This window comes from Bacteroides faecis MAJ27, assembly GCF_900106755.1.
Classification (GTDB): Bacteria; Bacteroidota; Bacteroidia; order Bacteroidales; family Bacteroidaceae; genus Bacteroides; species Bacteroides faecis.
The window spans coordinates 115,343-173,013 of sequence record NZ_FNNN01000011.1; the positions used below are offsets into that span (position 1 = coordinate 115,343).

The window sequence follows — 57,671 nt, forward strand, 5'->3', positions numbered from 1 at the left end:
AGCAGATGCACCAGCAAGCATGAACTCAACAGCATCTTTCCAGTTCATAATCCCCCCTAATCCTATGACAGGAATATTTACCGATTTCGCAACTTGCCAAACCATACGTAAAGCGATCGGTTTCACAGCAGCACCGGACATTCCCCCTGTTACAGTTGACAAAATAGGACGCTTACGCTCCGCATCAATAGCCATTCCTAGCAATGTATTGATTAATGATACACTATCCGCACCACTTTCTTCTGCTGCGCGGGCTATTTCTGTTATATCGGTAACGTTCGGAGAGAGTTTAACGATAAGTGTCTTTTTGTAAGCAGCACGCACTGCTTTTACCACTTCTGAAGCACCTTTTGCTGACACACCAAAAGCCATACCTCCTTGTTTTACATTAGGGCACGAGATATTCAATTCTATAGCAGGAATTTTGTCAAGTTCATTAATAATCTCTGCAGTTTTCACATAATCCTCAATAGCAGACCCGGATACATTTACAATCATATTCGTCTGAATATCCTTTATACGGGGATATATCTGTTCAACAAAGTAATCAACACCCTTATTTTGCAGTCCTACAGCGTTTAACATACCAGAAGGAGTCTCTGCCATACGAGGATATGGATTACCTTCACGTTTGTGAAGAGTAGTACCTTTTACAATAATACCGCCTATTCGCGCTATATCAATGAAATCTGAGAACTCTTCACCATATCCAAATGTACCAGATGCTGTCATCACCGGATTCTTCATCTGTAATTCACCTATATTTACACTCAAATCTGCCATAGTAGTTTATTTATATTAAAAACAGGACCTTCTTTACATACACACAAATGTCCTTCTGTCGTATTTTCCACACAACAGAGGCATGCTCCGATTCCACAAGCCATTGTGTTTTCTAAAGAGACTTCACATTCTATCTGATTACTTTTGGCATATTTTGCCACAGCCATCATCATTGGTTTAGGCCCGCAAGTATAAATCTGCTCAAAACGTACCTGATTTAATATAGAATGCTGAGTGACATACCCTCTTTCTCCGTGACTTCCGTCTTCTGTGGTAGTATACACCTCGCCATACTTAGCGAATTCTTCCAGTTGCAGCAGATCTTTATCACTGCGGGCACCCAAAAGAAAGGTAGGCTTATGACCATTTTTCGCCAATTGCTCACCTAAATATAACATAGGAGCTGTTCCGACACCTCCACCTACTAATAGAAGCTTATCTGAAGGCTTTTGAGGTATTGTATAGCCATTTCCCAAAGGAAGTACTACATTGATCACATCGCCCGGATTTACTTCTCCTAAACGTCTTGTTCCATCTCCAATCAATTGAATAAGAAACCATACCTCGTTTTGTCGCTTGTCTACAAAATTAATAGAAATAGGACGGCGTAAAAAAGTGGTTAATGAACCGTCCACCCGAAGCTCAGCAAACTGCCCCGGCAACATTTCGGGCAGTAATGACTGAGAAGTCAATTTCAGCAACACATAGTTTGCATTCAATCTAATATTCTCAGTGACTGTCAGATCTAAAATAAATTTCTTCATGTATGGATATAAAAGTATAAATTCGTATTCCGGATGCAAAGATACAGGAATTTGCTCAAACCACCGATTTTACCTCTCATTTTTCAGGTCGAAAGGTTTCATAAGTATTATCATCAAAAAAGATTCTTATTTCAGTGATTTTTCTGGCAGGCTTTTCTATATACCTAATCTCCTGTTTTACAATCTCTTTGGGTGCATTTTCAGTACTTCTTAATGGCATTTCCTTGCGATTTTCCGGATTGAACGGCTCTTTGGACGAATTTACAGGATTCTCATCAAATAAAGAAGGCTGATAATCGCCACTGGAAGAAACTATAGAAGCATCTTCTACAGAAGCTATCATTTCACCTTTACCATAAAGCAGCCATTCAAGATTTACATAACTATAAGTCTGATGTACCTTCATTACAACCTCCAAGCTTGGTTTATTCCGATCATTCAAAATATGTGAGAGAGTGGACTGCTGAACTCCAATTGTCTCAGCAAAAACCCTGGGAGGAACTTTTTCTCTCTCCATTATCATTCTAATTCTGTCTTTTATTTCCATACAGCCTTTTCTTGTTACAATTGTATGTATTAAACATAGATTTCACAGAAATATCAACTATCTCTATGAATATACAAAGGTAAATATTACAAATCACAAATGCAAATTACAATTATAAAAATATTAATATCACAAAAGTATGCACGTTATTACAAATGGAATATCACTCTTGTAAAACATGAAAAAACATACAAAAACAACTAATATATAAGATTTAATAAAGTCCAATAATCAACTGATAAACAGTCGTATAACAAACAAAACCAAGGAGATACACAAGAATTTCACAAAAATATAAGCCAATCAAATCACCTTTTTAGAGTAATAATTTAGAAATAGATGATATTTATATGATATACAATAATATAGTAGTATAAAGATAGAATGTTAACCGCCCTCCTATTACATCTATACACACATTATTATTAATGTAAATTACTGCATTTACTTTTGTACTCAGCATCGTATAATAACATTTGTATCGCGTTCACGAATATAAAATTCACAAACAAACAAATACGTTTATACAAAAGTAAATTTCAATAGTTGCAACAGCAATAAATCAAGGGATAAAATACGCCATTTACTTATGTATATTAAGAACTACTCAAATCTTCCTTTACATTTACCTCTGATCTAGCTCACAAATAGCAAATCCTTGCCATATTTCTGCATATTCGGTCGATTGATGATTTTTTTTCGATTCTAGAAGCATTATTTTCACAATAACAATCTATACTACAGCGGATTAAGCTCATTTTATCAATATCAAAATTTAGACTAACTAGGAAAAACATAGTAAAACACCTCAATTATTTTCCCGAATTATCAAAATGACATTTTATAAGTTTAGGAGAAAGAAGAGTCTCCCTCTATTTTATATAAAATCTATCTATGCCAATATGGTTTTCCATTCTATATTATAGTCTGAACGAAATCCGATTTTTTCAATTCTAAAAAATGATTATAGTATAAACTAAATAAGAGAAATACTGCTAAAAGAGAATTTAAATAGAGAAAGTGAAATTATTCAGATTCCTTTTCATGAATAAAAAATAAAGAGAAAAGAATAACTGATTCATTGTAAAATATTCACCTTAAAAAAGAGATTTGACTATGAGCTTAACCAAGTATTATTTGAAGCATACAAAAAAGGCATATACTTAATCTGCTTTACAGTAAAAGTATATGCCTTTTATTTATTAGAATATTCAGTTTCGCTAATGCAAAATTTTAAACACTAATTCACGAAGAATATCTCCGTCGGACATTGAACTGTTCTTCACTCCTTTTGATTTAGCATCAGCATATCGTATTTCACCAACAATCTGCATTGTCTTCACTCCACTATATTTGCGCATCGCAACAGCATAATCCCGAGCTTGCCAAGGAGTTCTTAATCCCAGCATATTGGCAATTCCCTGCTCCGACTTATCAGGTGCATAATACGCCAACATCAAGTTCGAATAAAAGCTGAACAACAGAGACAATGTCATTTGAATTGGATTCGTTTTTGGATTTTCCTCAAAGTATTTTATTATTTTATTTGCTTTCAGAATATCCTTTTCAACCAGAGCGCTTCGTAATTCAAAGTTATTATAATCTTTGCTTATGCCTATATTCTTCTCGATTTGTTCGGGAGTTACACGTTTCTGCCCCACAGGTAAAGTGATAATCAGCTTTTCCAATTCACCCGTCAAACGGCTTAAATCCGAGCCGACAAAATCAGCCAGCATAGCCGTTGCCTTGGGTTCCACATCTACTCCTTTCCGCTTCATATAAGAAGCAATGAAAGCTGGAAGCTGAGCATCTTTTATCTTCTTGGATTCAAACAGCACACCGGTCTTTTCTACTTCAGCAGCCAGTTTCTTTCTACGGTCCAACGTTCCGTGCTTATGACATATCACCAAAATAGTGGAATGAAGCGGTTTCTGAAGATAGTACGATAATTCTTCGATGTTTCGGACTGCTTGTGCCTCCTTGACTACTACTACCTGATGTTCAGACATCATAGGATAGCGTTTTGCAGCATTTATGATAGTCGCTACATCCACATCAGCCCCGTACACTACAGTCAGATTGAACTCTTTTTCCGTTTCGTTCAACACATTATCGGTAATGTAATCGGCAATTAAATCGATATAATACGATTCTTCCCCCATCAAATAGTAGATGGGACGATACTGCTTCGCCCTCAGTTCTTTGAGGATATCATCACAGGTCAGTTCTTGTTTTGCCATATATATTTTTAGAAAGGCCGGTGGTTACCAGTCGAATTTCAAGTGTTTTACAGTTTTCTTTGCATCAATAATCATGCGCAAAGAAGCAATGCCTATCTCGACATGCTCTTCCACATAATTCTTGGTGACCAAATTATCACTTTTATCTGTCTTCACTCCATCCGGAGTCATAGGTTGATCGGACACTAGCAATAAAGCGCCTGTTGGAATGTGGTTGGCAAAACCGCAACTGAACAAAGTAGCCGTTTCCATATCTACTGCCATTGCCCGGGTTTTTTTCAGATATTCCTTAAATACTTCATCATGTTCCCAGATACGGCGGTTAGTAGTGTAGACAGTACCCGTCCAATAATCGCGGCCATAGTCACGAATTGACGAAGAAACGGCACGCTGCAACATAAACGCAGGTAAAGCAGGAACTTCAGGTGGAAAATAATCATTGGATGTTCCTTCACCACGAATAGCAGCAATAGGAAGAATTAAATCGCCAATCTGATTTTTCTTGTCGATGCCGCCACATTTCCCCAAAAACAGGCAGGCTTTCGGACGAATAGCTCCCAATAAATCCATGATAATGGCAGCATTAGGGCTACCCATACCGAAGTTAATCATTGTAATGCCCTCGGCTGTAGCAGAAATCATATTGGCATCTCTACCCAAAATAGGAACATCAAATTGATTTGCGAAAATCTCTACGTACTTGTTGAAGTTAGTCAACAGAATATACTCTCCAAAATCTTCCAGGTTACGTTTTGTGTAACGGGGTAGCCAATTAGCTACGATTTCTTCTTTCGTTTTCATAATTATCTATTAAATTTGTGGTTCCAATAATAGAAACCGTTATTTAACTTACAAAAATAATAAATGTTATCGTTAAACCTACCAGTATTCGACACTAAAATAAACGTACGAAACGGAAAAAATGTAATTTTCGACGTGATTCGCAAACGATATGTCGCGCTTACCCCCGAAGAATGGGTACGTCAACACTTTGTTCACTTTCTTATTGCACACAAAGGATATCCGAGCGCGCTGCTTGCCAACGAGGTAATGGTCAAGCTGAACGGTACAACCAAAAGATGTGATACCGTGCTTTACCGGAGAGATCTGTCAGCGCGAATGATCGTAGAATACAAAGCCCCGCACATCGAAATCACACAAGCCGTATTCGATCAGATAACCCGCTATAATATGGTGTTGAAAGTTGATTATCTGATAGTAAGCAACGGAATGCAACATTATTGTTGCCGGATAGATTATGCACATCAGAGTTATACCTTTCTTCAGGATATTCCCGATTATAACATCCTATAAAAATGGTGTCACTATGTGCTTGGGATACTGACACTATACCAGACACATAGTATCAGTATCCCAAGCACATAGTGACACCATAATATTATTGATTTCAGATACGTTGCAAACGATATTCTATTTTTACATATTCGTATCTTTTTTCACATCATTATCCTTCTTCTTACTAAATCTTTCCTGCAATTTCTGCATCAATTCATAGAAGTTAGGAATATAAATCGTCGCTAATAAAGTATTCATTGCCATACCGAAAACGACCGCAGTCCCCAATGCTATACGACTCTGTGCACCGGCTCCGGCAGCGAAAAGCAAAGGCATCACCCCTAATACAAAAGCAAAAGAAGTCATCAGAATCGGGCGCAAACGAACATGTCCAGCTTCGTATGCCGCCTCACGAATAGAGTTTCCTTCGGCACGAAAATCACGGGCAAATTCTACAATCAGAATACCGTTTTTGGCCGAAAGTGCAACAAGCAGGATAATACCAATTTGTGTATAGACACTGACCGAAGTCCCCATGATCAGACAGCCTATCATCGCTCCCAGCAGAGCTACAGGCAACCCGATAACAGCAGCTACCGGACTGGTCCAGCTTTCATACTGCGCAGCCAGAACCAAGAAAGCTACAATTAAAGCCATAACCAAAACAACAGTAGTAGTATTTCCCGCCTGCGTTTCCTGATAGGCAACCGATGTCCATTCATAACCAAATTCGTCTCCCAACTGTTCTTTGAACAAAGCTTCCATTTCTTGAATAGCCTGTCCTGAGCTACTGCCGGGAGCTACGTTACAGGTCAGAGCAGCTGTCGAATACATATTGTAACGATTGATCTGATCCTGCCCCAACCGTTCTTCCACTTTGGTAAAGGAAGAAAGAGGCACCATCTCTCCTGCCGAGTTGGCAACACTTAGTTTTAAAACGTCATCAATAACCCGTTGCGCCTGGTCACGTGCTTCTATTTTCACTTGATAAATGTGGCCAAATTCAACAAAATCATTCACGTATGCCGCACCCATATAGTAACTTAATGTCGAGAATACATCATTTAGGGCAATACCCATGAATTGCACTTTATCACGGTCGATATTCAAGAAGTATTGCGGAACATTTGCCTGGTACTGGCTGGATACAGAAGCCAAAGCCGGTTTGGAATGATAAGAAGCAAGCAGCGAGTTAATAGCCTGTTGCATTTCCGTCGGCCCTAAATTTCTCCGGTCCTCCAGCTGAAGTTGCAAACCACCGGAGGCACCCAAACCGGGAATAGCCGGAGGTACCATAGCAAATGCCTGGCCAGCCTGGATTTCCATATACGCTTCCCCATTAAAACGGTCGACAACGGCAGCAGCCGTATGCTCCTTCCCTTTCCTTTCATCCCAGTTTTTCAGAACAACAAAATAGGTAGCGGAATTGCTCTGCTCACCTCCTCCCATTACGGAAAAACCGGAGATTCCAATATAATTCTCCACTTCCGGATAAGAATCTAAAATAGCATTGATTTTATCCCCGACAGCTTGCGTACGCTCCAGACTGGCTGCCGGAGGGAGCTGAACAACAGCTATAAAATAACCATCATCTTCATCCGGAATAAATGTCGACGGCCAACGCATAAAGAGTATGATGGCAATAACCGTCAAAACAGCAAAAGACACAAAAGAAATGACCGGGCGCTGGAGCAACCACTTCACCGTGCTGTCATACACTCCCTGCGTTTTATCATACGCTTTATTGAATCCCTTGTATATAAAGAAATTAGATGGTTTGCTCTTTTCCAAAAACAACGCACAGAGAGCAGGTGTCAGTGTCAATGAGTTAAAACCACTCAATACTGTGGAAGCAGCAATTGTCAATGCAAATTGCTTATACAACTGACCGGAAATTCCGCTGATCATCATCGTCGGAATAAATACGGCAAGCAGCACAAGCACCACTCCGACAATCGGTCCTGTAATTTCTCCCATGGCTTTCGTTACTGCTTCACGAGTCGAATATTGTCCGGTTTCCAATAATCTCGAAGCATTTTCAACCACCACTATGGCATCATCCACAACAATGGCAACTGCCAGAATCAATCCGAACAAAGTAAGCGTATTGATGGAAAAACCAAATGCTGCCATGACTGCCAGCGTACCGATTAATGATACAGGAATGGTGATACAAGGAATAATAACCGCTCTCCAGTTCTGCAAAAACAAGAAAATTACCAGTACCACAAGCAGTGTTGTTTCAAAGAATGTCACCATTACCTCATCAATAGAGGCATGAATTACATCCGTTGTATCCAAGGTTACGTTATAGGCAATTCCTGCGGGAAAACTAGCTGCCATTTCCTCCATTTTTGCCTTCACCCCTTTTGAAACGTCCAGCGAATTGGAACCCGGTTGCTGATAGATAGCAATAGCTGCGGTAGGCTTACCTTTCAACCGGGATACTACATTATAAGAAGCAGACCCCAAATCTATTCGCGCAATATCTTTGAGACGAAGCATTGCCCCATCCTGTTCCCGACGAATGATAATATTTCCAAATTGCTCCGGAGAAGTAAGTCGTCCCTGTACATTAAGCGTATATTGAAAAGCGTTTTTATTGTCCTTTCCAATAGGTTGACCGATATAACCGGCGGACACCTCCATATTCTGAGATTGGATAGACTGATACACTTGTGCCGGAGAGATGTTCCGGATACGCATGGCTTCAGGGTCCAGCCAGATACGCATGGAGTAATCACCCGCTCCCATGACATTAACAGCCCCTACACCCGGCACACGCGATAACTGATCGACTAAATTCAGTTTTGCATAGTTAGTCAGATAAAGACTGTTGTAAACGGAATCCTGCGAAGTCATTGTCAAAAACATGACGATATTGGAAGACTGTTTCTGCACCGTTACTCCCTGCACCACTACAGGCTCCGGCAGGGAGGACTGTGCAACACTTACCCTGTTCTGGACTTGCACGGTAGCCATATCAATATCTGTACCGACGGCAAATGTTATTGTCAACGAATATGCTCCCGAAGAGGAAGAATTTGAAGACATATAAAGCATACCGTCCACCCCATTCACCTGCTGTTCGATGGGAAGCCCTACTGTTTGGGCTACAGTTTCGGCATTTGCACCGGGATAGACAGCCGACACTTGTACTGTCGGAGGCGTTATCTCGGGAAATTGCGCCACAGGTAATATATTGAGCGCGATCAAACCGGCTACCACAATGAGCAGGGCAAGTACGGTAGCAAAGATTGGTCGGTTAATGAAAAACTTAGAAAACATAATATATAAGTTTACGATTAATATTTAGTTAAGGACAAATAGTTACTTGCCTACACCGTTCGGGGAAAACCAACAAACCGATCATATCAAGGTATCGGCTTTATCTTCATTCCATCCCTGACTTTCATCAGAGCTTCGGTTACATATCGTTCCTGAGGTGAAAGTCCTCCCAATACTTGGCGTAAGGTATCATTAATCAATTGTCCTACCTCAATATGCCGATAACGTACTATATCCGAATCATTAACAGCATACAGGAATTTACCGAGCTGATCGGTTCCGATTGAAGCCTCTTTCACAAGAACTGCATGATCAGCCTCTCCATAAGGCAATGTAATGCTGACGTACAATCCGCTTTTCAATACCCCCTGCGGATTGTCAAAGTTGGCACGAACCATCAAAGTTCCTGTATTCAAATCCACGTTCGGTGACAGATAATCCAGTGTTGCCGGATAAGTTTCAGCCCCCTCTTTCCCCAACTGAACCATAATCTTCTGCGGGAGGCTCTTCGCCGATTGCTGATTATTCATAGACATCTCCAGCCATTGATTATCAGCGACATTAAAATACGCGTACATCTGGTCGTCCTTATAAATAGTGGCCAATGTGACCGGTTGCAAAGAACCGCCTACATAGCTGCCGACATCGACTGTCGATTTACTGATTGTCCCGTCAAAAGGAGCACGGACATAGCAATACCCTAAATTTGTACGTGCTGTACTTAAAGCAGCTTCCGCATTGCTGACAGCCGCTACCCCCTCTTTCACAGACGATTCCGACTGCAACACTTGTATCTTACTCACAGCATCACTCTTCACCGCCTCTTTCATCCGGCTATAATTATTACGAGCGTATTCCAGCTGCGCCTGAGCTGTTTTCAGTTCAGCTTCCGCCTGCGCCACTTTATCATTATATAAGGCAGGCTCTATTACAAACAGCAGTTGCCCCTTTTTTACCCGTCCGCCCGGTGTGTAAGAAACAGACTGTAATGTTCCGTTCACTCTGGCTACAAGATTTACAGTCTTCTCCGTCGTCAGATAGCCCGGATAATCTTTCGTCAAAGTGATATCCTTCACTATAGGTTTCGCTACGCTAATTGCCGGCGTCGGCATTCCCTTCATTGCCCCGGCGTTTTTTTTCTCCTTGCAACCAGTCAATACCGACAATACAAGAAAAATATACATTAGTTTTTTCATATCCGTTAGGTTATATTTTATTTATAGATTCTTTTATTCTCTCCAACCGCCTCCCAGTGCTTTATAAAGATTTATCAGTTGCAGTAACGAGCTTCCCTGCGCCTGTACCAATTGATTCTCATAAGATAACAGAGACCGCTGTGCATCAAGCACATTCTGGAAAGGAGAAAGTCCTTGTTTATAAAGTTCTAGTGAAAGCTTCAAGGTTTCGACACCCTGATTACGTACTTCCCGCAAAGCTACAATCTGCTTGATCGAATTCCGGTAGGAGTTCATGGCATTATCCGTTTCTTGTACTGCAGTCAGAACCGTCTGATTAAATTGATTGATAGATTCATCCAACTGCGCCTTCGCCAGTCTTGTTGCATTTATCAGTTGCCCCCCGCTAAAGATTGTCCAGCTCAATGAAGGAGCAATCTCATAAGTCATACTTTTGCTTTTCACCAGATCATTCAAATCACGGGCTGCATATCCAAACGAACCTTTCAGAAAGACCTTCGGCAACCAATCGGATTTGGATGCGCCGAGCAATGCGGCCTGAGCATTCACACTTCTCTCCGCACCTCGTATATCCGGTCTTCTCAGTAACAAATCAACCGGCATACCCACCCCTATCGGTTCCATGTAATCAGGCAAGGTTCCGGTGATTTCCAATACAGGGCGTATTTCCTGCGGATACATCCCCAACAAAACAGCCAGTGTCGTAATATATTGATTGATACCTGCTTCCAATTGTGGTATGGAGGCTTTGGTACTGTACAAAACAGATTTGGCCTGTGCTACATCCAGTTTGGCAACAAGTCCGGTATTATAACGTACTTCCGTGATTTTCAAAACTTCTTCCTGCGAAGCAACATTCTTATTTACCACTTCAAGTTCCTGTTGCAATTCCCGCAGGTTAATATAGGCTGAGGCTACTTCTGCTGCCATAGACACCATAACCGCTGCATACTCTTCTTTACTGGCAGCAAAGTTTTCTTTTTGTGCTTTTACCCGCTTGCGGATACTGCCGAAGACATCGATTTCCCAGCTCATACTAACTGCAGCATCATAATAATGCTCGGTAGATTGAGGTAAACTACTGGTATTTCCACTGGTTTCCTGTCGGGTCCACCCGGCATTCAGTCCGATAGATGGAAAGAAATTTCCGCGCTCTGCCCAAAGGTTGGCACGTGCGGCGGCTATACGGTTAATAGCCATTGCTACGGAGTAATTTCGGTCTACTGCCAAAGCAATCAAAGAGTCCAGCTTGGTGTCCTGAAAAGACTTCCACCAGTGATCGTCCACCGGAAGAGTCTGTTGAAACACTGTTCCACTCTCTTCCCATTCTTTAGGAAGAGGAGTATTCAAATAGCGGTTCACTGTTTGTCCAACCGCAGTTACAGTCGAAAGAAACAAAAGGAGTGATACACTCCACGCTCGTACATTCATATTCAGTTCAGGTTTTTATGAAATGAAAAGATAACAATTCAAGGTTAGGTTTGTTTAGAGGGGCAGTAAAGTTAGAAGAAACAAAAAAAGCCCCGCACAAATGCGGAGCTTTCGAATATAGATTCAAACTTAGTATCTTATTCAGCTGTTTTTCTTCTGATTGCTCTTTTGGTAGTAGTAGCCGGAGCTTCCTCTACTTTATGTTCAATCTGTATACCAGCCAATTCCGGGTCGATCATGATACGTCCGCAATATTCGCAAACGATCACTTTCTTACGAGAACGGATATCCAGTTGTCTCTGAGGCGGAATCTTGTTAAAGCAACCGCCACATGCGTCACGCTGTACATATACAACACCCAATCCATTGCGAGAGTTCTTACGGATACGTTTGAACGACTGCAACAAACGCGGTTCGATCTTAGTTTCCAGATCTTTAGCTTTATCTCTCAGTTTTTCTTCTTCCTGTTTGGTTTCAGAGATAATTTCGTCCAGTTCACTCTTCTTCTGTTCGAGGTCTTTCTGTCTTTCACTGAGTATTTGTTCGTTCTTAACTACTTCAGCTTCTTTCTCTTCTCTGTCTGCGCTGAACTCTTTGATTCTCTTTTCGCAAAGTTCGATTTCCAGACTCTGGAATTCGATTTCCTTTGTCAGGAAATCATATTCACGGTTGTTGCGGACGTTGTCTTGTTGTGACTTATATTTTTCTACTGAAGCCCTTGCCGTTTCAATTTCTACTCTCTTGCCTGCAATAGCAGATTTCAGTTCATCCACTTCAGCTTTGATTTTGTCGATACGGGTACTCAAACCAGCGATTTCATCTTCAAGGTCCTGCACTTCCAATGGAAGTTCACCTCTCAATGTCTTGATTTCATCAATTTTAGACAACATAGTTTGCAGTTGGAACAGTGTTTTCAACTTCTGTTCTACCGTCAACTCAGTCGGATCTTTTTTTGCTTCTCTAGCCATTTTACTTATAAATATTTTATGGGATTCGTATTTATTTTACTCAATTGGAGCGCAAAATTAGGAAATAAATCCCGGATTATGGAATAAAAAATTTCTTTTGTATATTGTTCGCTTTCGTAATGACCGATTTCTGCCATCAGGATATCTCCTTCGTGGCCAAAATAATCATGATACTTAATTTCACCTGTAATAAAAACATCAGCTCCCGACCGGATGGCCTGTGAGAGCAAGAATGCTCCTGCACCCCCACACAATGCCACTTTCCGTATTTCCCTGCCTGTCAGTTTATTATGACGCAGGCATCCTACTTCAAACGTTTTCTTTATACGTTTCAGGAATTCCAGTTCCGTCTCCGGCTCTTCCAGTTCGCCAACAATTCCCGATCCTGCCTGTGTCCAGTCATTTTGCAACAGATACAAGTCGAATGCAGGTTCTTCATAAGGATGAACAGACAACAGCGTTCTGATTACTTCTGACTTTTTGAATACAGGAAGAATGGTTTCTATTCTCACCTCTCCTTCGCGATGAAGCTCCCCTATTGTTCCACAGAAAGGATGTGTTCCTTCTTTGGCACGGAATGTTCCTTCACCTTCCAGATTGTAGCTGCATGAGTCATAATTGCCGATATTGCCGCAACCGGCAGCAAAAAGTGCATTTCTTACCATATCAGCCTGAGCGGCAGGAACAAAAGTCACCAGCTTCATCAGGCTATTTTCCTTCGGCTCAAGAACTTTCAAGTCTTTCAGCCCGATCTTTTCGGCTATCTTATAATTCACCCCACCCTGTGCATTGTCAAGATTGGTATGTGCTGAATAGATCACAATATCATTCTTTATTGCTTTCAGTATACAGCGTTCCACATAATCTTTGCCGGTAATGGATTTATAACCTTTAAATATTAAAGGATGATGCGATATGACGAGATTGTATCCCAACGCGATAGCTTCATCCAACACAGCTTCGGTAACGTCAAGACACAACAAAGCCCCTGTTGCTTCCGCATCTGTCAATCCGATTTGCAGGCCGGCATTATCAAAACCGTCTTGCAATGGCAGAGGCGCGAATCGTTCAAGGGCGCTTACTATTTCCTTAATTTTCATTATTTAGAGAAAATTTGGTTGCAAATATAGCAAATAAAATAGGAATAAACTCCTATGTTATCGTTTTTTTAGTAAATTTGTCGCATATCCTTTAATTTAGAACACGATGAAAACAATTCTATCCTGCTGTTTAGTAATTATTTTGGCTGTTTCCTGTCAAATGAAACAGAAACAGAATCAGAATTCCGATGATTCCATCGCTGAAAACATGAGCGTTGATGGTACGGAAACTTGCATAGTAGATACGGTAAAAGCTACCGCTATCTTTTGGATAGACAAAGCAGAAGCCAAGCATTGCAAAGATTCGGGGCTCCGTACGATTAAAGCGAAAGTATTTATTCACGAAGATGGAAAGGTTGAGTTTGAGTCTTTCGTCAAAAAGCAATCCATTGGTTTAGAAAAGTATATACGCCATCATCTTGATAAATTCCAAATTTCAGAACGGATGTTGAAAAGCGGATATATACAGCCAGGAGAACAATTCGTTCAGCTTCGCTGCATGCGGGAGAAGCTGAAAGGAAAGTAACCACTCACCAGATTTCTTTTGGGAAGCGAATCTCCTTTTATTTGTGAAACTTCATCTGCACCTTATTTTTCAGTGCATATCGCTCATCCACGACTTTGTTTGTAGGAAAGAAAGTGAAAATAAGACGCCACTCTCCTTCTGTATAGACAAATTTGCGACCGCTTGCACCACGAAGAATTGCCCGGTATTTCTCCCATAAGAAGGTCTCGATACGTTCCGGCATTTCATTTCCAATTGCCGGGAACTCCACGGTAATGAAAAAATGCGGGATGGACAGTTCTGCTACTTTTTGGAATATCCGGTCAATGATTGTCATTTCTTCGTTTCTTTCGTTACTTCCAACAGTTTCCCGTATGCATCAAAGGAGCGTCGGGAAGCCAGTGAAATGGTTATCATCAGTGATAACATAGATGCCGTAAAGGTGATTACCATGATCATCATCTGATATTTAATCGCTACATTCGGACTACTGCCTCCCAGAATCTGTCCGATCATCGTACCCGGAAGAGCGACCAGTCCCATCACTGCAATATTCGCGATCAAAGGGCTGAACGACTTGATAATAGCTTGTTTTATAAAGGGAGCCTGAGCTTCCTGCCGTGTGGCACCGTTCCCCAATAAATAGCGATACAACTGCTGTTCCCGTTTCAATCCGCTATAATAGGTATTCAATGCGATCACATTACTCGAAAGCATATTTCCCATTAAAATTCCAAATACCGGAATAAAGTATTGAGCGCTGAATATGTTATCCAGCTGGAGGACAATACCGATAAAATACAATCCCACCACTACCACACTGCAAAAAAAGCCTACCGAGATAGGGATCAGCAGAATGCTCCGTTTCAGTTGAGTACGTACCAGTGCTGTCTGCCCGGCAACGAATATCATAATAATCACCCAAAGGAAATTGATCCAAGGATTATTCCATAAGAAAAGATATTTCAGATAGATGCCGATAAAAAACAACTGGACAATCATTCGAAGCGTACCTGTCACAGCAGGTTTCAGCAAACCGGTCCTGAATTTCCAGAGATAAAAGAATGGAATGGCAAGCAAAAGCAGGCCGATAAACAAATTATAGTATGATATGTCGATGGTTCCCAAAATAAATCCCCTTTATGCTAGTATTAAATTTCGTTTATAGTTCTATTAAATAATGACAGCCCGAAGCAAAGTCTTTATCGTGGGATACAGCTAATACAGCCGCCCCCTTCTCTGCCTGCCGCCGGAAGAAAGCCAGCACTTTGTCCGTTGATCCGGCATCCAATGCCGATGTCGGTTCATCAATAATAATCAAAGGCTTGTTGAGCATGGCAGCTACCGCCAACATGATACGCTGCCGTTGGCCACCAGAGACTTCATTCACCCTCTTCGCATATAAATCATGCTCCAGTCCCAACTCATCAAAATAATCATAAAGCCTCTCTTCCGAGAAAGGAGCAGAACGATTAATTTTCAGGTCAAACGGAAGAGCCACCATTTCCTTTACCCATTCAAAGGGTAAAGCCAATTCCTGTGGAATCCATGCAATCTGCCGGCGGACTATATCAATCGTTGATTTGTCCAGCAAGGTATCCCCTACTTTGATAGTCCCTTCCTTCAAAGGAACAAAACCCATCACCGCATTCAGCAATGAAGTCTTTCCGCAACCGGACTGTCCTACAATACAGGCCGTTTCTCCCCTCTCCAGATTCAGATTTAACCCGGAGAAAAGCACTTCTGTCCCAAAAGCGATACAAGCATTGTTGATATGTAGCATGGTGTTTTCAATTCTTTCTTTCCGGCAAAGGTACTATTTTCTTGAAAAACGTTATCTTTGCCTCACTAATTAATTCGAGAAAAGTTATGATACTGAATGAAAGAGATGCCCGTCACGAGCATATATTACAGGTAGCACGCCAGATGATGACCGCCGCACGTACTGCTCCGAAAGGGAAAGGAATAGATGTCATTGAAGTGGCTTTGATCACGGATGAAGAAATCAAACTGCTGTCGGACAAAATGATAGCTATGGTAGAAGAACACGGCATGAAGTTTTTCCTTCGGGATGCCGACAACATCCTGAGTGCCGAATGTGTTGTACTGATAGGTACACGCGAACAAGCGCAAGGATTGAATTGCGGACATTGCGGATTTGCGACATGTGCCGGACGTACGGAAGACGTCCCCTGCGCATTGAACAGCATCGATGTAGGCATCGCCATCGGTTCCGCCTGTGCCACAGCAGCCGATATGCGTGTAGACACACGTGTCATGTTCTCAGCCGGACTGGCAGCACAACGCCTTCATTGGCTGAAAGACTGCAAGATGGTTATGGCCATTCCGGTAAGTGCGTCTTCAAAGAATCCGTTCTTCGACCGGAAACCGAAACAGGAAGCTAAAGCATAACAGATGTGTCAAAAGGATGATACATCCTCATTTTATAAACTGATTTTATAACTAAATAGATTATAATCTAATGGGAATCATGGTTGGACTTCCCAGCCCCAGCGGCTCGGAAAAAGATTTGCAATTGAACTTTGGTAAGAATATGACTGTACAGGTAGAGATGAGAGCACCTCATTTGCCTGCCGAATGGCACTTGCAAAGCGGCATACAGCTGACATGGCCGCATGCCGGTACAGATTGGGCCTATATGCTGACAGAAGTACAAGAATGCTTTGTAAACATTGCCAAAGAAATAGCAAAGCGTGAGTTATTATTAATTGTGACTCCTGAGCCCGAAGAGGTTAAGAAGCAGATTGCCTCTACCGTAAACATGGACAATGTACGCTTTCTGAAATGCGAAACGAACGATACATGGGCACGCGACCACGGAGCTATCACCATGATAGATACCGGCAACCCTTCCCTGCTCGACTTTACCTTCAATGGCTGGGGATTGAAATTTGCCTCCGAGCTGGACAATCTGATCACCGGACAGGCCGTAAAAGCCGGAGCTCTGAGAGGTCAGTACATCGACTGCCTGGACTTCGTTCTTGAAGGAGGCTCTATCGAAAGTGACGGCATGGGCACACTGCTTACCACCACCGAATGCCTGCTCTCTCCCAACCGGAACGGAAAACTGAATCAGGTAGAAATAGAAGAATACCTCAAATCAACTTTCCATCTGCAAAAAGTGCTTTGGCTGGATCACGGCTATCTGGCCGGCGACGATACCGACAGTCACATCGATACCTTAGCGCGTTTCTGTTCCACAGACACCATTGCCTACGTAAAATGTGACAACAAAGAAGACGAACATTATGAAGCATTGCGTGCCATGGAGGAACAATTAAAAACATTCCGTACATTGGCAGGAGAACCCTACCGCCTGCTGGCATTGCCAATGGCAGACAAGATAGAAGAAGACGGTGAACGGCTGCCTGCCACCTATGCCAATTTCCTGATTATGAATGATGCCATTCTTTACCCTACTTATCAGCAGCCGGATCACGACCGGAAAGCGGCAGAAGTATTGCAGCAGGCATTCCCTGAACATGAAATCATCGGGATTGACTGCCGGGCATTAATCAAACAGCACGGTTCCCTGCATTGTGTTACGATGCAATATCCGTTAGGCGTTATCCTATAACGGACTTTTCAGTCAATCAGCATATTAATAATTATTCATCATGAGAAAGATAAAAGTAGGATTAATCCAACAATCCAATACCGCAGACATTCGGGTGAACCTGATGAACCTTGCTAAAAGCATTGAAGCGTGTGCCGCTCATGGAGCGCAACTGATCGTGCTGCAGGAGCTGCACAATTCGCTTTATTTCTGTCAGACAGAAAACACCCATCTGTTTGACCTTGCTGAACCTATTCCCGGACCATCCACAGGCTTCTACTCCGAACTGGCAGCTGCCAATAAAGTAGTGCTCGTTGCTTCACTCTTTGAAAAACGTGCGCCGGGACTGTATCACAACACGGCTGTCGTTTTCGACCGCGACGGAAGCATTGCCGGAAAATACCGGAAAATGCACATTCCGGATGATCCGGCCTATTATGAGAAGTTCTATTTTACTCCCGGAGACATCGGTTTCGAACCCATTCAGACTTCCCTGGGGAAACTGGGCGTACTGGTATGCTGGGATCAATGGTATCCGGAAGCTGCCCGACTGATGGCTCTGAAAGGTGCCGAACTTTTGATCTATCCTACCGCCATCGGCTGGGAAAGCAGCGATACGGATGACGAAAAAGCCCGTCAGCTCAATGCATGGATTATCTCCCAGCGTGCTCACGCAGTTGCAAACGGGCTTCCGGTTATCTCCGTCAATCGTGTAGGACATGAATCCGACCCTTCCGGGCAAACCAACGGTATCCAGTTTTGGGGAAACAGTTTCGTAGCCGGACCACAGGGAGAGTTTCTGGCACAGGCAGGCAACGATTGTCCGGAAAATATAGTCGTTGAAATAGACATGGAACGTTCGGAGAACGTCCGCCGTTGGTGGCCCTTCCTCCGCGACCGCCGAATTGATGAATATGACGGGCTGACCAAACGGTTTCTGGATTGAAGAATGACACCATGAACGATAGATAAAACAATACAGAGGTCCGCAAGAGCAGAAGCCTGAACGGCAACTCTTGCGGACCTCCGCACTTATATCCTCTTTTATTGGAAAGTAATCTTCTTATTAGCGATAAAATTAGCGGCCCCGTAGATAAACAATCCCAAGAACTGAGCCAGATACTCATTGACATCCAACCCTTCTACCAACAAAACAAGGAATAAAAACTGCGCAGTGTAAGCTACACCGAAGGCAGAACAGAAAAACAATATTTGTTTCCATACATTGTTCTTCCTCTTTTCTACAGGAAATATCCAATACTTGCACCAGATAAAATTATGAATCTGGGCTATAACATACGCTGTTACGTTAGCTACCATATAGTCTCCTTCGAATGACATTTCTCTCATCATCAGCCACACAACAAGGGCCATGATCAAAGCATTCATCGTTCCGATGACTATAAAGCGAAATATGCGCACCGATTCTTTCATTTCACCACAAGTTCGTCGTTATTCATCCGTATCATGTACTGCTGGATGATTGCTTTCAGTTCATCCTCCATCGACTGCTGCACATCCACCTGTCCCAGAAGATTATGTTCCAACAGTTTATCCGTCTTGAATGCATACATGGCTACGGTGTTCCGGCCATCAAACTGCAATAAATAATCACCTTTAAAGAACTGATAGATTCCATTGATATAGTTGACAGCATAAGTATCCTCGGCAGGCGTATTCAGCAAATCACATCCAAAGGAAACGAAAGGCTTGTCGTACCCTAAATAGCCCAATACGGTAGGCATAATATCAATCTGCTGGGCAATCACGTCTTTGCGGAAACCTTTCAAGTCACTTCCCGGCTGATAAAACACGACAGGAACAGAGAACAATCCGCTCTCCGTCTCATATTCCGGACGTTCCGGAGAGTTTGTATGATCTGCTGTGAAAACGAACAGAGTATTCTTGTACCACGGTTCTTTTGATACCTTTTCGAAGAATAGTTTCAAAGCATTGTCCGTATATCCGATACACTGGCGAATAGGTTTGTTTCCTTTCGGGAAAACACCTTCGTATTCCGCCGGAACTGCAAACGGATGATGGGAAGAAAGGCTGAACAGTGCAGCTGCAAAGGGTTGCTGAAAGCCGGACAAGGTATTGCCAAAGAACTGAAAAAACTTTTCATCCCAAATTCCCCAATGGCCGTCAAAATCCTTGTTGTCCGGATTAGCCTCATTATACTCCGTACGACCGAAGTAATGAGTATATCCTGCCGTCCGCGCAAAAGCCTCGAATCCCATGGAACCGTTATCCGCCCCATGAAAGAAAGCGGTATAATATCCTTTTTTACCCAGTTCTCCGCCTATACTGGATACTGTATTCAAGGAAGAAGGCGTCAGAAAGAACGGCTCTATAAACATCGGGATTCCCGATAATACGGAAGGCATTCCATCGATACTTTTCATTCCGTTAGAGAATGAGTATTTAAAAGTCAGCCCTTCAGCCATCAATGAGTCAAGGAAAGGCATATAGCCCTTGTATGTCCCATTGTCCAGTTCTTCATTCAGGAAGCCGCTGTTCTCTTTGCTGAAACTTTCCAGAATAAAGACAACGACATTCAGCGGTCGGAACTGTACACTATCTGCAGGCATGTGCACGGGAGTGTACAAAGCCTCCATTTTCTCTTTATCGAAGTATTGAGGGATGGCAAATGAAGTCTTCCCAAACGTACGGAAGATAGAAAAAGGCGTATTCAGTACGATTCCCGTCTCCATCGGGCGGTCTACATACTTATTGGCGTTGCTGATTGTAATAGGACGAACCATACCGGTAAATCCACCGCGCATTCCGCCGATGCACAAGTACACTCCAAGTGCCAAAGTAAGCAAATGAACGCCATAATAAAGCGGCAGGCGGTCTACCTTTACCGGCTTCGGCTTGCGATACAGCTTGAACAGGGCATACCCGAAGGCAATGGCAAACAGAGTCAGATACCAATGATTCACCAATTCTGTCCCTATAATACCTCCCAGATTCCCCTCATTCTTGAATTCACTGAATACAGACGCGGTCGTTCTCCGATGCGTATATTGGAAATAAACCGTATCCATCAGGTTCATTATAATGACAATCAGGTTGGTTGTCACAAAAATCCCCTTGGTTATCTTCTGATATATCGCATTTTCCTTATAATGCAATGGAATCAGCATCAAGAAGATATACAAAAGGTTCGTATAAAGAATGGCTGAGGTATCAAACAGGAATCCTCCTTCAAACATCCTCCAGATTCGTCCGGCAGTAAGATCGGAAAAAGCCTTCAGATTTTCTATCAGAAAGATGACACGACAGAGAATAAAGCACCCCATCACCAATAATAAATTAATTATAAGTGACAGGGTGGTATTATAAAGAGAACGATATTTGTTCATCGTTTACTTATTTTCTTTGATATCAACGATCAGGTTGAGTTCATCAAGTTGAGTCTGATCAATTTCAGAAGGAGCATCCAACATTACATCACGTCCTGAGTTATTTTTCGGGAATGCGATACAGTCGCGGATAGAATCCAGACCAGCGAAAAGAGAAACCCAACGATCGAGTCCGTATGCCAGACCACCGTGAGGAGGTGCACCATACTTAAATGCGTTCATCAGGAAGCCGAACTGAGCCTGTGCCTTCTCCGGAGTGAAGCCCAGAATCTCGAACATTTTGGCTTGCAACTGGGCGTCGTGAATACGGATTGATCCTCCACCAACTTCCACACCATTGACAACCATATCATAAGCATCGGCACGTACGGCAGCCGGATCAGTATCCAGCAATGGAATATCTTCTTCTTTCGGATGTGTAAACGGATGGTGCATAGCCATCAGACGGCCTTCTTCCTCGCTCCATTCGAACATCGGGAAGTCAATAACCCAAAGGCAAACAAATTTATTCTTATCACGCAATCCCAACTGTGCTCCCATCTCCAGACGGAGTTCGCAAAGTTGCTTACGTGTTTTCATCACGTCGTCACCGGACAGAATCAGGATCAAATCACCCGGCTTGGCACCAAATGCTTCTTTCATCTGTTGCAGCACTTCTTGTGTATAGAACTTGTCCACACTCGATTTCACCGTACCGTCTGCTTCTACACGAGCATAAACCATACCTTTCGCACCAATCTGAGGCTTCTTGACGAATTCAGTCAGAGCATCCAGTTGCTTGCGGGTATAAGTTGCCGCTCCTTCTGCACAGATACCGCCTACATAAGCAGCATTATCGAATACTGAGAAACCATGTCCTTTCATGATATCCATCAGCTCTACGAACTTCATGCCGAAACGCAAATCCGGTTTATCGCTACCATAATATTTCATAGCGTCTGCCCAAGGCATGCGCTGGAACGGTTCAGTCAGTTCAACGCCACGAAGCGTCTTGAACAGATGTTTGGCCATTCCTTCAAAAGTAGAGATGATATCTTCCTGCTCTACGAAACTCATTTCACAGTCAATCTGTGTAAATTCCGGTTGACGGTCGGCACGCAGGTCCTCGTCACGGAAACACTTTGCAATCTGGAAATAACGGTCGAAACCGGACACCATCAGCAACTGCTTCAGAGTCTGCGGAGATTGAGGAAGTGCATAGAATTGTCCGGGATTCATACGTGAAGGCACCACAAAGTCACGTGCACCTTCCGGAGTAGAGCCGATCAATACAGGGGTTTCTACTTCTATAAAGCCCAGGCTATCAAGATACTTACGAACTTCGATCGTCATCTTATGACGTAATTCCAGATTAGAGCGCACGGCATTACGACGCAAATCCAGGTAACGGTATTTCATGCGGATATCATCGCCGCCGTCTGTATTATCCTCAATCGTAAACGGAGGAGTCATGGCAGTATTCAGAACGTTCAGTTCGGAAACGATAATTTCAATGTCTCCTGTAGGAATGTTTGCGTTCTTGCTGAAACGTTCATTCACTGTTCCTGTGATCTGAATGACGAATTCACGACCCAGTTTATTGGCACGGTCGCAAAGTTCAGCATTAATTTCTTCATTAAAAACCAATTGGGTGATACCGTAACGGTCGCGAAGGTCAATGAAAGTCATACCTCCCATTTTACGGCTGCGCTGTACCCATCCAGACAGCGTGATTTGTTTATTTACATCGGAGATTCTCAGTTCTCCACATGTGTGCGTTCTGAACATATTTTCTAATATTTATGATATTTTTCGTTAAGTAGCTTGCAAAAGTACACAATAAATCAGAATTCGGCATTTATTTCAGACTTTCTTTGTCAGCTTTTTCAATATTTTCTTGTTTTTGTCTGTTATATTGTCCACGATTGCCTCGTTAATCAGCTTTATTCCGTTCACATATTCCTGTGCCCTCTGCAGAACATTGGCTGCATCTTTTTCTTCTGTCTTCGGAACCACTACCCGCAGTCCGCTTTTGATAAGTTCGATATTCACTTCTGCCTCCGTCTGCATCGGATCACCGTCAAAATGCACGACTCCCGGTGCAGCCCGGCGGATGCACAACTTCTTACAACGGAATGTCTTGATCCGACTGTTTTGATCGATTGTTTTATTGAATAACTGAAAAGCGAGCGAAGGCACATCCAGAACGGTGAAAGGTTCCAGAATCGTCACATCCAGCAAACCGTCCGTCAATGTAGCCTGCGGGGCTATATAGGCATTATTTCCATATTGTGATGCGTTTCCGCAGGCAATCAGAAAAGCTTTATACTTACTGACTCCGTTTTCTGTTTCCAGTTCATACGTTTCGGGCTGATACTTAAGACTTTCCTGCAATGTCTTTTCCAGATAGGTCAACGGTCCGCGCTTACCGGCATGGGCAAACTTCAAACTGACAAATGCATCGAACCCTACTCCACACGTACAAAAGAAATCTGTGCCGTTGATCTTACCATAGTCTATTGTATCCAGACACCCCTCGTTCAGCACTTCCAGTGCCTTTTTAGGTTCCATGGGTATATGCAGATGCCGGGCCAGTCCATTACCCGATCCGCATGGAATAATTCCTAATGCGGTATCCGTATGTACCAGCGAACGAGCTATTTCATTAATTGTTCCGTCCCCCCCGATAGCGACCACCACGTCTGCTTTCTCTTCCGCAGCTTTGGCGGCTATCTCTACTGCATGACCGGCCCTTTCTGTATACACTACTTCCCAAGTGTATCTCGCCTTATCTATTTTTTCATCCAGCAAGCTAAGAATCAATTCTTTACTTTGTGTTCCCGAAATAGGATTGACGACGAATATTATTCTTTTCATTCTTTCGTTCATGCTAATCTTTGTCAATTGTAGACGACAAAAGTAATACAAATATATTAAATTTTGAGCTATTAGAGGTTTCTAATCTCATGAGAGCAACTTTTTTCTTTTAAAAAGAACAGATAAAAGCAAATTTTGTTATCTTTGCTCCCTGTTTTAAACACTTGTTAAGATAAAAGGAAATTGGATCATCAGCGAATGGTCTGAGTATGAGTATAATAAATTATAATTCATGGGATTATTACAAGAGAAGTTAGCTAAATACGACCTGCCACAGAAATTTATGGCACAGGGCGTTTACCCATATTTCCGTGAGATTGAGGGAAAGCAGGGTACAGAAGTAGAAATGGGCGGACAACATGTGTTAATGTTCGGGTCCAACGCGTACACTGGCCTTACGGGAGATGAAAGAGTGATTGAAGCAGGTATCAAAGCCATGCGTAAATACGGTTCCGGTTGTGCCGGTTCACGTTTTTTGAATGGTACGCTCGACCTTCATGTTCAACTAGAAAAAGAACTGGCTGCCTTTGTGGGCAAAGATGAAGCACTCTGCTTCTCTACCGGTTTTACGGTTAATTCCGGCGTTATCTCATGTCTGACTGACCGCAATGATTATATTATATGTGATGACCGTGACCACGCATCTATCGTAGATGGCCGCCGTCTCTCATTCTCTCAGCAATTAAAATACAAGCACAACGATATGGCGGATCTGGAAAAGCAACTTCAGAAGTGCAATCCGGATTCAGTCAAACTGATCATAGTAGACGGTGTGTTCTCTATGGAAGGTGATTTGGCTAATTTGCCCGAAATCGTTCGTCTGAAGCACAAATACAATGCTACTATCATGGTAGACGAAGCTCACGGTCTGGGTGTATTTGGAAAACAGGGACGTGGTGTTTGCGATCATTTCGGTCTGACTCACGAGGTAGACCTGATCATGGGTACTTTCAGCAAGTCACTGGCTTCCATCGGTGGTTTCATCGCCGCTGATTCTTCTATCATCAACTGGCTGCGCCATAATGCACGTACTTATATTTTCAGTGCATCCAATACTCCGGCAGCAACAGCTTCTGCTTTGGAAGCTCTGCACATCATCCAGAATGAACCGGAAAGACTGAACGCTCTGTGGGAAGCAACCAACTATGCTTTGAAGCGTTTCCGTGAAGCCGGTTTCGAGATTGGCGCTACCGAATCTCCCATCATTCCTCTTTACGTACGTGATACGGAAAAGACTTTCATGGTTACCAAATTAGCTTTCGACGAAGGTGTATTCATCAATCCGGTTATTCCACCGGCATGTGCTCCACAGGATACATTGGTACGTGTGGCACTGATGGCTACTCACACTAAAGAACAGATAGACAGTGCGGTAGAAAAGTTAGTAAAAGCTTTCAAGGCTTTAGACCTTTTGTAGTCAGCACTTAATACCTTATAAAAAGAAGCTGCTTTCCTCTTTGTCATATTTTCGGGAAAGTAGCTTTTTTTATTTTTATACGTGAAGGTATTTCACTTCCCTGGTCATTTTATTTCTGTTTCGCATAACGGATTTCCATCCCCTGATTATCCAGAATCAAAGAATCGGGCGTCAGTTTCTTGATAGCCATCGTGTCTGCAAATTCAATTGTCTGTCCATTGCCAATACTTTTTCCTGTCAGAACCAATTGGTCTCCTTCTTGTTTCCAACTTTCATAAACCAGTGTAGCCATATTGACAGAAGAAGCAATACCACCCTCCTCTATATTAATGCCTTGTACTTGTCCTTCCATTCCCGGTACCGGTTCTACCCATGCACCCACAATTGATGTGGAGTTGCCCCCGCAAGCAGCCAATAAGCTCGTCAACAGAGTGGCTGCCAACATTTTCTTTTTCATTTTTCTTGTTACAGTTAGATTATAAATAAAATTAGTTGTCCGATTCGGCCTTTTTACCAATCACCGTCACTTTCTTTGCTGTAGGTATCGTACTCGATCCCGGTTCTTCCTCTTCTTCGATATAGTCCACCCGAACCGTATCTCCTGATTCGAAACCACTGACATCGCCCGGTTCCTGATCCATTGTACTGACAAACAGGGTATCTCCTTCTAGAGTGACCAGCATGAAATTATGCATGGAAGCATCTCCTACTACTCCGGTTATTGTTTTCTCTTCTTCTGTTGGGGCAACAGTCAGACTATCTACATTTTCTTGTTCCGTAGTCTGCCCACTTTTCGACTGACATGCACTAAAACCAATCAAAGCAATAAGCCATATAAAAACTCTCATCTTGTTCATATGTATTCCATTTGAAATAAAATAAAGAATATTGCAAAGATAATTTTTTCTAATGATCTTCTCTTATAAAAGCAGAAAATCATTTCATTTTAAATACGAAATAACTTATGGAAGCATAAGTTGCCAATGCACCGCCATTACCGGACACGCACCATCCAACCTACTGTATATTAACCCATATGATACGGGCTTTAATAGTATAACAAAGCCTTATTAATAAATTTTGTAAGGTACATACTCTCGTTCCATGTACGTGAAGCATTCGGATCACGTATGTGAGCCCATGGGATCATACACGTGAAACGATGGGACCACGTACGTGAAACGAAGCGATGTTACTGGCAAAAAACAATAAACAAGCATTGATAACACCTTAAAGAACAGATCATTTAGTACTAAATGTCGTAGCTGGTCTCCGGTAAATACAGTCGTTCCAGCAAACAAAACAAGGTAGCAAAAGTGATGGTAAGAATCCTCTCAGATGTTACCATCACCTTGCCGTCACCGCTTGCCATTACTCCCATTTATTTGATTTATAAAGATTTAGTAAGAAGAGTGACGAATGACGGCAAAAAAGGACGTTTTTATCTTCCAGTAGTATCTTACTTTATTCACTTTTCATTATCAATGCCGGATTAATGCGGACAGCTTTGCGTACCTGCCAGAGTAATGTACCCAGAGAGATAAGCAAAGTAAGGATGAAGCCTGTCACAAAAATCCCTGCTCCTATCGGAGCCTTCACTGCAAAGTCTTTGGTATAGTCATCAATCATATAATAGACCAAAGGAATAGCGACAGCAAAGGCAGCTCCCAAAATATAAAGATACTTCCTGACCAATAACAGAGCTATCTGTTTACCCGTAGCTCCGTTTACTTTACGCAATGCAATCTCCCTGTAGCGCTGACGAATGTCATACAATGACAAACCGAATAGTCCAAGACAGGAGACACAGATAGCCAGTCCGGCAAAGGTGACGTAAATGCGGGTCGTTCTCTTGTCATCGTCGTACAGCTTCTCAACTTCATCTTCTACGAATGAGTATGTAAATTCGCCTTCTCCAATCACTTCTTGATGAAGTGCTTTCAGAAACTCAATGGCCTCCTTACGCTTTCCTTCAGCAATTGTAGCGATCAGCGGTTCTGTAGAATTACCACCTTCTTGATATAGAATAGCCAACGGGACATCTCCTTTAGATAAATGTCCGGTCCGGAAATCTTCTATCACCCCTACTACCTCGAAAGGAGGATTTTCTGCTAAGTTCACTCCCTGGCTCCACCACAAACGCGACTCTGGCTGTAATGAGGCTTTATCAATATTCTCTATCCGGAATAACTTCCGGGCCGTTTCATTGATTATCATTTTATATTGGACAAACTGATCCTCATCATTCCATCCTCTTCCTTCTTTCAATTTCAGACCAAACATCTGCATATAGCCTTTATTTGCATGAAGAACAGCCATTTTATGTTTCTCACCATTGCATTCTACATGAACATATGGCTCCAACTGAATAGGTGCTTCTCCATACTCCCACGATACAAATAAAGGGCACCCATCCATTTTCTGCTTAATGATTTGTTCTTTATGCTGCTCCAAATCATGTGCTTTTTGCCATTCTTCATCACTCGCATATGCTTTATTCATCGTTTCATGTGAAAGGAACTGAGCCGATATGATATTTTTTGTCTGATATCCCAAGTCTGCATGAAGCATCGTATATAATTGGCGGACAAAGAACAGTGCAATCACTATCAGGCTAAAAGTAATCACATACTGGACAAACAGGAATATGACACGGGAAATAATCGAATGCCCTCCAACACTTACAGAACGCAAAGAAGTGATTGGAGAAGAATAATTATAACGTAAAAAAGGGAAAACAGACGTGACTAAAGGCAACCCAAATAACAGAGCCAAAGACAGAGATAAGTCGAATAATATATCAGATTTCACAGGAATAGCATATACCGATGCGAATAAACCGGCAGTTACTTCTATCAGCATCCAAATAATCAATAAAGCAACAGCAACCATACATACATTCTCTGCATATATCTGAGTAAATATCCGGAGACTACTTGCTCCATACACCTTCTTAACCCCAAATTCACGTGCCCGCTTTAAAACGATAACGGTATAAATGTTGATAAAATTAAAAATACCTACTAAAAGTAACATACAAGCCACCACAGACAATACAGTTACATGGTCTTTATTTCCCCGCATAAAAGCTGCTGACGTCGAACGCACTGTTTTATTAAAATACAACTCCTTCAAAGGAAGTAGTTTATACTGTATAGGTGAACTGCCAAAGCAAAACAATGACTGCGGTTTAGATATCTTTTCATTATACTTTGTAACGTCTGTTCCATTCGTCAAACGTACTATGCAAAATCCCATTCGGCTCCAACTTACATATTCTCCCTGATCAACAGGAGCTATCAGATCAAATGACAGAGAAGATTTTGTACTCGGTTCATCAATGATTCCCCGAATGGTAAGCGTAGTGCCGACTGAAGAAGTTAATTGTTTACCTAACGGATCTTCATCTCCGAAGAGATGCCGGGCATATTTTCGGGTAATGATCACATCATCCGGTTTTTGAATGGACTTAATTCCGGAGATCACCGGATAATCCATCAACTTCAGAAAGACACTATCCGTTACCAAAACATTAGCCAGATAACGGTGGTTATCAACCATAATAAAATCATCTTCAAAAGAGACACAATAGGTATATGCCTCTATCTCCGGATTCTTCAAAGGATCTATAAAGTTAGGATCATGATTCCAGTCTGTATTGTCGATGATTGAAGCATTACCATTACTCCATTGCACTGTCAATATAGACAGTTGATCCAAATTTTTACAGAAGCGATCAACTGTCAGTTCCTGATGAATATAGCGTACTATTATCAGCGTTGCAGCCACACTGACTGCAAGCCCGATAATATTAATCATCGTATAAGTTCTGAAGCGGAATAAAGTCCTGATAGCAGACAATTGGTTCTTCATATTACTTTTATTTAATAATGATGTTATTCGCTCTTGATTACTTCTGCCGGATTTTGGCGGGCGGCTTTCCATACTCTCCAGATGATGCTAAGAAATATAATAAGTAGCATACCGGCAAATATTCCTCCATACATCCAAAAGCTTATCGGCGTCTGCTTTACATATCCTTCAAGCCAGTGTTTCATAATGAGGTAGCCTAATGGGAAGGCCGTGAATGACGAAATGATAAGGAGAATCAGATACTCTTTAAAGAATAAATTCAAAATAACCTTTACACTTGCACCGTTTACTTTCCGAATAGCAATTTCTTTCCGGCGCTGTTCGCATGATAACGTCACTAAGGAAAATATACCAAATACGGCAATGATGATACAGATAAAAGAAACAACACTCAGCAACTTAATCATCGTATTTTCCGACTTCATAAAATCGTTATACCTCTCTTCCATATTAATCAGAAATAGGTCTGCATTCGGATTGACCTTATGTGCCTCTTCTTTTAGTTTTTTAGAAACGGTATCCCATGTACCTTCCTTAAACTTAAAAATGAAATTCCCTCTATCCTTATTACTACCCAAAGAGAAAACAGCGGGAGTCACCGGATGTATGGGAGCATTATAACAGATATCCTTAATAACTCCCTTTACCGTACATACCTCATCAATGCCCATACGTATTTTCTTTCCTATCGGCTGATTCCATCCGAAAGCCTTTACAGCAGACTCATTCACTACAACCGCCTCTTTTCCGTCTTTCTCATCCAGCATACTGCCTTCAATAAGTCCGACCTGGAAAAAGTCTGCAAATTCCTGATTGATTGTTTCACTTTCTACATTTACGCGCTGTTCTTTATCTGCTTGACCTTCCCATTCATTTACTTCATGTGTAGAAAATATCATTTTAGGGATAGGAGTATAAAAGCCATACAGACGTTCTGTGATATCAGGCATCTGATCCAGTATTTTCTCAAACGGAACATTCTCAAATCCATAAGTAGAACCAATTACTCCTACATTATGCCTTTCCAGTCCGAGCTCATTAGAATTCAACAGATAGTTTAACTGCTTCATCATGACCAAAGTGCAAAATACAAAACCGATACTAATAAAGAGTTGAAACAAAATACTTGCTTTATAAAACCAACCGGAAAGATGAAGATTTGATTTGTGTCTGATACTGTCAAGCAAAGTCCGTTTGTTGGCATAGTATACAAATATGGCAGCAATTCCCGTTGTCATCACAAGCAACGACAGGATATACAGACTTACTTCACCATAGAAAAATGAAGTACTCTCGTCAATCTGCGACAAGCGTTTAAAAACAGGCAGGATCAGTTCGAGCAACATAGCTCCTATGCCCGATGATATAACAAGTAACAATATCAATTCAGAAAGGAGCAATGACAACAGGCCGGCATTGGAAGCCCCGTTCACTTTTCTCAATGCCAATTCACGTTTACGCATCCGAATACGGGTAATCAGCATCGTTAAATAATTGCATAGTCCACAGATGATAACTAAAACCCCAATACATGCAAAAAGACGCACATGATTCAACTTGACATTCACATTTTCTTGTGGATGAGTACTTCGTAATGTTGACAAGAGAGCGATAGGAGTAGATATGGTCTGCTCATGCGAATCTTGTTGTACCTTATATTCTGCCAGTCTCTGTTCCAACGCTTTTATGTCGGTATCGGGGTAAACACGGAAAAGAGTATGACATTGCTGCCTTCCCCAATGTGCTTCCCAGTCTGGATAAGGTAGTAGAATATCAAAAGGATATATAGAGTGCCCTTCCCACGACTTCACAACCGCGACAATTGTCATTTCCGCATGATCATTTTCCGGTAAGGTTATTTGCTTGCCAATTGGTAATTCATCTCCGAATATTCGTTTGGCCGCTTTATCAGTTATAGCAATCTGGTTCTTTCCCAGCCTTAACTGATTATCTCCATTCAACACAGTTATGTTGAACATAGAGACAAAGCTGGAATCGACATTTAACTGCATCATCTGATACTCTGTCTTCTGATATAGTACCGGCTCCGCTTCAGAACCCGCCATCACATGACATGCTTTCTCCACCTCCGGGCAGTTCTTATCCAAATAATCTGCCAATAAACTGGATGAAAGATAAGAAAAGCCATCTCCCTGCAATGCAAATTTATTGCCTGCCAAGTAGATGCGTTCTGATCCCTCATGAAAGTCATCATACGTCATTTCATAACGTATCCACAGCACTGATAACGCAAAACAGGTAAAACCAATTGCCAGACCGACAATACTTACGATACTCTGCGTTTTGTACTTTATCAGATTACGAAAAGCTATTTTCAAATAATGATATATCATAGCATTGTGTTTATGTTATTCGCTTTTGATTATTTCTGCCGGATTTTGGCGGGCAGCTTTCCATACTCTCCAGATGATGCTAAGTAAAAGAATAATAGCTACCACCACAAAGATACCTATGTATATCCAGCCATCTATTGCCGTTTGCCTTACATAATTATCAATCCATTTCCTCATCACAGCGTATCCTACAGGGAATGCAATAACAGCAGCAATGATCAGCAACAATAAATATTCCCGGAAAAACAGATGGAGGATATGACGAATTTGTGCTCCATTCACCTTTCGTATAGCTATTTCTTTTTGTCGTTGTTCACAAGAGAGCGTCACCAATGAGAAAACTCCGAATACAGAAATAATAACGCAAACCAACGATACAAAACCCAACAGCTTCATCAGTGCATCTTCAGAGCGGAGATGTTTATTGTATTCCTCTTCTTCATTGAACAACCGCATATAGGCATTCGGAAATTCTTCTTTGTGCAGCTTCTCTATAGCCGCACGACATTCATTCCACATACCTTCTCTAAATTTAAAAAGAATGCTGGCACGATTCAACAGATATTCTTGTGCTTTAGGATGCTGAAAGGCAACCAGCCCGGGTTCACTCGTAGGAGGCCGGTAACTTAAGTTCCTGACTACTCCAACGACCTTGTATCCACGGTGTTGACCATTCTGCTCATAATAGAAGCTTTTGCCCAAAGCTTGTTTCCACCCAAACTTGTGGCACGTATTCTCATCTATCACAACTTCATTTCCTTGATTCTTGTCTGATATAAACTCCCCTTCAAGTAATTTCAAATCATAGAATTGAAAGAACTCTTCTTTGCCAGGTAGCATGCCGACAGTTACAGCTTCTTCCACCACTTTCGGCGAATCATCCCAGTTGTTTATCTCGACATACATCATCGGTCCTGTAGGAATAATCGGGAAATATGAAGGAGGCAAAGTCTCCGTTACCATAGGCAAAGCCGCTATCTTTCCCGGCCATTGCTTAATGTCTCCATTCCACAAGGCTACATTGCCAATATTATGACGCTCCATCCCTAAATCCGTATTCTTCAGAAAATAAAGCTGCTTCATCATGACAACCGTACAAAAGATAAAAGCAAGACTGACAACCAACTGCATGATGATTCCTATCTTACGAAACAAATAAGGTCTGGCAGTTACCACCTTCCCTTTGATCGCTTCCTGCAACGTCCGACGACGAAAATAAGATAACGGAATCTGCGCAAACAGGAAAGACAAGATGATTACAACCAGAAGATACACCATAATCTCCCCGTAGTAGGAACCAGCCTCTATCTGCGTAAAATTCAGGAATCGGGACATACTCAGTTCTATCATTAACAGTCCGCATAGCAGGGCAATGCATAAAATCAGGAACAGTTCAATGCCAAACTGAACCGACAAGGAGGCATTACTCGCACCATTTACTTTACGAAGTGCCATCTCACGACTGCGCATGCAGAGCCGACTGATATAAAGCGTCAGGTAATTGAATAACGAACAGATGATAACCAATCCGCCTGCCAATGAGAAGTAAAAGATATAACTGAAAGAAATGACGACATCTACTTTGGAAACATAATCCGAATAACGCAAAGCTGAAACAGGTGTTATCAGCAGTTTCGAGAGTTCACTTTCCTTGGGGATATTCAACAAATCGATGCTATCTATCTTCTTTTGAAAAGTATCCCTGTCCACTCCTGCACGAACACGAACAAACAACTGTTCTCCTTTGCTGCCCCAACGTGGATAATGTCTTGCCGAAACCAATACACTGTATGGTATATTAGAATGACGGGACCATCCGCTCACAATGGCACCTATCTTACGGGAACGTCCGTTCAGCTCCACTTCTTTTCCCAAAGCATCTTCTTCATTACCGAAAAGTTTTCGGGCAAACTCCTCTGTAATAGCAATTTCCGGGTCATTCTCCTTCAGGAAGTTGACCGTACCTTTCAGCAACTGTATATTGAAAAAGTTCATGAAAACAGAATCTGCCGCAGCCATTACTACTTCGTGCTCATTATCTCCCATACGAAATTTCATTTCCCGATATATGGAAGTGGAAGCAGCAGCTTCAATCTCCGGCATTTTCTCCTGCAAATAACTCGATAAAGGGTAAGGAGTGGAATTGAATATGCTACCCGGAGAATCAGTATAATGCGCACGTACCATATAGATACGGTCGGCTCCCTCATGGAAAGTGTCGTAAGTCATTTCATAACGAATCCATAAGACAGACAGCGCAAAACAAGTGAAACCGACAGCTAATCCAATGATACTGACAAGGGTCTGTGTCTTGTATTTTGCCAAATTGCGAAAGGCTACTTTCAAATAGTGTTTTATCATGATACCTTATTCAATATATTACATGCTGACTTCCGTTACTACCTGACCATCAAACAAATTAATGATACGGTCGGCATAACCTGCATCGTGCTGTGAGTGTGTCACCATAACAATGGTGGTTCCTTCTTTATTCAACTCACTCAATAGTCCCATCACTTCTTTGCCATTCTTTGAATCCAGATTACCGGTAGGCTCATCGGCAAGGATCAGTTTAGGATTGGCAACTACTGCACGGGCGATGGCAACACGTTGTTGCTGCCCTCCGGAAAGCTGTTGCGGGAAGTGTTTGCTACGATGAGTGATAGCCATCCGTTCCATAGCAGTCTCAACTCTCTTTTTACGTTCGGAAGCTGAGATACCCATGTAGAGCAGAGGCAATTCAATGTTTTCATAGACATTCAATTCATCTATCAGATTGAAACTCTGAAAAACGAAACCGATTACCCCTTTGCGAAGACTGGTGCGCTGAGATTCTGTATATTTGGATACTTCGGTTCCATTCAGGTAATACTCTCCTCCTGTCGGATTGTCCAATAGTCCAAGAATATTGAGTAATGTTGACTTTCCACAACCGGAAGGTCCCATAATGGCAACGAACTCACCCTGTTTCACTTCGATGCTCACATTATTCAATGCCCAAGTTTCTACCTCTTCGGTCTTGAAAATCTTCTGTAAATTAATAGTTCTGATCATAATAGTATATTTAAAAAATTATAGCATTCATTCCTTATCTTGTGCTTCCACTAGTTTCTAAATACTACTTTAAAATAAAACTTTATCATAATATATTAAAATCGTGTCCGAGTTATTAATTTAATACCAACTCCTCCGCATCGCCAAAGGTATCATATCCCGTCGTAATTACCCAATCTCCCGGTTGTAAACCTTCTGTAATTTCGTATTGCTGCGGATTCTGGCGACCAATACTTAATGGTGCACGGATCGCTTTTGTCCTCGAAGCGTTCACTTTATAAATCCATTGTCCTCCCGTGGACTGATAAAAATTGCCGCGTGGAATAATGAGCGCCCGTTCCGGTTGCCCCAGTTCTATCTGCACACGGAAACTCTTACCAACCCGCACATTATCGGGCATATCCCCCGTAAAGACCAGATCAACATCAAACATACGATCTTTTACCTCAGGTACCACTTTCGTTATTTTCAACGGGTATTTCTTTCCCTGATAATTGACAGTGGCCGGAAGCCCGGTAGTTATCCGGTCAATATAATATTCGCTAAGCGAAGTATGTATCTTATATTGATCGAGTACCTTTATTTCAGCAATGCTTTCACCGGAAGAAACCTGTTGGCCCGGAGTAACTCTGACAAAGCTAAGTTGTCCTTTTACAGGAGCCGTCACCACCAGATTATCCAATCGCTCGTGAGTACGTTCATATTTTTTGCGTTCCCGTTCCCGATCATTGCGAATCAACTCTTTACGAATCATCGTAACGGCAGAATCATGTCGCAAACTTTCTTGTTGCAAGGCTGCGTTTTTCTGCTTATAGTTATACTCATCCTCAGCAACTTGCAGTTGTGCCTTACTCTTTACTCCCATTTGAAATTCTTCCCGATCAAGGGCTATGCTCTTTTTCAGTCGTTCCAGCTCGTAACTGTTCGTCAGAGCTTGTTGCTTCAAGTTAAGGCTCTTCTGCTCCATCTCTATCTCCTGTTCCTGATAGGTAATCATTTGCTTCTCCCATTCGTCACGCTGGTCTTCAATGCTGCGAAGCAAATCCGGATTGGAAAGGATAAGAATGGTATCTCCCTGCTGAAGCAGACTTCCTTCCTCGCCAACGATGCTTTCAACGCTTCCTGCTTCACGGGTGTTGACTTTAATGGTCAATATCGGCTGAATCAGTCCTTCTACATCTACATATTCCATAAAATTATCCTCTTTGACTTCCGCTATCTGAACATTCTCGGCGTCAATACGCAATTTTCGGGGACCTAATGACAAGATAACTACATAACCCAGAAAGGCGGCAAATAAAAGACCTCCCATCAGATAGTATCTATAACGAATGTACCACGGTTTCTTTTCTAATTTTATATCCATGATCTTATATGGTATTTTGTGTTTTTATTGGTTATATATTCAATCATTAATTTTCTATTCAATAAGAAGATTATAATCCTCTGTCAGCTGTTCATTCCGTTCGAAATCATAAAGTGTCATACTGCGGAGCGTATAGTATAAACTCCAGTAATTGTATAAAGCCGAAACATAATTACGGCGGGCACTATCTTTTTCTGAAATAGAAGCATTTAAGTCGAGGATGGTAGACTTCCCCAATATATAAAGCTTACGGGCAACTTCATTTCTTCGTTGAGCCGTTTCGTCTGTGCGGGCGGCAATACGCACCCGCTGTGTCTGCAGATTAAATTGTTTCACTAATTTGCGGATATTCAGTTCAAAATCCGTCCGGTTTTGTTCCACCTGAGTATAAACCAGGTCACGGTTAGAACGCGCTACCCGCACCTGCCCTTTACCGCGTCCCCAATCTAAAATAGGAAGAGAGATACTCAGGCTAACATATTGTTGATCCAGCAGATTCCGATAAGCATCCGGCAGGTTATCGGCAGTCTGCGTCAAACCGAAACGAAGATATATGTCTGCTTTCAAACCTGCATTAGAACGGGCTCTTGCCACGGCACTTTCACTTTCCAGTTTCCGACGTTTCATCGTTTGAATGTCCGGACTGTTTTCGTACGCCAATGCCAGTGCTTCATTCAGATTGACACTGAAATCCGGAACCTGCGGACTGATACGTACACGAAGCTCACGGTCTTCTTGTATACCCAGATAAGAACGGAGTTCCTGCATACAATTATCCATTTCGATACGGGCATTCATACGATTTGTTTCTTCTGTCAAGCGATTGAGTTCCAGTTGCAGCATTTCATTCTCTGTAATCGTACCTATATTATAACGCCCTTGGGCATAGCGATATAATGTATCGGCATTGGCATAATTAAAAGAAGCAATGTCATAATTACTTTGTGCAGTGGCCAATGCGAAGAATTTATTAATCGCATTGGCAGAAACCAATTCTAATGTCTCCACATAACTCTTCTTTGCCTCCTGATAGCGCACCGGTTCAATGCGTTTATCCCATTTCAGACTATTGTAACCAAAAAGAGACTGACGATATCCTATCATCACGGGTGAAGTTTGCCACGAATATTTATGTTCGCTAAATAAATCCATACGCTGGGCAGAAGTTTCAAGAAAGAGAGAACCTCCGGTCCAAGGGATGTTTTGTGAAAGATTCAAAGTGAGGTCTGTATTCAACAAATTCTGTTCGACAAACTTAACCGAACCATCTCCCATCGTTATTTTATTAATAGCACGATTAAGGTTGGGATCGGATGATAAATTCAAAGAAGGCAAATAATTAGCACGATAATATTTATAGTTCCAGTAAGAAGACCGGAAACTGTGACGGGCAGTCTGTGCATCGGGAGATTCTAGCCGTGCCATATTCACCACTTGTTCCAAAGTCAACTCCATGGTTTGATTTTGAGCAGCCAGTAATCTTGTCGACAAAATTCCAATAGTTATATAGATTATTCTCAGGTTCATTCTTCGTTTTATTTACTATTTGCTATTCAAAACCTATGCCATTGCTATATCACTCTATATATCAGCAATATACGATTTAACAGTCATAACAACATGTGTGCAGATACGCACAAATTTAGTGCGCAATCGCACATACAGCACATGATTATTATCTATATCTTTGCCCTTGGAACATAACATCCATCAAAAGTATGAATGAAAAACGACGAATCTAACAGATTACTGAGATATGGAAGAAGTAAACAAATTAGGTAAGATACTTATAGTAGACGACAACGAAGATGTACTCTTCGCTCTTAACCTGTTGCTGGAGCCTTATACGGAAAAGATAAAAGTAGCCACTACTCCCGACCGTATCGAACATTTTATGACGACCTTCCAGCCCGATCTTATTTTATTGGATATGAATTTCAGCCGCGATGCTATTAGCGGACAGGAAGGGTTTGAAAGTTTGAAACAAATATTGCTAATCGATCCGCAAGCTATTGTCATTTTTATGACAGCATACGCAGATACGGATAAAGCTGTACGAGCGATTAAAGCCGGTGCGACAGATTTTATTCCCAAGCCGTGGGAAAAAGAAAAACTATTGGCAACGTTAACCTCCGGTATACGGTTGCGTCAATCTCAGCGAGAAGTTACTATCTTAAAAGAACAAGTAGAAGTACTCAGCGGTCAAAGTTCTCCGGAAGGAGATATTATCGGCGAATCTCCCGCTATGCAGGAAGTCTTCACAACCATCAACAAGCTAAGCAACACGGATGCCAACATTCTGATTCTGGGCGAAAACGGAACCGGCAAAGACGTAATTGCCAGACTCCTGTACCGCTGTTCACCGCGATACGGCAAGCCATTTGTAACCATCGACCTGGGAAGTATCCCCGAACAATTATTCGAAAGCGAACTATTCGGATTTGAAAAAGGCGCTTTCACCGATGCCAAAAAGTCAAAGGCTGGCCGGATGGAGGTGGCCACCAATGGCACTTTATTTTTGGATGAAATCGGCAATCTTTCACTTCCCATGCAGTCGAAGCTGCTTACAGCTATCGAAAAGCGCCAGATCAGCCGTTTGGGAAGTACACAAGCCGTGCCTATTGATGTCCGCCTGATTTGTGCCACAAATGCAGACATTCGCCGCATGGTAGATGAAGGAAGCTTCCGTCAGGACTTACTATACCGTATTAATACAATTGAAATACATATCCCACCGCTACGCGAACGTGGAAATGATGTTATTCTGCTCGCCGAATATTTTCTGGACCGCTACGCACGCAAATATAAAAAGGAAATGCGCGGTCTGACACGAGAAGCCAAAAACAAACTGCTGAAATATACATGGCCAGGCAATGTGCGGGAGTTGCAACATACGATGGAACGTGTAGTAATCTTGGGAGACGGTTCTTTATTAAAACCCGAAAACTTCCAATTCCACGCTACCCCCAAACAAAAGAAGGAGGAAGAGACCGTTTTGAACCTGGAACAAATTGAACGACAAACCATTGAAAAAGCCATGAAACTTAGTGAAGGGAATATTTCCCGTGCTGCCGAATATTTAGGTATTACCCGTTTTGCCTTATATCGCAAACTTGAAAAACTAGGCTTATGAAACGATTTGCAATCAGAGTGGTTTTACACATTTTATTGATAGTATTGCTTTCTATCGGTAGCTATCTGTTATTTCAAAAACAGTTATGGTTCAGTACTACTATTTGCATGATATTGCTGATAATTACCGCCGTGCATCTCTACCGCATGCAGTTCAAACAAATTGCTCTTTTGCGACGGCTGACAGACGGACTTCGCTATAATGATATGATGCAAACTTTTCACCCGCCTTTCAAAAATAAAATAATGAATGAATGGGCGGAGGAACTTTCGGATACTTTAAAAGACTTTCGGGGAAAGTTACTGGCAGAAGAGATTAAACACCAATACTACGAAAACTTATTGAATAAGGTAGATACGGCAGTACTTGTTGCCGACAAAGCCGGGCATATAGAATGGATGAATCAGGCAGCCGTCACTCATTTAGGACAAATATCGCAGTTACCGGAGAGTTTACTGAAAGCTTCTGCTACCAGTGATACACCAGTTATTCGTATCGAACAGAATAATACTGTGCTGGAAATGGCCGTCTCATGTACCACATTTGCCACTCAAGGAAGAGAACAGCAGTTGATCAGCTTAAAAAATATTCATTCGGTACTGGAACGCAATGAAATGGAGGCCTGGCAAAAGCTAATACGTGTACTGACTCATGAAATCATGAACTCTATCACACCTATCATCTCACTTTCAGAAACATTAAGTGAAAGAGGAATTCCCAGCCAACCCGGAGAGAAAGAATATTCTGTTATGCTGCAAGCCATGCAGACCATTCACAGGAGAAGTAAAGGATTACTGGAATTTGTAGAGAACTATCGCCGCCTGACACGAATCCCTACTCCTATCCGCACACAGATTTCTGTTGCAGAATTATTCACGGACTTAAAAAAGTTATTTCCGGAAGAAGAGTTTCAGTTTGAAGCTCCCTCACCCGAATTGAAATTAAATGCAGACCGGACACAAATAGAACAAGTTCTTATCAATCTGCTGAAGAACGCTCGCGAAGCATGTAATCGGAAACTTGATAAAAATATTCAGGTAAAAGTAAAAAAACTCTCTGCCGGAAACACTGCATTAACGATATCTGACAATGGAGAAGGCATTCTGCCCGATGTGCTGGATAAAATATTTGTTCCTTTCTTTACTACCAAAACATCCGGTTCGGGTATCGGATTAAGTTTATGTAAGCAAATAATGACTCTACATGAAGGAAGTATCAATGTAAAATCGGAAGTAGGCAAAGGAAGCAGCTTTATCCTCACTTTTCCCAAATAAGAGTTATGGATATTGGTAACATGATGTGCTATTTTTAAGATTACATTGAAAAAAGGTTGCGCTAAAAGCTATGAACCAAAAAACAAACTGCATAAACAAATGCAATAATATGCAAAAACACAGACTGATATTGTATAAAACAGGTTAATATATGCACTATGTTGTACGACTAATGTGCTTGTTGGTTTAAAAGGAACACCTCGTTGGTTTAAAACCAACGCTTGCTTCCTCGGTGAGGAAGCTATTTTTTCTTGATAAAAAAGAGATAAAAAGGCAATCTAAGGCTTATTCTCATCTAAGTCATCAGAATTACAGGACATATGAAAAGTAGCATAATGATTGTCATTCAGTATTTCAATCATCTGAATGATTAACAATCAGAAAAGAGCATCTCTATCTGATCTACAAATTACACAATAGATACAAATGTGTACTTTGATACTTGAAAATGCAGGCGTTTATTGATTCTTAGTTTATAACCAGGTGCAATTATAGCCTTTACTGTCTGTTTAAATATTCTTTTTTTCAGTATGACCGTTTTTCACTAAACAAATAAACCTAATCTGAATCCGGTATTAGCCCGAATATTTATTAGGTCCGCTAATTTAATTAAAATAGCAAAGGATTCAATCATCCTCTGCTACCCAAACTATTTGTATCAGGATTCAATTCCTTCACAGCTTCTTTTACCGCTTTCTGAGTTGGTTTTCGATAAGCTTCCACTTGTTGAACCGGAACGATCTCATTGACCATTCTTTCATATCCTTTTTGTTCTAACAAAGGGATTTCTTTTTCATTCGTTTCTTTTTGCTTTTTTGTTTTCATATGGCTTTTTTATTTTTAGTTTTCTACTTTGAAAACAGAAAATAGCAAAGGATAGTTCATCCTATCTGATTTTATTTTCAGTTAATTCATACCAATAATCGCACAAATGCATATATTTGTCCATCTAATATAATCCTCATGTAAGTTATGAAAGAAAATAAATATGACGATGATCGTTTCTTCAGTCAATATGCTCAAATGTCCCGCTCTGTAGAAGGATTGAAAGGTGCCGGAGAATGGCATATATTACAGAAAATGTTACCGGATTTCACCGGTAAAAGAATACTGGATCTAGGTTGTGGATTCGGTTGGCATTGCATCTATGCTATTGAGCATGGAGCAAAAAACGTGACCGGAATCGATATTTCCGAAAAAATGTTGGAAGAAGCGCAGAAAAGAAATTCTTCCTCATTCATTGAATATAAATGTATGGCTATTGAGGATTTCGATTTTCAACCGGAGACTTATGATATTGTAATTAGTTCATTGACATTCCACTATTTGGAATCTTTTATTAATATATGCCGCAAAGTGAGCAGTTGCCTTACTAAAGGGGGCTCTTTTGTCTTTTCAGTAGAACATCCGATATTCACAGCCTATGGTAATCAGGATTGGTACTACGATCCAGAAGGAAAGCGTGCTCACTGGCCTGTAGACGGCTATTTCAATGAAGGCAAACGTACTGCCGTTTTTTTAGGCGAAGAAGTTGTCAAGTATCATAAGACCTTGACTACTTATATCAATAGCCTTCTTCAGACCGGATTTGAGATATGTGAATTAATAGAACCGGAACCGAGCAAGATTATGCTGGATACTATCCCGGAAATGAAAGATGAACTTCGACGTCCAATGATGCTTCTTATTTCTGCCAAGAAAAAAAGTTAACTTGCAAACTGATGAATTTCAGTCGATTGTAAATTAACCCATAAAAAACATTCACTTAGCTATTGATAATTAAAAAATACTCCCTATCTTTGCACCGCTTTTGAAAAGAACAACCCTTTAAAAGTAGCGGGGTGTAGCGCAGTCCGGTTAGCGCACCTGCTTTGGGAGCAGGGGGTCGTGGGTTCGAATCCCGCTACCCCGACTACAAAGAAAAGAGGGAGTTCGGTTAAAAGTTTTCGGGGTGTAGCGCAGTCCGGTTAGCGCACCTGCTTTGGGAGCAGGGGGTCGTGGGTTCGAATCCCGCTACCCCGACGAAAAATTCAAGTTAAGAAAAGTCAAGTAGCATTAAGCCAATACAGTTTGTATTGGCTTTTTTGTTTATGCAAAATAGATGTAAATACACCCCGTTTTGAGGCAAATAAAGAGGGTATTTCTTTGAACTATCTTTGAACATGTTTCTCTATTTGCATCCGTTCAGGGGAAATTAAAGCAATCTCCTATCAAATTACCTCGATTCAAGCTGTTTAATGCGATTCTAAACCTTTAAAAAACATCAAAACAGTATGACAACATTTAAAGCAATCGTTTTCCAAACTGGAAGACATATAAAACAAGATGAAACATCTAATATGAAAATTAGAATCTATCATAATAGAGAATCCCAGTATATAGCCCCACCAGCTACTATATCCAGCCCGAAAACATGAATGACTCCGGACGAGTCCTTCCAAACGTAACAAACGGCGAAATGATTGAGTACGAAATAAATGCGTATATCCAAATGAATGACTATCTTTGCAAGATTAAGAGAATATTAATAATCAACCCGGTACGTAATTAAAATGATAAAATGAACAGCAATTATAAAGTTGGGGATCTAATTTATGATGCGAATATTTATGATGGAATGAATACTCACATAGATGATTTGCAATTTTACAAGCGGTGGATGCCCCAAAATAAAGATGCCCGTATACTTGAGCTTTGCTGCGGTACAGGCAGACTTACTATTCCAATAGCAGAAGACGGTTATAATATTAGTGGAGTAGATTACACTTTTTCTATGCTTGAACAAGCGAAAGCGAAAGCCTCCGAAGCAGGATTAAAGATTGAGTTTATTGAAGCTGATATCAGAACTTTGGATTTGCAGAATAAATATGATCTCATATTTATTCCCTTTAACTCAATCCATCATTTATATCTAAATGAAGATCTGTTTAAGGCATTTAATACCGTTAAAAAACATCTCAAAACAGGAGGCCGGTTTCTACTAGATTGCTTTAATCCCAACATTCAATATATCGTTGAACATGAAAAAAAGCAAATAGAAGTTGCTGCATATACAACTAAGGACGGAAGGGAGATATTGATAAAGCAGCTAATGCGATATGAAAGAAAAACTCAGATCAATCGAATAGAATGGCATTATTTTATTAATGGTAAATTTGATTCAATTCAAAATCTGGATATGAGACTATTCTTCCCTCAAGAATTAGATACATACTTAGATTGGAATGGTTTTAAAATTATTCATAAGTTTGGAAATTTTGAAGAAGAAGCATTTTATGACAGTTCGGAAAAGCAGATATTTGTGTGTCAATAAACTATTAATTAATATGGAATAGCACTTCCTATTTGAAGATTTCATTTCATATTTAAATAGTATTCCCGAGTCAGTGCTATATACTCTTCACTATATTGATGACGAGCAACTTCCGTTAATAATTCTTCAACAACGCACTCTTGATCATGAAAAGAAAAAGTAATTAGCGTTCGTTTGGGAGCACCTCCCGGTTTAGTTATCACATTAAGCGAACGAACTGCATGCAAACTATGTGCAGACGCTATCGTTCTTACTCTATCAGCTACATCTGTGGGTATTACAACTGTAAAAAGACCTTCTTCCGCCAACAAATCAGCTACTCTTTCCAATAACTTCTCATAGGTTAAGGAATTATTATGCCTCGCCATATTTCGTTGCTGATCCGGACAACTGAGAGAATCCACAAAGTAAGGAGGATTGGAAACTACAACATCAAACTTGTCCAAAGATTGATAGGACAAAAAATCTTGCTTCACCACCTCTATCCTATCCTTCCAAAGAGAGCGGGTCACATTTTCTTTAGCCTGTCGGGCAGCGGCTTCATCTATTTCCAGCGCAATAACTTTCGCATCCGGCAAACTACGTTGCGCTAGCATCAAAGCAACCAATCCTGTTCCAGTACCGACATCCAGAATTCGATGTGCATCCTGAACAGAAGCCCATGCACCTAAAAGCACCCCATCCGTACCGACCTTCATGGCACATTTGTCATGCCACACTGTAAACTGCTTAAACTGAAAGAAAGGATTCGCCATTTTATTAGCCATCTAAAACCTATTTTTTACTGATCTTTGCTGAAAACCGTCAAAAATAAATAATTATTATGGAATAAATCCATTACTGCCCGAAAATTTGGCATTGTTTTTGTGTTTTTATTCCACACTGTGCTTTATTATTAGAGAGAATCAATTAACTTTGCAAACGATTTATGCATATTATGTATGACATAAACTAAATTAAAACGAAAAGATGAAAGAAAGATACTTATTGGAGGAAGAAGTTGGTGAGAACGGCTTCTCGCTAATTACTGACTATGATGGCAATGACGAACATGCGTTTGATGTGAATATAAAATCCGGTGATATCCTTCCGGTTCTCCCCCTTCGTAATATGGTGTTGTTTCCCGGAGTATTCTTACCTATCACGGTAGGTAGAAAAGCCTCATTGAAGCTCGTTCGCGAAGCTGAAAAGAAACACAAAGATATTGCAGTGATTTGCCAAAGATCGGCACACACAGAAGACCCTAAACTGGAAGATTTACACAACATCGGAACTGTTGGACGAATTGTACGGGTATTGGAAATGCCTGATCAAACGACAACAGTCATCCTTCAGGGAATGAAACGTCTGCGCTTGAAAGAGATCGTAGATACACATCCTTATCTGAAGGGTGAGGTAGAACTTCTGGAAGAAGATATCCCAAACAAAGACGACAAAGAGTTTCAAGCCCTGGTAGAAACATGCAAGGACTTGACGATGCGCTATATCAAATCATCAGAAATGCATCAGGACTCGTCATTTGCCATAAAGAACATCAGCAATCCGATGTTCCTCATTAATTTTATTTGCGCCAACCTGCCATTCAAGAAAGACGAAAAAATGGATTTATTAAGTATCAACTCACTCAGAGAACGTACTTATCATCTATTGGAAATCTTGAATCGTGAAGTACAGTTGGCAGAAATTAAGGCATCTATCCAAATGCGTGCCCGTGAGGATATCGATCAGCAACAGCGCGAATATTTCCTCCAGCAACAGATTAAAACGATTCAGGACGAACTGGGCGGCAGCGGTCAGGAACAGGAAATAGAGGAGATGCGTCTAAAAGCTGTCAAGATGCACTGGAATGCAGAAGTCAGAGAGACTTTCCTGAAAGAATTGGCTAAACTGGAACGTACACATCCGCAATCACCGGACTTCAGCGTACAGCTTAACTATCTGCAAACCATGCTTAATCTGCCATGGGGAGTTTATACAACAGACAATCTGAATTTGAAGAATGCAGAAAAGACGTTGAATAAAGACCACTATGGACTGGAAAAAGTAAAAGAACGTATTTTGGAACACCTTGCTGTCTTAAAACTGAAAGGTGATATGAAGTCACCAATCATCTGTTTGTATGGCCCTCCGGGAGTCGGTAAAACATCCCTCGGAAAATCTATCGCATCGGCACTGAAACGGAAATATGTTCGTATGTCTTTGGGTGGCGTACACGATGAAGCAGAAATTCGCGGTCACCGCAAAACTTATATCGGTGCTATGCCCGGACGAATCATCAAGAGCCTGATTAAAGCAGGAGCCTCTAACCCTGTGTTCATATTAGACGAGATTGACAAGGTCAGTGCTGACCGTCAAGGCGATCCGTCGTCAGCTTTATTGGAAGTGCTTGACCCGGAACAGAATACTTCATTCCACGATAACTTTCTGGATGTAGATTATGATCTTTCCAAAGTACTGTTTATTGCAACGGCCAACAATCTGAATACAATTCCCGGACCATTGCTCGACCGTATGGAGTTGATTGAAGTCAGCGGATATATCACGGAAGAAAAAGTAGAAATTGCCCGTAAGCACCTGTTACCAAAAGAGCTGGAAGCAAACGGCCTTAAAAAGACCGATATCAAGATTCCGAAAGATACCTTGGAAGCAATTATTGAATCATATACCCGTGAAAGCGGTGTTCGTGAACTGGAAAAGAAAATCGGCAAGATCCTTCGTAAATCAGCCCGCCAATATGCAACAGACGGTTATTTTGCAAAAACAGAAATTAAACCGGCTGATTTGTATGAATTTCTGGGAGCACCGGAATATACCCGCGACAAATATCAGGGGAATGAGTACGCAGGTGTAGTAACCGGATTGGCATGGACTGCTGTTGGCGGTGAAATACTCTTTGTAGAAACGAGTCTGAGCCGGGGTAAAGGTGCCCGACTTACATTAACAGGTAATTTGGGAGATGTGATGAAGGAATCAGCCATGCTGGCACTTGAATACATTAAGGCACATGCTTCTATCCTCAATTTAAACGAAGATATCTTCGACAACTGGAATATACATATCCATGTGCCCGAAGGTGCTATCCCCAAAGACGGACCGTCAGCAGGTATTACGATGGCTACTTCTTTAGCTTCTGCCTTGACCCAGCGAAAAGTGAAAGCTAATCTCGCCATGACTGGAGAAATTACTCTCCGTGGCAAAGTACTCCCTGTTGGTGGTATTAAAGAGAAGATTCTTGCCGCTAAACGTGCCGGAATCAAGGAAATCATCATGAGTGCCGAAAATAAAAAGAACATAGATGAGATTCAAGACATTTATTTAAAAGGATTGCAATTCCACTATGTTAATGACATAAAAGAAGTATTCGCAATCGCACTGACAGACGAAAAAGTTGCGGATGCCATTGATTTATCTGTAAAGAAACCCAGCCAGGAATGACATTTGAGTTACAATATACAGACACTAAAAGTAATGCCCGTGCCGGTCTGATAACAACGGACCACGGGCAGATACAAACACCTATTTTCATGCCTGTGGGAACATTGGGCACTGTGAAAGGAGTTCATCTCACAGAACTGAAAGAAGATATTCAGGCACAGATCATTCTGGGCAACACCTATCATTTATACTTGCGTCCGGGATTGGACGTAATTGAAAAAGCAGGTGGCCTGCATCGCTTCAATGGCTTCGATCGTCCGATGTTGACCGACAGTGGAGGATTTCAGGTATTCTCATTGGCAGGAATACGAAAACTTCGGGAAGAAGGAGCTGAATTTCGTTCACACATTGACGGAAGCAAGCACATCTTTACTCCGGAAAAGGTGATGGATATAGAACGTACGATTGGTGCTGATATCATGATGGCTTTTGACGAATGTCCTCCGGGAGATTCGGACTATGCCTATGCCAAAAAGTCATTAGGACTGACACACAGATGGCTCGATCGTTGTATACAGCGTTTCAACGAAACCGAACCGAAATATGGCTATCACCAGTCTCTCTTCCCTATCGTGCAAGGATGTGTTTATCAAGATCTGCGTAAACAATCCGCAGAGTTTGTCGCCTCCAAAGGAGCGGATGGAAATGCAATCGGTGGCTTAGCCGTAGGCGAACCGGTAGATAAAATGTACGAAATGATAGAGGTTGTCAACGAAATTCTTCCTAAAGACAAGCCCCGGTATCTGATGGGAGTCGGTACTCCTGTCAATATCCTTGAAGGTATTGAGCGCGGAGTGGATATGTTCGATTGTGTGATGCCTACCCGAAACGGACGAAATGGCATGTTGTTTACCAAAGACGGCATTATTAACATGCGAAACAAAAAATGGGAAACAGACTTCTCTCCTATCGAAGCAGACGGAGCTTCCGCTGTAGACACACTATATAGCAAAGCATATTTACGTCACCTTTTCCATGCACAAGAGCTGCTGGCAATGCAAATTGCTTCCATACACAATCTGGCATTTTACCTGTGGCTGGTAGGAGAAGCCCGGAAGCATATCATTGCCGGAGATTTCTCTACCTGGAAGCCGATGATGGTGAAAAGAGTGTCAACAAGATTATAAAGAATGAAAAGCAATCGATTTATAAAACGGCTGGATTGGTATATCATCAAGAAGTTCTTGGGGACATACGTATTTGCCATCGCATTGATTATTTCAATTGCGGTGGTATTCGACTTCAACGAGAAGATGGACAAGCTAATGGAGCATGAAGCTCCTTGGGACAAGATCATCTTTGAATACTACATGAACTTCATCCCCTACTTCTCCAATCTGTTCAGTCCGCTGTTCGTATTCATCGCCGTAATCTTTTTCACCTCCAAGCTGGCAGAGAACTCTGAAATTATAGCCATGTTCTCCACCGGTATGAGTTTTAAAAGAATGATGCGCCCTTATATGATCTCTGCCGCCATCATTGCTGTAGCGACGTTCATGATGAGCTCGTTCGTCATTCCCAAAGGCAGTGTTACCCGCCTGAATTTTGAGGATAAATACATCAAGCCGAAGAAAGTAAACTCAGTCCGAAATGTACAGCTGGAAGTGGACAGTGGCGTCATAGCCTATATAGATAATTACAATGACGGGATGAAAACCGGCAATCGTTTTTCATTGGATAAGTTTGTTGACAAAAAACTTGTTTCCCATTTAACGGCGCGTCGAATCACTTACGATACAACAACGGTCAATAAATGGACTATTCATGACTATATGGTACGCGAACTGGACGGACTAAAAGAGAAAATCACTAAAGGAGACCGAATTGATTCTATTATAAATATGGACCCGTCAGACTTCCTGATTATGAAGAACCAGCAGGAAATGCTGACCAGTCCGGAATTGAGCGAATACATTGAAAAACAGAAACGGCGGGGATTTGCCAATATCAAAGAGTTTGAGATAGAATATCACAAACGAATTGCAATGTCATTCGCATCGTTCATTCTGACAATCATCGGTGTTTCCCTTTCGTCGCGAAAAACCAAGGGCGGCATGGGGCTTCATCTGGGCATCGGTTTAGGACTAAGTTTCTCCTATATCCTTTTCCAGACGATCACTTCAACCTTTGCCATCAACGGTAATGTACCTCCTGCAATCGCAGTCTGGATTCCGAATATTCTCTATGCGGGCATCGCATTCTATCTGTACCAGAAAGCACCTAAATAAAGAAATAGCATTCAGAGATTACACAATAGATATAAAATAGAAGTTCCGCCTATCCTTGCCAAAGGCAAGTGCAAGCGGAACTTTTTTGTTGTATCCATTTCCTCTTTTGTCTATTCTCCATTTTAGTCACCAAACGGTGATCCGGAAAATCCCTCTTTCTCCTTACTTTTTTCGAGACTGTCAACCAATCTCACTTACATAAGCAGAAAGATCTGCAGCAGAGATGTTTTTGGCTATAATCACACCATTTCCATCCAATAAATAGTTTGTGAACCCCCGATTCAAACGGTACTTTTTAAATAATCCGGAGTCCTCGCCTTCTGTTTCCACGAAACAAGTGGGCGTAACTATTTGGTCCTTACGAATGGTTTCTTTAAAGATTGACTGGTATTCGTCAAACGAAACTGAAACCATTTCCACATTACGGGAAGAACGAAGCACATTGCTCAAACTTACGTTTTGCGTCCGGGATTGCGCGTCATAACTTGCCCAAAAACTAAGCAACACATATTTACCTTTCAAATTACCCAACTTAAAAGCCGGTTGCTCATTCGACGCAGATTCGATTTTAAAATCAGGGGCTACGTCACCCTCACTCAAACCTCCGGTAGGTTTGTCTTTCTCAACGAAAGCGGTCAAGGAACAAATCAGTAATACAACAAAAATCCATTTTACATAAGAATTCATGTAATTCGGTTTTAGTTAATACTATCCGGGACTGTCCTTTAAACAGTGGTTTCTTCCCGAAACGTTGTCTTTTCAGGCATCAGGCGAAGAGGAATCCGCTGATTATCAGTGCCTTTAATTTTGAAACCGGGTGCAAAGGTAAGTAATTATTAAACTAACTTCCAAAAAAACAAGCAATTTTCTTACTTTTTGGGTGTAACTTTTTATGTTATTTAGCATAAAAACGAACTTTTTTCCCTACTTTTGCAGCGTTAAAGTCTATTTTCTTATGCAACCATCAAATACTGAATTGATTCTGATTCGAGTCACCGGCGAAGATCGTCCGGGACTTACCGCTTCCGTGACTGAAATACTTGCCAAGTACGACGCTACTATCCTCGATATCGGGCAGGCAGACATTCATAATACATTATCATTAGGTATTCTCTTCAGAAGCGAAGAAAGACATTCCGGGTTCATTATGAAAGAGTTGCTGTTTAAGGCATCTTCATTGGGAGTTACCATTCGTTTCGAACCAATAGGTACCGATCAGTATGAGAACTGGGTAGGAATGCAGGGAAAAAACCGCTATATCCTGACGGTATTGGGTCGTAAACTTTCTGCCCGCCAGATTTCTGCTGCCACCCGCGTATTAGCAGAACAAGGCTTGAACATTGATGCTATCAAGCGTCTGACGGGCCGTATCCCTTTGGATGAAGATAAAACAGATACCCGGACCCGTGCTTGCATCGAGTTCTCCGTACGCGGTACTCCCAAAGACCGTATCGCTATGCAGGAACGGCTCATGCAACTGGCAAGCGAACAGGAAATGGACTTTTCTTTCCAACAGGATAATATGTACCGGCGTATGCGCCGTCTGATCTGCTTCGATATGGACTCCACTCTGATTGAAACAGAAGTAATTGACGAGCTGGCTATCCGGGCAGGCGTAGGTGATGAAGTAAAAGCAATCACAGAAAGCGCTATGCGTGGAGAAATAGATTTTACCGAAAGTTTCACCCGTCGTGTCGCCCTATTAAAGGGACTGGACGAATCTGTCATGCAGGAAATAGCTGAAAGCCTTCCTATTACGGAAGGCGTAGACCGCCTGATGTATGTACTGAAAAAGTATGGATACAAAATTGCTATCCTCTCCGGAGGTTTTACTTATTTCGGTCAGTACCTGCAAAAGAAATACGGCATAGACTACGTATATGCAAACGAACTGGAAATAATAGACGGCAAATTAACCGGACGTTATTTGGGAGATGTAGTGGATGGCAAACGGAAAGCCGAACTCCTCCGTCTGATTGCTCAGGTAGAAAAAGTAGATATAGCCCAGACGATAGCCGTTGGAGATGGTGCCAATGACCTCCCTATGCTGGGAATCGCCGGACTGGGAATTGCATTCCATGCCAAGCCCAAAGTAGTGGCAAATGCCAAACAATCCATCAATACGATCGGCCTTGACGGAGTGCTCTATTTCCTGGGATTCAAAGATTCTTATTTGAATATGTAATTGAGACCAAAAATTATTTTATCTTTGTCGACAAATAAAAAGAAGTGATGAAGTTTTCCGAACTAGAACTAAATGCAAATGTGCTTGATGCACTTGACGCCATGCGATTTGACGAGTGCACGCCTATACAGGAGCAAGCAATTCCAATCATACTAGAGGGTAAAGATTTGATAGCAGTTGCACAGACAGGCACTGGTAAAACAGCGGCATTCCTGTTGCCTATATTGAATAAATTATCTGAAGGAGGACATCCTGAAGATGCTATCAACTGTGTCATCATGTCTCCTACCCGTGAATTGGCGCAGCAAATTGACCAGCAGATGGAAGGCTTCTCCTACTTTATGCCCGCATCGAGCGTTGCCGTATACGGCGGAAATGACGGCATTCTTTTCGAACAACAGAAAAAAGGACTTACACTTGGCGCAGATGTAGTAATTGCTACTCCCGGACGACTGATAGCCCATTTAAGCCTTGGATATGTAGACCTCTCCAAGGTTTCTTATTTTATATTGGACGAAGCAGACCGTATGCTTGATATGGGATTTTATGAAGATATCATGCAAATCGTAAAATACTTGCCGAAAGAACGACAGACAATCATGTTCTCGGCAACTATGCCTGCCAAAATACAGCAACTGGCAAAAACCATCCTGAACAATCCGGCAGAAATCAAACTTGCCGTTTCAAGGCCGGCAGACAAAATCATTCAGGCAGCCTACGTATGTTACGAGAACCAGAAATTGGGTATCATACGCAGTCTCTTCACTGACGAAGTGCCCGAACGTGTTATTATCTTCGCTTCCTCCAAAATCAAAGTCAAAGAAGTAACAAAGGCCTTGAAAATGATGAAGCTGAATGTAGGAGAAATGCATTCCGATCTTGAACAAGCGCAACGCGAGGTTGTCATGCACGAATTCAAGGCAGGAAGAATCAATATTCTGGTAGCTACGGATATTGTTGCCCGTGGTATCGACATCGACGACATCCGTCTGGTTATCAATTTTGATGTACCGCATGACAGCGAAGACTATGTACACCGCATCGGACGTACGGCACGTGCCAATAATGACGGAGTAGCCCTTACTTTTGTCAGTGAGAAAGAACAAAGTAACTTCAAATCCATCGAGAACTTCCTTGAAAAAGAAATATATAAAATTCCCGTTCCTGCCGAATTAGGAGAAGCTCCGGAATATAAACCCCGTTCCTACAATAATAAGAGAGGTGATAACTCTAAAAGAAGAAACTTCGGAGGAAAAAGGAATAACAACAATGGAAGAAAAAACAATAACCGTCCCTCTTCTCCCGTAAGAAGCTAAAAAACACTCGTTTTATTTAGTCGGTGTAATAGCCAGTTCACCACTAAAACTGACGGTTAAATTTGCTATACTGTAAATAGAACTTTCCGGAATGGATAAAACAGCCTGATAAAGGAAACCATTCCGGTCTACCTTTACAAACTTAGTATCTGACAAAATTGCCTGTATCAGAAAATCTGCAGGAACTACATTTTCAAACATCTGTTTGGTTATATCACTGGCAAACAAGCTTTTCTTGCCTTCATATACGCAAATGTGCATCACATTATCGTAGTACACATTATCCATGCTAATGCCATCTTCGGTATATATAGTTTTGACAACCCTCATTTTAGAAGGATTGATATACACATAAGCACGATAACGGTTGCCATTATAGTTTACAACACTATCACGTTTCGTCACCTCCGTATATGTAGGGATAATCATTTCCTGACCGACAAATGCCAGCGAATCATTAGGATCTTCCGACTTATGCAATCTGATCATATTATCTGTAATCGAGTGAAACCAGAAAATATGTTCCCCCTGCTTATCAATCTTATAATAAGTAGTATCATTGCCATAAGTATAAAGAGTATCCCGTATGATTTTAAATGTAATAGGAGCGCTCTGTGCATCTGCATAATAGATAGTGTCCCCTTCTATACGCATCAACGGGCTCTCAGTCTCATCATCCAGCCAGATTCCTTGCAGCAGTTCTTTCGCACTCAAATCCTCCTCTTGCCTGGAGGAAGAGTGCGGGTTCTTACTACTATTGCATGCTGCGAGCAAGATCGCTACTAACGATATCGCTACAAATTTTGTCATTCGTCTAAATTTTGTGTATAAAGATACTCTAATTATCTTATTTACCAATACATGAATAAATAAATCCGAGCTCTTCCATTTCTTTTTTATCATAGATATTGCGTCCGTCCAACACAATCTGCTGATTCATAGTCTTTTTGACCACAGCCCAAGAAGGCAGACGAAATTCCTTCCATTCGGTGATTAGCATCAAAACATCGGCATCAAGCACTGCATCATACATATCACGGGCGTAATATATAACATCACCGATACGGCGTTTACATTCATCCATTGCAGCAGGATCGTATGCACGTACCTGACAGCCTGCCTTCAGAAGTTTATCAATTAAGACCAATCCCGGGGCCTCACGCATATCATCCGTTTCCGGCTTAAATGCCAATCCCCACAAAGCAATGGTCTTACCTTTCAGTTCACCATTAAACTGCTTCATCAACTTATCAAACAACACGCTTTTCTGCGCCTCATTTACTTCTTCCACTGCACGAAGTACACGCATCGTATATCCATTTTGCTCGGCAGTCTTTATCAGCGCCTTCACGTCTTTAGGGAAGCAGGAACCGCCATATCCGATACCCGGATACAAAAACTTACGTCCGATACGGGTATCAGAACCAATACCGCTACGCACCATATTCACATCGGCACCTACCAATTCACACAAGTTTGCGATGTCATTCATAAAACTGATACGGGTAGCCAACATTGAGTTAGCTGCATATTTCGTCATCTCAGCTGATGGAATATCCATGAAAATAACACGGAAGTTGTTCAATAAAAACGGCTTATACAGTTTCGACATCAACTTCTCCGCACGGGCAGACTCTACTCCCACTACCACACGGTCCGGACTCATAAAGTCACTGATGGCATTTCCTTCTTTCAGAAATTCAGGATTGGAAGCCACATCAAATTCAATGGTAACCCCTCTTTTATCCAGTTCTTCCTGGATGGCAGCACGAACTCTGCGCGCAGTACCCACAGGAACCGTGCTTTTCGTCACCACCAACTTATACTGATTCATATGACGACCGATTGTACGGGCAACTTCCAGTACATAGCTCAAATCAGCACTACCATCTTCGTCCGGAGGTGTACCGACAGCACTGAATATGACTTCCACATCATTGAGACAACTCTCCAGTGAAGTCGTAAATTTCAGTCTTTTTGCCTTTACATTGCGAAGCACCATTTCTTCCAGTCCATTCTCATAGATTGGAATCACTCCCTTCTGCAAAGATTCTATTTTTTCGCTATTCGTATCTACACAAGTTACGTTTACACCAATTTCAGCAAAACATGTTCCGGTAACCAAACCAACATAACCGGTTCCGACAATCGCTATTTTCATATCTATCGTTTGTTAGAGTTTATTCAAAATATACAGCATCTCTGAAAGCCATCCCCTCTTTATCCTTGGGCGACAAAAGCAGTTGCGATTCCCCAAGCATCCAGTCGATAGCCAACGTTTCATCATTATATAATATAGACGCTTCCGCTTGCGGAGCATATTTATTGTCTACCTTATACATAAACACAGCTTCTTCGCTCAACACCACAAAGCCATGAGCAAAACCACGGGGAATAAAAAACTGCCTTTTATTTTCTTCACTGAGCAACGCGCTGACATGTTTTCCAAAAGTCGGTGACGACCGGCGCAAATCGACTGCCACATCCAGCACCTCTCCTTTCAGAACACGGACCAGCTTAGCCTGACTGTATTCTCCTTTCTGATAGTGCAGTCCTCTCAACACACCAAAAGACGATTTTGATTCATTATCCTGCACAAAGTTTACCGGACCGATTTCCGCCTCAAACTCATCTTTCTTAAAGGCTTCCATAAAGTAGCCCCGCTCATCAGAATAAACGTTGGGTTCTATCAGCCACACCCCATCTATTTCTGTCTGTATATAGTTCATCGCTAGTAGTAATAAGTAAAACAGTGCAAAAGTAGTGATTTTTTCGAAGTTTTCTGGGATATATTCAATTAATCTCTTAATTTTGCACTATGATTGAATTAGCACAACACATAGAGGCTCTGTTGTTAGAGAACGATTGCGTAATCGTTCCTAATTTTGGCGGATTCGTAGCTCACTACGCTCCTGCAACCTATGTAAAAGAAGAAAATCTTTTTTTACCTCCCACACGTATCATCGGTTTCAATTCTCAATTAAAACTGAACGACGGTGTGTTGGTACAGTCCTATATGTCTGCGCATGATACCAGCTTTGCCGATGCCACCCGCATGGTAGAAAAAGAAGTGGACGCATTGATCGGGCTTCTTCACGAAGAAGGAAAAGCCCATCTGGAAAATGTGGGTGAAATTCACTATAACATTTACGGGAATTACGAATTCACTCCTTATGACCATAAGATAACCACTCCTTCTTTATATGGACTGGATTCTTTTGAAATGCGGGAGCTCTCTACACTACAACGGAAAGAAAGAGTATTAGTACCAGCCAATCTGACGAAAGAAAAGAAAACATACGAGATCAGCATCAGCCGTACCCTTCTTCGTAATGCTGCGGCAATGATTGCCGTTATCGTTATGTTCTTTGCTTTCTCGACTCCTGTAGAGAACACGTATGTAGAAAAAAACAATTATGCCCAACTGTTACCCGGTGAGCTTTTTGAGCAAATCGAAAAACAATCGGTCGCAGTAACCCCTGTCTCCGTAGTGGCCAAGCATAATCCCCAAAATGCAGCAACTTCTCAGACGAAGAAAGTTAGCGTAGATAAACCTAGAACTTCAAAACCTATCGCCGTAAAAGAAATCAAGGTTGCTAAACAGGAAACAGCACCGGCTACACCGGCAGTGGCAACTCCGGCAACACCTTCGGTTCAACCGCAAGCCAGCCATCCCTTCCATATTATTGTAGCAGGGGGAATTGGTTTGAAAGATGCTGAAGCAATGGCAGAACAATTAAAGGCAAAAGGATTTGCCGAAGCGAAAGCCTTAAACAGTGACGGCAAGATACGTGTCAGCATCCGTTCCTTTGAAAATCGCGAAGAAGCTACCAGACAATTGCTGGAACTTAGAAAAAACGAAACTTATAAGAATGCCTGGTTACTGGCAAAATAAATCCCCTTTTAAAGCATGAAACGAGTTCTTTGTCCTAAATGTGAGAATTACCTTTTTTTTGATGAAACTAAATACAGCGAAGGCCAATCGCTTGTATTCGAATGCGAACATTGCGGCAAACAATTCAGCATCCGCCTGGGAAAGAGTAAAGTAAAAGCCCTGAGAAAGGAAGAGAATCTGGAAGAAGAAGCTGAAGCTCATAAAGAAGAATTCGGATATATTACGGTGATTGAAAACGTGTTTGGTTTCAAGCAAGTGCTTCCGCTGCAAGAAGGCGACAATGTAATAGGCCGCCGTTGCGTAGGCACCGTTATCAATACACCGATTGAAAGCGGCGATATGAGTATGGACAGAAGACACTGCATCATCAATGTAAAGCGCAACAAGCAAGGAAAGCTTGTCTACACCTTACGGGATGCCCCCAGCCTTACAGGTACCTTTCTTATGAACGAAATTCTGGGAGATAAAGACCGTGTCCGTATGGAAGACGGAGCAATCGTAACCATCGGAGCCACTACATTTATTCTTCACACTGCTGAAGCCGAATAATTAAGCTATCTCACCCCGATAAAATAAAATAGCGTCACCGTTCAAGCAACAGTGACGCTATTATTATATGATATGACTAATTAAAGAATCCCCTTTACTGTTTCAAGCATACCTTTTTCCTGAATAGAGTCCAGATCAGCCTTCACAGCTTCTGTCAGTCCCGGAACCTGATTCAGATCTTCACCCCAGATAAACTCTGCAGCCAGCACACCTTCCGCAACCTTCTTCGTGCAACCGGTAGCCCAGAGTTCCTTCAACAGGTTCATGATTTCAGGAGCATCATTCGGCACAATTTCAGCACCATCCGCACGCACACCACCTTTATAATAAGTGATAATAGCAGCCAATCCAAGTACCAAT

50 protein-coding genes and 2 tRNA genes (2 of these 52 running past the window's edge) are annotated in these 57,671 nt (G+C 41.7%); 19 read left to right on the forward strand and 33 right to left on the reverse strand.

Features of this window, described 5'->3' with window-relative positions:
- The 5 genes from BLW31_RS11300 to BLW31_RS11320 all read right to left on the reverse strand — a co-directional run.
- Window positions 1–783 carry the 5' portion of a dihydroorotate dehydrogenase gene (locus BLW31_RS11300; RefSeq protein WP_010538017.1) on the reverse strand. It extends 129 nt beyond the left edge of the window, so only the first 783 of its 912 coding nucleotides appear in the window; it begins with the start codon at window positions 781–783; its stop codon lies beyond the left edge, outside the window.
- On the reverse strand, window positions 771–1,547 hold the full coding sequence (locus tag BLW31_RS11305) for a dihydroorotate dehydrogenase electron transfer subunit (RefSeq protein WP_010538018.1): 777 nt from the start codon (window positions 1,545–1,547) through the stop codon (window positions 771–773). The genes BLW31_RS11300 and BLW31_RS11305 overlap by 13 nt, the downstream gene beginning before the upstream one ends.
- Window positions 1,548–1,623: 76 nt before the next feature.
- Window positions 1,624–2,094 (reverse strand): helix-turn-helix domain-containing protein, encoded by a 471-nt coding sequence (locus tag BLW31_RS11310; RefSeq protein ID WP_029425551.1) that lies wholly within the window; start codon window positions 2,092–2,094, stop codon window positions 1,624–1,626.
- A gap of 1,220 nt (window positions 2,095–3,314) precedes the next feature.
- Complete coding sequence (holA, locus tag BLW31_RS11315) at window positions 3,315–4,334, reverse strand: DNA polymerase III subunit delta (protein WP_010538020.1); 1,020 nt, start codon at window positions 4,332–4,334, stop codon at window positions 3,315–3,317.
- Window positions 4,335–4,358: 24 nt separating this feature from the next.
- Window positions 4,359–5,135, reverse strand: coding sequence for an AMP nucleosidase (locus BLW31_RS11320; protein ID WP_010538021.1), 777 nt, complete (start codon window positions 5,133–5,135; stop codon window positions 4,359–4,361).
- A 63-nt stretch (window positions 5,136–5,198) separates the two neighbouring features.
- Between BLW31_RS11320 and BLW31_RS11325 the strand changes: the two genes are divergently transcribed.
- Complete coding sequence (locus BLW31_RS11325; RefSeq protein WP_010538022.1) at window positions 5,199–5,648, forward strand: type I restriction enzyme HsdR N-terminal domain-containing protein; 450 nt, start codon at window positions 5,199–5,201, stop codon at window positions 5,646–5,648.
- 123 nt (window positions 5,649–5,771) lie between these two features.
- Here BLW31_RS11325 and BLW31_RS11330 read toward each other — a convergent pair whose 3' ends face one another.
- From BLW31_RS11330 to BLW31_RS11350, 5 genes are all read right to left on the reverse strand, one after another.
- The gene (locus BLW31_RS11330; RefSeq protein ID WP_010538023.1) at window positions 5,772–8,918 is read right to left on the reverse strand and encodes an efflux RND transporter permease subunit; all 3,147 of its coding nucleotides are present in this window, start codon (window positions 8,916–8,918) and stop codon (window positions 5,772–5,774) included.
- A gap of 86 nt (window positions 8,919–9,004) precedes the next feature.
- Window positions 9,005–10,114 (reverse strand): efflux RND transporter periplasmic adaptor subunit, encoded by a 1,110-nt coding sequence (locus BLW31_RS11335; protein WP_022301771.1) that lies wholly within the window; start codon window positions 10,112–10,114, stop codon window positions 9,005–9,007.
- Between the two features lie 33 nt (window positions 10,115–10,147).
- Window positions 10,148–11,545, reverse strand: a complete 1,398-nt coding sequence (locus tag BLW31_RS11340) for an efflux transporter outer membrane subunit (RefSeq protein ID WP_010538025.1) — start codon at window positions 11,543–11,545, stop codon at window positions 10,148–10,150.
- A gap of 137 nt (window positions 11,546–11,682) precedes the next feature.
- Window positions 11,683–12,513: a zinc ribbon domain-containing protein gene (locus tag BLW31_RS11345; protein ID WP_010538026.1), complete on the reverse strand. Its 831-nt coding sequence runs from the start codon at window positions 12,511–12,513 to the stop codon at window positions 11,683–11,685.
- Between the two features lie 5 nt (window positions 12,514–12,518).
- Window positions 12,519–13,613, reverse strand: coding sequence for a Nif3-like dinuclear metal center hexameric protein (locus tag BLW31_RS11350; protein ID WP_010538027.1), 1,095 nt, complete (start codon window positions 13,611–13,613; stop codon window positions 12,519–12,521).
- A gap of 106 nt (window positions 13,614–13,719) precedes the next feature.
- Here BLW31_RS11350 and BLW31_RS11355 point away from each other — a divergent pair, with 106 nt between their 5' ends.
- The gene (locus BLW31_RS11355) at window positions 13,720–14,139 is read left to right on the forward strand and encodes a DUF4891 domain-containing protein (protein WP_022301770.1); all 420 of its coding nucleotides are present in this window, start codon (window positions 13,720–13,722) and stop codon (window positions 14,137–14,139) included.
- A 37-nt stretch (window positions 14,140–14,176) separates the two neighbouring features.
- Here the strand turns inward: BLW31_RS11355 and BLW31_RS11360 are convergent, their stop codons facing one another.
- Genes BLW31_RS11360 through BLW31_RS11370 form a run of 3 tightly spaced genes read right to left on the reverse strand, consistent with a single transcriptional unit; the run spans window position 14,177 to window position 15,901 of the window.
- Window positions 14,177–14,455 carry a hypothetical protein gene (locus tag BLW31_RS11360; RefSeq protein WP_010538029.1) on the reverse strand — a complete coding sequence of 93 codons (279 nt, stop codon included), beginning with the start codon at window positions 14,453–14,455 and terminating at the stop codon, window positions 14,177–14,179.
- Window positions 14,452–15,246 (reverse strand): ABC transporter permease, encoded by a 795-nt coding sequence (locus tag BLW31_RS11365; protein ID WP_010538030.1) that lies wholly within the window; start codon window positions 15,244–15,246, stop codon window positions 14,452–14,454. Before BLW31_RS11365 ends, BLW31_RS11360 begins: the two co-directional genes overlap by 4 nt.
- A 34-nt stretch (window positions 15,247–15,280) precedes the next feature.
- On the reverse strand, window positions 15,281–15,901 hold the full coding sequence (locus BLW31_RS11370; protein ID WP_010538031.1) for an ABC transporter ATP-binding protein: 621 nt from the start codon (window positions 15,899–15,901) through the stop codon (window positions 15,281–15,283).
- A gap of 86 nt (window positions 15,902–15,987) precedes the next feature.
- Here BLW31_RS11370 and BLW31_RS11375 point away from each other — a divergent pair, with 86 nt between their 5' ends.
- The 3 genes from BLW31_RS11375 (at window position 15,988) to BLW31_RS11385 (ending at window position 18,641) form a co-directional block, all read left to right on the forward strand.
- The gene (locus BLW31_RS11375; protein WP_010538032.1) at window positions 15,988–16,530 is read left to right on the forward strand and encodes a ferredoxin domain-containing protein; all 543 of its coding nucleotides are present in this window, start codon (window positions 15,988–15,990) and stop codon (window positions 16,528–16,530) included.
- 70 nt (window positions 16,531–16,600) lie between these two features.
- The gene (locus BLW31_RS11380; protein ID WP_010538033.1) at window positions 16,601–17,716 is read left to right on the forward strand and encodes an agmatine deiminase family protein; all 1,116 of its coding nucleotides are present in this window, start codon (window positions 16,601–16,603) and stop codon (window positions 17,714–17,716) included.
- Between the two features lie 40 nt (window positions 17,717–17,756).
- Window positions 17,757–18,641, forward strand: a complete 885-nt coding sequence (locus BLW31_RS11385) for a carbon-nitrogen hydrolase (RefSeq protein ID WP_010538034.1) — start codon at window positions 17,757–17,759, stop codon at window positions 18,639–18,641.
- A 98-nt stretch (window positions 18,642–18,739) separates the two neighbouring features.
- Here BLW31_RS11385 and BLW31_RS11390 read toward each other — a convergent pair whose 3' ends face one another.
- From BLW31_RS11390 to BLW31_RS11405, 4 genes are all read right to left on the reverse strand, one after another.
- Entirely contained in the window at window positions 18,740–19,129 is a 390-nt protein-coding gene (locus tag BLW31_RS11390; protein WP_010538035.1) for a GtrA family protein, read from the reverse strand.
- Complete coding sequence (locus tag BLW31_RS11395) at window positions 19,126–21,063, reverse strand: LTA synthase family protein (RefSeq protein WP_010538036.1); 1,938 nt, start codon at window positions 21,061–21,063, stop codon at window positions 19,126–19,128. Before BLW31_RS11395 ends, BLW31_RS11390 begins: the two co-directional genes overlap by 4 nt.
- 3 nt (window positions 21,064–21,066) lie before the next feature.
- On the reverse strand, window positions 21,067–22,830 hold the full coding sequence (gene aspS, locus BLW31_RS11400; protein ID WP_010538037.1) for an aspartate--tRNA ligase: 1,764 nt from the start codon (window positions 22,828–22,830) through the stop codon (window positions 21,067–21,069).
- 75 nt (window positions 22,831–22,905) lie between these two features.
- The gene (locus BLW31_RS11405; RefSeq protein ID WP_010538038.1) at window positions 22,906–23,931 is read right to left on the reverse strand and encodes a diacylglycerol/lipid kinase family protein; all 1,026 of its coding nucleotides are present in this window, start codon (window positions 23,929–23,931) and stop codon (window positions 22,906–22,908) included.
- Window positions 23,932–24,151: 220 nt separating this feature from the next.
- Here BLW31_RS11405 and spt point away from each other — a divergent pair, with 220 nt between their 5' ends.
- Window positions 24,152–25,336, forward strand: a complete 1,185-nt coding sequence (gene spt / locus BLW31_RS11410) for a serine palmitoyltransferase (RefSeq protein WP_010538039.1) — start codon at window positions 24,152–24,154, stop codon at window positions 25,334–25,336.
- Between the two features lie 109 nt (window positions 25,337–25,445).
- On the opposite strand, the gene BLW31_RS11415 is transcribed toward spt, so the two are convergent.
- The 9 genes from BLW31_RS11415 to BLW31_RS11450 all read right to left on the reverse strand — a co-directional run bounded on the left by BLW31_RS11415 (window position 25,446) and on the right by BLW31_RS11450 (window position 37,510).
- Window positions 25,446–25,793 carry a lipocalin-like domain-containing protein gene (locus BLW31_RS11415; protein ID WP_010538040.1) on the reverse strand — a complete coding sequence of 116 codons (348 nt, stop codon included), beginning with the start codon at window positions 25,791–25,793 and terminating at the stop codon, window positions 25,446–25,448.
- A gap of 31 nt (window positions 25,794–25,824) precedes the next feature.
- A complete protein-coding gene (locus BLW31_RS11420; protein WP_010538041.1) occupies window positions 25,825–26,193 on the reverse strand; it encodes a hypothetical protein in 369 nt (122 codons plus the stop codon).
- 395 nt (window positions 26,194–26,588) lie between these two features.
- Complete coding sequence (locus BLW31_RS24780) at window positions 26,589–26,717, reverse strand: hypothetical protein (RefSeq protein WP_256207904.1); 129 nt, start codon at window positions 26,715–26,717, stop codon at window positions 26,589–26,591.
- A gap of 83 nt (window positions 26,718–26,800) precedes the next feature.
- The gene (locus tag BLW31_RS11425) at window positions 26,801–29,209 is read right to left on the reverse strand and encodes an ABC transporter permease (RefSeq protein ID WP_010538042.1); all 2,409 of its coding nucleotides are present in this window, start codon (window positions 29,207–29,209) and stop codon (window positions 26,801–26,803) included.
- Between the two features lie 23 nt (window positions 29,210–29,232).
- Window positions 29,233–31,563: an ABC transporter permease gene (locus tag BLW31_RS11430; protein ID WP_010538043.1), complete on the reverse strand. Its 2,331-nt coding sequence runs from the start codon at window positions 31,561–31,563 to the stop codon at window positions 29,233–29,235.
- Between the two features lie 15 nt (window positions 31,564–31,578).
- The gene (locus tag BLW31_RS11435) at window positions 31,579–33,924 is read right to left on the reverse strand and encodes an ABC transporter permease (protein WP_010538044.1); all 2,346 of its coding nucleotides are present in this window, start codon (window positions 33,922–33,924) and stop codon (window positions 31,579–31,581) included.
- An 18-nt stretch (window positions 33,925–33,942) separates the two neighbouring features.
- On the reverse strand, window positions 33,943–34,617 hold the full coding sequence (locus tag BLW31_RS11440) for an ABC transporter ATP-binding protein (RefSeq protein ID WP_010538045.1): 675 nt from the start codon (window positions 34,615–34,617) through the stop codon (window positions 33,943–33,945).
- Window positions 34,618–34,732: 115 nt separating this feature from the next.
- On the reverse strand, window positions 34,733–35,983 hold the full coding sequence (locus BLW31_RS11445; RefSeq protein ID WP_010538046.1) for an efflux RND transporter periplasmic adaptor subunit: 1,251 nt from the start codon (window positions 35,981–35,983) through the stop codon (window positions 34,733–34,735).
- 54 nt (window positions 35,984–36,037) lie between these two features.
- Window positions 36,038–37,510 (reverse strand): TolC family protein, encoded by a 1,473-nt coding sequence (locus tag BLW31_RS11450; protein ID WP_010538047.1) that lies wholly within the window; start codon window positions 37,508–37,510, stop codon window positions 36,038–36,040.
- A 229-nt stretch (window positions 37,511–37,739) separates the two neighbouring features.
- Between BLW31_RS11450 and BLW31_RS11455 the strand changes: the two genes are divergently transcribed.
- Window positions 37,740–39,116 carry a sigma-54-dependent transcriptional regulator gene (locus BLW31_RS11455; RefSeq protein WP_010538048.1) on the forward strand — a complete coding sequence of 459 codons (1,377 nt, stop codon included), beginning with the start codon at window positions 37,740–37,742 and terminating at the stop codon, window positions 39,114–39,116.
- Complete coding sequence (locus BLW31_RS11460; protein WP_010538049.1) at window positions 39,113–40,390, forward strand: sensor histidine kinase; 1,278 nt, start codon at window positions 39,113–39,115, stop codon at window positions 40,388–40,390. The genes BLW31_RS11455 and BLW31_RS11460 overlap by 4 nt, the downstream gene beginning before the upstream one ends.
- A 630-nt stretch (window positions 40,391–41,020) precedes the next feature.
- Here the strand turns inward: BLW31_RS11460 and BLW31_RS11465 are convergent.
- The gene (locus BLW31_RS11465; RefSeq protein ID WP_010538050.1) at window positions 41,021–41,215 is read right to left on the reverse strand and encodes a hypothetical protein; all 195 of its coding nucleotides are present in this window, start codon (window positions 41,213–41,215) and stop codon (window positions 41,021–41,023) included.
- A 147-nt stretch (window positions 41,216–41,362) separates the two neighbouring features.
- Between BLW31_RS11465 and BLW31_RS11470 the strand changes: the two genes are divergently transcribed.
- From BLW31_RS11470 to BLW31_RS11490, 4 genes are all read left to right on the forward strand, one after another.
- Window positions 41,363–42,100, forward strand: a complete 738-nt coding sequence (locus BLW31_RS11470; protein ID WP_010538051.1) for a class I SAM-dependent methyltransferase — start codon at window positions 41,363–41,365, stop codon at window positions 42,098–42,100.
- A gap of 127 nt (window positions 42,101–42,227) precedes the next feature.
- Window positions 42,228–42,302 (forward strand) — tRNA-Pro (locus BLW31_RS11475).
- A 35-nt stretch (window positions 42,303–42,337) separates the two neighbouring features.
- Window positions 42,338–42,412, forward strand: a tRNA-Pro gene (locus BLW31_RS11480).
- Window positions 42,413–42,950: 538 nt separating this feature from the next.
- On the forward strand, window positions 42,951–43,703 hold the full coding sequence (locus tag BLW31_RS11490) for a class I SAM-dependent methyltransferase (protein WP_010538052.1): 753 nt from the start codon (window positions 42,951–42,953) through the stop codon (window positions 43,701–43,703).
- A 41-nt stretch (window positions 43,704–43,744) separates the two neighbouring features.
- On the opposite strand, the gene BLW31_RS11495 is transcribed toward BLW31_RS11490, so the two are convergent.
- Entirely contained in the window at window positions 43,745–44,458 is a 714-nt protein-coding gene (locus BLW31_RS11495) for a tRNA1(Val) (adenine(37)-N6)-methyltransferase (protein ID WP_029425552.1), read from the reverse strand.
- 214 nt (window positions 44,459–44,672) lie between these two features.
- Between BLW31_RS11495 and lon the strand changes: the two genes are divergently transcribed.
- The 3 genes from lon to BLW31_RS11510 are packed head-to-tail and all read left to right on the forward strand — an operon-like array spanning window position 44,673 to window position 49,366.
- Window positions 44,673–47,138 carry an endopeptidase La gene (lon, locus tag BLW31_RS11500; protein ID WP_010538054.1) on the forward strand — a complete coding sequence of 822 codons (2,466 nt, stop codon included), beginning with the start codon at window positions 44,673–44,675 and terminating at the stop codon, window positions 47,136–47,138.
- Window positions 47,135–48,265 (forward strand): tRNA guanosine(34) transglycosylase Tgt, encoded by a 1,131-nt coding sequence (tgt, locus tag BLW31_RS11505; RefSeq protein WP_010538055.1) that lies wholly within the window; start codon window positions 47,135–47,137, stop codon window positions 48,263–48,265. Before lon ends, tgt begins: the two co-directional genes overlap by 4 nt.
- Before the next feature lie 3 nt (window positions 48,266–48,268).
- Entirely contained in the window at window positions 48,269–49,366 is a 1,098-nt protein-coding gene (locus BLW31_RS11510) for an LptF/LptG family permease (protein ID WP_010538056.1), read from the forward strand.
- A gap of 180 nt (window positions 49,367–49,546) precedes the next feature.
- On the opposite strand, the gene BLW31_RS11515 is transcribed toward BLW31_RS11510, so the two are convergent.
- Window positions 49,547–50,053 carry a redoxin domain-containing protein gene (locus BLW31_RS11515; RefSeq protein WP_010538057.1) on the reverse strand — a complete coding sequence of 169 codons (507 nt, stop codon included), beginning with the start codon at window positions 50,051–50,053 and terminating at the stop codon, window positions 49,547–49,549.
- Between the two features lie 268 nt (window positions 50,054–50,321).
- On the opposite strand from BLW31_RS11515, the gene serB reads away from it, so the two are divergent.
- Both serB and BLW31_RS11530 read left to right on the forward strand, forming a co-directional pair.
- Window positions 50,322–51,551, forward strand: coding sequence for a phosphoserine phosphatase SerB (serB, locus tag BLW31_RS11525; RefSeq protein ID WP_010538058.1), 1,230 nt, complete (start codon window positions 50,322–50,324; stop codon window positions 51,549–51,551).
- A 47-nt stretch (window positions 51,552–51,598) separates the two neighbouring features.
- On the forward strand, window positions 51,599–52,867 hold the full coding sequence (locus tag BLW31_RS11530) for a DEAD/DEAH box helicase (protein WP_010538059.1): 1,269 nt from the start codon (window positions 51,599–51,601) through the stop codon (window positions 52,865–52,867).
- Window positions 52,868–52,879: 12 nt separating this feature from the next.
- On the opposite strand, the gene BLW31_RS11535 is transcribed toward BLW31_RS11530, so the two are convergent.
- From BLW31_RS11535 to rfbC, 3 genes are read right to left on the reverse strand one after another with little or no spacing between them, the layout of a single operon-like run.
- Complete coding sequence (locus BLW31_RS11535; RefSeq protein WP_010538060.1) at window positions 52,880–53,677, reverse strand: DUF4738 domain-containing protein; 798 nt, start codon at window positions 53,675–53,677, stop codon at window positions 52,880–52,882.
- Between the two features lie 37 nt (window positions 53,678–53,714).
- Window positions 53,715–55,028, reverse strand: coding sequence for a UDP-glucose dehydrogenase family protein (locus BLW31_RS11540; protein WP_010538061.1), 1,314 nt, complete (start codon window positions 55,026–55,028; stop codon window positions 53,715–53,717).
- A gap of 19 nt (window positions 55,029–55,047) precedes the next feature.
- Entirely contained in the window at window positions 55,048–55,596 is a 549-nt protein-coding gene (gene rfbC, locus BLW31_RS11545; protein ID WP_010538062.1) for a dTDP-4-dehydrorhamnose 3,5-epimerase, read from the reverse strand.
- A gap of 89 nt (window positions 55,597–55,685) precedes the next feature.
- Between rfbC and BLW31_RS11550 the strand changes: the two genes are divergently transcribed.
- On the forward strand, window positions 55,686–56,762 hold the full coding sequence (locus tag BLW31_RS11550) for an HU domain-containing protein (RefSeq protein WP_010538063.1): 1,077 nt from the start codon (window positions 55,686–55,688) through the stop codon (window positions 56,760–56,762).
- A 15-nt stretch (window positions 56,763–56,777) separates the two neighbouring features.
- Window positions 56,778–57,311: an FHA domain-containing protein gene (locus BLW31_RS11555; protein ID WP_008765683.1), complete on the forward strand. Its 534-nt coding sequence runs from the start codon at window positions 56,778–56,780 to the stop codon at window positions 57,309–57,311.
- Window positions 57,312–57,391: 80 nt separating this feature from the next.
- Here the strand turns inward: BLW31_RS11555 and BLW31_RS11560 are convergent, their stop codons facing one another.
- Window positions 57,392–57,671: the 3' end of a tagaturonate reductase gene (locus BLW31_RS11560; protein WP_010538064.1), read on the reverse strand. The gene runs 1,160 nt beyond the window's last position; only the last 280 of its 1,440 coding nucleotides appear in the window; the start codon falls outside the window, past its right edge — the gene reads right to left on this strand; its stop codon occupies window positions 57,392–57,394.

Excerpts from the sequence above, each read along its gene's own strand:
- BLW31_RS11540 (WP_010538061.1), bottom strand. The coding sequence starts at position 55,028 with ATGAAAATAGCGATTGTCGGAACCGGTTATGTTGGTTTGGTTACCGGA.
- BLW31_RS11435 (WP_010538044.1), bottom strand. The coding sequence starts at position 33,924 with ATGATAAAACACTATTTGAAAGTAGCCTTTCGCAATTTGGCAAAATAC.
- serB (WP_010538058.1), top strand. The coding sequence starts at position 50,322 with ATGCAACCATCAAATACTGAATTGATTCTGATTCGAGTCACCGGCGAA.
- holA (WP_010538020.1), bottom strand. The coding sequence starts at position 4,334 with ATGGCAAAACAAGAACTGACCTGTGATGATATCCTCAAAGAACTGAGG.
- BLW31_RS11345 (WP_010538026.1), bottom strand. The coding sequence starts at position 12,513 with ATGGCTAGAGAAGCAAAAAAAGATCCGACTGAGTTGACGGTAGAACAG.
- BLW31_RS11375 (WP_010538032.1), top strand. The coding sequence starts at position 15,988 with ATGATACTGAATGAAAGAGATGCCCGTCACGAGCATATATTACAGGTA.
- BLW31_RS11340 (WP_010538025.1), bottom strand. The coding sequence starts at position 11,545 with ATGAATGTACGAGCGTGGAGTGTATCACTCCTTTTGTTTCTTTCGACT.
- BLW31_RS11470 (WP_010538051.1), top strand. The coding sequence starts at position 41,363 with ATGAAAGAAAATAAATATGACGATGATCGTTTCTTCAGTCAATATGCT.
- BLW31_RS24780 (WP_256207904.1), bottom strand. The coding sequence starts at position 26,717 with ATGGGAGTAATGGCAAGCGGTGACGGCAAGGTGATGGTAACATCTGAG.
- BLW31_RS11370 (WP_010538031.1), bottom strand. The coding sequence starts at position 15,901 with ATGCTACATATCAACAATGCTTGTATCGCTTTTGGGACAGAAGTGCTT.
- tgt (WP_010538055.1), top strand. The coding sequence starts at position 47,135 with ATGACATTTGAGTTACAATATACAGACACTAAAAGTAATGCCCGTGCC.
- BLW31_RS11350 (WP_010538027.1), bottom strand. The coding sequence starts at position 13,613 with ATGAAAATTAAGGAAATAGTAAGCGCCCTTGAACGATTCGCGCCTCTG.
- BLW31_RS11380 (WP_010538033.1), top strand. The coding sequence starts at position 16,601 with ATGGGAATCATGGTTGGACTTCCCAGCCCCAGCGGCTCGGAAAAAGAT.
- BLW31_RS11320 (WP_010538021.1), bottom strand. The coding sequence starts at position 5,135 with ATGAAAACGAAAGAAGAAATCGTAGCTAATTGGCTACCCCGTTACACA.
- BLW31_RS11535 (WP_010538060.1), bottom strand. The coding sequence starts at position 53,677 with ATGACAAAATTTGTAGCGATATCGTTAGTAGCGATCTTGCTCGCAGCA.
- BLW31_RS11330 (WP_010538023.1), bottom strand. The coding sequence starts at position 8,918 with ATGTTTTCTAAGTTTTTCATTAACCGACCAATCTTTGCTACCGTACTT.
- BLW31_RS11425 (WP_010538042.1), bottom strand. The coding sequence starts at position 29,209 with ATGAAGAACCAATTGTCTGCTATCAGGACTTTATTCCGCTTCAGAACT.
- BLW31_RS11305 (WP_010538018.1), bottom strand. The coding sequence starts at position 1,547 with ATGAAGAAATTTATTTTAGATCTGACAGTCACTGAGAATATTAGATTG.
- BLW31_RS11360 (WP_010538029.1), bottom strand. The coding sequence starts at position 14,455 with ATGACAATCATTGACCGGATATTCCAAAAAGTAGCAGAACTGTCCATC.
- BLW31_RS11310 (WP_029425551.1), bottom strand. The coding sequence starts at position 2,094 with ATGGAAATAAAAGACAGAATTAGAATGATAATGGAGAGAGAAAAAGTT.
- BLW31_RS11495 (WP_029425552.1), bottom strand. The coding sequence starts at position 44,458 with ATGGCGAATCCTTTCTTTCAGTTTAAGCAGTTTACAGTGTGGCATGAC.
- BLW31_RS11385 (WP_010538034.1), top strand. The coding sequence starts at position 17,757 with ATGAGAAAGATAAAAGTAGGATTAATCCAACAATCCAATACCGCAGAC.
- BLW31_RS11515 (WP_010538057.1), bottom strand. The coding sequence starts at position 50,053 with ATGAATTCTTATGTAAAATGGATTTTTGTTGTATTACTGATTTGTTCC.
- BLW31_RS11555 (WP_008765683.1), top strand. The coding sequence starts at position 56,778 with ATGAAACGAGTTCTTTGTCCTAAATGTGAGAATTACCTTTTTTTTGAT.
- BLW31_RS11355 (WP_022301770.1), top strand. The coding sequence starts at position 13,720 with ATGAAAACAATTCTATCCTGCTGTTTAGTAATTATTTTGGCTGTTTCC.
- BLW31_RS11325 (WP_010538022.1), top strand. The coding sequence starts at position 5,199 with ATGTTATCGTTAAACCTACCAGTATTCGACACTAAAATAAACGTACGA.
- BLW31_RS11420 (WP_010538041.1), bottom strand. The coding sequence starts at position 26,193 with ATGAACAAGATGAGAGTTTTTATATGGCTTATTGCTTTGATTGGTTTT.
- BLW31_RS11405 (WP_010538038.1), bottom strand. The coding sequence starts at position 23,931 with ATGAACGAAAGAATGAAAAGAATAATATTCGTCGTCAATCCTATTTCG.
- BLW31_RS11390 (WP_010538035.1), bottom strand. The coding sequence starts at position 19,129 with ATGAAAGAATCGGTGCGCATATTTCGCTTTATAGTCATCGGAACGATG.
- aspS (WP_010538037.1), bottom strand. The coding sequence starts at position 22,830 with ATGTTCAGAACGCACACATGTGGAGAACTGAGAATCTCCGATGTAAAT.
- BLW31_RS11440 (WP_010538045.1), bottom strand. The coding sequence starts at position 34,617 with ATGATCAGAACTATTAATTTACAGAAGATTTTCAAGACCGAAGAGGTA.
- BLW31_RS11550 (WP_010538063.1), top strand. The coding sequence starts at position 55,686 with ATGATTGAATTAGCACAACACATAGAGGCTCTGTTGTTAGAGAACGAT.
- BLW31_RS11490 (WP_010538052.1), top strand. The coding sequence starts at position 42,951 with ATGAACAGCAATTATAAAGTTGGGGATCTAATTTATGATGCGAATATT.
- BLW31_RS11415 (WP_010538040.1), bottom strand. The coding sequence starts at position 25,793 with ATGAAAAAGAAAATGTTGGCAGCCACTCTGTTGACGAGCTTATTGGCT.
- BLW31_RS11465 (WP_010538050.1), bottom strand. The coding sequence starts at position 41,215 with ATGAAAACAAAAAAGCAAAAAGAAACGAATGAAAAAGAAATCCCTTTG.
- BLW31_RS11335 (WP_022301771.1), bottom strand. The coding sequence starts at position 10,114 with ATGAAAAAACTAATGTATATTTTTCTTGTATTGTCGGTATTGACTGGT.
- spt (WP_010538039.1), top strand. The coding sequence starts at position 24,152 with ATGGGATTATTACAAGAGAAGTTAGCTAAATACGACCTGCCACAGAAA.
- BLW31_RS11455 (WP_010538048.1), top strand. The coding sequence starts at position 37,740 with ATGGAAGAAGTAAACAAATTAGGTAAGATACTTATAGTAGACGACAAC.
- rfbC (WP_010538062.1), bottom strand. The coding sequence starts at position 55,596 with ATGAACTATATACAGACAGAAATAGATGGGGTGTGGCTGATAGAACCC.
- BLW31_RS11450 (WP_010538047.1), bottom strand. The coding sequence starts at position 37,510 with ATGAACCTGAGAATAATCTATATAACTATTGGAATTTTGTCGACAAGA.
- lon (WP_010538054.1), top strand. The coding sequence starts at position 44,673 with ATGAAAGAAAGATACTTATTGGAGGAAGAAGTTGGTGAGAACGGCTTC.
- BLW31_RS11430 (WP_010538043.1), bottom strand. The coding sequence starts at position 31,563 with ATGATATATCATTATTTGAAAATAGCTTTTCGTAATCTGATAAAGTAC.
- BLW31_RS11445 (WP_010538046.1), bottom strand. The coding sequence starts at position 35,983 with ATGGATATAAAATTAGAAAAGAAACCGTGGTACATTCGTTATAGATAC.
- BLW31_RS11460 (WP_010538049.1), top strand. The coding sequence starts at position 39,113 with ATGAAACGATTTGCAATCAGAGTGGTTTTACACATTTTATTGATAGTA.
- BLW31_RS11530 (WP_010538059.1), top strand. The coding sequence starts at position 51,599 with ATGAAGTTTTCCGAACTAGAACTAAATGCAAATGTGCTTGATGCACTT.
- BLW31_RS11510 (WP_010538056.1), top strand. The coding sequence starts at position 48,269 with ATGAAAAGCAATCGATTTATAAAACGGCTGGATTGGTATATCATCAAG.
- BLW31_RS11395 (WP_010538036.1), bottom strand. The coding sequence starts at position 21,063 with ATGAACAAATATCGTTCTCTTTATAATACCACCCTGTCACTTATAATT.